At 45.3% G+C, this 57,671-nt stretch carries 57 protein-coding genes and 1 tRNA gene (2 of these 58 cut by a window edge); 52 read left to right on the plus strand and 6 right to left on the minus strand.

Annotated features, from left to right (window positions below; translation table 11 throughout):
• The 13 genes from SCJ97_08210 to SCJ97_08270 all read left to right on the plus strand — a co-directional run.
• On the plus strand, positions 1-33 hold the final stretch of the coding sequence (locus SCJ97_08210; protein MDW7740021.1) for an Rne/Rng family ribonuclease. 1,659 nt of this gene lie to the left of the window's left edge; 33 of the gene's 1,692 nt are visible here — the last part of the coding sequence; its start codon lies beyond the left edge, outside the window; it ends in the stop codon at positions 31-33.
• 179 nt (positions 34-212) lie between these two features.
• Positions 213-527 carry a 50S ribosomal protein L21 gene (gene rplU, locus SCJ97_08215; GenBank protein ID MDW7740022.1) on the plus strand — a complete coding sequence of 105 codons (315 nt, stop codon included), beginning with the start codon at positions 213-215 and terminating at the stop codon, positions 525-527.
• 57 nt (positions 528-584) lie between these two features.
• Positions 585-857 (plus strand): 50S ribosomal protein L27, encoded by a 273-nt coding sequence (gene rpmA, locus SCJ97_08220; protein ID MDW7740023.1) that lies wholly within the window; start codon positions 585-587, stop codon positions 855-857.
• Between the two features lie 93 nt (positions 858-950).
• Complete coding sequence (gene obgE / locus SCJ97_08225) at positions 951-2,237, plus strand: GTPase ObgE (protein ID MDW7740024.1); 1,287 nt, start codon at positions 951-953, stop codon at positions 2,235-2,237.
• Between the two features lie 23 nt (positions 2,238-2,260).
• The gene (gene nadD / locus SCJ97_08230; protein ID MDW7740025.1) at positions 2,261-2,929 is read left to right on the plus strand and encodes a nicotinate-nucleotide adenylyltransferase; all 669 of its coding nucleotides are present in this window, start codon (positions 2,261-2,263) and stop codon (positions 2,927-2,929) included.
• Between the two features lie 33 nt (positions 2,930-2,962).
• Positions 2,963-3,214 (plus strand): RNA-binding protein, encoded by a 252-nt coding sequence (locus tag SCJ97_08235; GenBank protein ID MDW7740026.1) that lies wholly within the window; start codon positions 2,963-2,965, stop codon positions 3,212-3,214.
• 30 nt (positions 3,215-3,244) lie between these two features.
• On the plus strand, positions 3,245-3,817 hold the full coding sequence (gene yqeK, locus SCJ97_08240; GenBank protein MDW7740027.1) for a bis(5'-nucleosyl)-tetraphosphatase (symmetrical) YqeK: 573 nt from the start codon (positions 3,245-3,247) through the stop codon (positions 3,815-3,817).
• A 23-nt stretch (positions 3,818-3,840) separates the two neighbouring features.
• Positions 3,841-4,233, plus strand: coding sequence for a ribosome silencing factor (gene rsfS, locus SCJ97_08245; GenBank protein ID MDW7740028.1), 393 nt, complete (start codon positions 3,841-3,843; stop codon positions 4,231-4,233).
• A gap of 32 nt (positions 4,234-4,265) precedes the next feature.
• Positions 4,266-5,135 carry a HesA/MoeB/ThiF family protein gene (locus tag SCJ97_08250; GenBank protein ID MDW7740029.1) on the plus strand — a complete coding sequence of 290 codons (870 nt, stop codon included), beginning with the start codon at positions 4,266-4,268 and terminating at the stop codon, positions 5,133-5,135.
• Positions 5,136-5,366: 231 nt separating this feature from the next.
• Positions 5,367-5,441 (plus strand) — tRNA-Ala (locus SCJ97_08255).
• Positions 5,442-5,523: 82 nt separating this feature from the next.
• Positions 5,524-8,013 (plus strand): leucine--tRNA ligase, encoded by a 2,490-nt coding sequence (leuS, locus tag SCJ97_08260; GenBank protein ID MDW7740030.1) that lies wholly within the window; start codon positions 5,524-5,526, stop codon positions 8,011-8,013.
• Between the two features lie 156 nt (positions 8,014-8,169).
• A complete protein-coding gene (locus SCJ97_08265; GenBank protein ID MDW7740031.1) occupies positions 8,170-8,643 on the plus strand; it encodes an Asp23/Gls24 family envelope stress response protein in 474 nt (157 codons plus the stop codon).
• A 159-nt stretch (positions 8,644-8,802) separates the two neighbouring features.
• On the plus strand, positions 8,803-9,375 hold the full coding sequence (locus SCJ97_08270) for a ComEA family DNA-binding protein (GenBank protein ID MDW7740032.1): 573 nt from the start codon (positions 8,803-8,805) through the stop codon (positions 9,373-9,375).
• Between the two features lies 1 nt (position 9,376).
• On the opposite strand, the gene SCJ97_08275 is transcribed toward SCJ97_08270, so the two are convergent.
• On the minus strand, positions 9,377-10,624 hold the full coding sequence (locus SCJ97_08275; protein MDW7740033.1) for an adenosylhomocysteinase: 1,248 nt from the start codon (positions 10,622-10,624) through the stop codon (positions 9,377-9,379).
• A 342-nt stretch (positions 10,625-10,966) separates the two neighbouring features.
• Between SCJ97_08275 and SCJ97_08280 the strand changes: the two genes are divergently transcribed.
• The 8 genes from SCJ97_08280 (at position 10,967) to rnhA (ending at position 22,253) form a co-directional block, all read left to right on the plus strand.
• Positions 10,967-12,082, plus strand: a complete 1,116-nt coding sequence (locus tag SCJ97_08280) for a BMP family ABC transporter substrate-binding protein (protein MDW7740034.1) — start codon at positions 10,967-10,969, stop codon at positions 12,080-12,082.
• A 122-nt stretch (positions 12,083-12,204) separates the two neighbouring features.
• The gene (locus SCJ97_08285) at positions 12,205-13,710 is read left to right on the plus strand and encodes an ABC transporter ATP-binding protein (protein MDW7740035.1); all 1,506 of its coding nucleotides are present in this window, start codon (positions 12,205-12,207) and stop codon (positions 13,708-13,710) included.
• A 32-nt stretch (positions 13,711-13,742) separates the two neighbouring features.
• Positions 13,743-14,822 (plus strand): ABC transporter permease, encoded by a 1,080-nt coding sequence (locus SCJ97_08290; GenBank protein MDW7740036.1) that lies wholly within the window; start codon positions 13,743-13,745, stop codon positions 14,820-14,822.
• A 1-nt stretch (position 14,823) separates the two neighbouring features.
• Complete coding sequence (locus tag SCJ97_08295; protein ID MDW7740037.1) at positions 14,824-15,771, plus strand: ABC transporter permease; 948 nt, start codon at positions 14,824-14,826, stop codon at positions 15,769-15,771.
• 33 nt (positions 15,772-15,804) lie between these two features.
• Complete coding sequence (locus SCJ97_08300) at positions 15,805-17,118, plus strand: pyrimidine-nucleoside phosphorylase (GenBank protein ID MDW7740038.1); 1,314 nt, start codon at positions 15,805-15,807, stop codon at positions 17,116-17,118.
• A gap of 27 nt (positions 17,119-17,145) precedes the next feature.
• Positions 17,146-17,781 carry a deoxyribose-phosphate aldolase gene (gene deoC / locus SCJ97_08305; GenBank protein ID MDW7740039.1) on the plus strand — a complete coding sequence of 212 codons (636 nt, stop codon included), beginning with the start codon at positions 17,146-17,148 and terminating at the stop codon, positions 17,779-17,781.
• A 101-nt stretch (positions 17,782-17,882) separates the two neighbouring features.
• A complete protein-coding gene (locus SCJ97_08310; GenBank protein MDW7740040.1) occupies positions 17,883-20,627 on the plus strand; it encodes a UPF0182 family protein in 2,745 nt (914 codons plus the stop codon).
• Between the two features lie 21 nt (positions 20,628-20,648).
• Positions 20,649-22,253: a ribonuclease HI gene (gene rnhA / locus SCJ97_08315; protein ID MDW7740041.1), complete on the plus strand. Its 1,605-nt coding sequence runs from the start codon at positions 20,649-20,651 to the stop codon at positions 22,251-22,253.
• Positions 22,254-22,258: 5 nt separating this feature from the next.
• Here the strand turns inward: rnhA and SCJ97_08320 are convergent, their stop codons facing one another.
• The 4 genes from SCJ97_08320 to SCJ97_08335 all read right to left on the minus strand — a co-directional run bounded on the left by SCJ97_08320 (position 22,259) and on the right by SCJ97_08335 (position 25,377).
• Positions 22,259-23,086 (minus strand): energy-coupling factor transporter transmembrane protein EcfT, encoded by an 828-nt coding sequence (locus SCJ97_08320; protein ID MDW7740042.1) that lies wholly within the window; start codon positions 23,084-23,086, stop codon positions 22,259-22,261.
• A complete protein-coding gene (locus SCJ97_08325) occupies positions 23,086-23,952 on the minus strand; it encodes an energy-coupling factor transporter ATPase (GenBank protein ID MDW7740043.1) in 867 nt (288 codons plus the stop codon). The genes SCJ97_08320 and SCJ97_08325 overlap by 1 nt, the downstream gene beginning before the upstream one ends.
• Positions 23,934-24,776, minus strand: a complete 843-nt coding sequence (locus SCJ97_08330) for an energy-coupling factor transporter ATPase (protein ID MDW7740044.1) — start codon at positions 24,774-24,776, stop codon at positions 23,934-23,936. The genes SCJ97_08325 and SCJ97_08330 overlap by 19 nt, the downstream gene beginning before the upstream one ends.
• Before the next feature lie 67 nt (positions 24,777-24,843).
• Positions 24,844-25,377: an ECF transporter S component gene (locus SCJ97_08335; protein ID MDW7740045.1), complete on the minus strand. Its 534-nt coding sequence runs from the start codon at positions 25,375-25,377 to the stop codon at positions 24,844-24,846.
• Between the two features lie 192 nt (positions 25,378-25,569).
• Between SCJ97_08335 and SCJ97_08340 the strand changes: the two genes are divergently transcribed.
• The 23 genes from SCJ97_08340 to SCJ97_08450 all read left to right on the plus strand — a co-directional run bounded on the left by SCJ97_08340 (position 25,570) and on the right by SCJ97_08450 (position 48,620).
• Positions 25,570-25,980 carry a hypothetical protein gene (locus SCJ97_08340; GenBank protein ID MDW7740046.1) on the plus strand — a complete coding sequence of 137 codons (411 nt, stop codon included), beginning with the start codon at positions 25,570-25,572 and terminating at the stop codon, positions 25,978-25,980.
• A gap of 183 nt (positions 25,981-26,163) precedes the next feature.
• Positions 26,164-26,421: a hypothetical protein gene (locus tag SCJ97_08345; protein ID MDW7740047.1), complete on the plus strand. Its 258-nt coding sequence runs from the start codon at positions 26,164-26,166 to the stop codon at positions 26,419-26,421.
• Entirely contained in the window at positions 26,418-27,896 is a 1,479-nt protein-coding gene (locus SCJ97_08350) for a sodium:solute symporter family protein (protein ID MDW7740048.1), read from the plus strand. Before SCJ97_08345 ends, SCJ97_08350 begins: the two co-directional genes overlap by 4 nt.
• A gap of 50 nt (positions 27,897-27,946) precedes the next feature.
• On the plus strand, positions 27,947-30,451 hold the full coding sequence (locus SCJ97_08355; protein MDW7740049.1) for a DNA internalization-related competence protein ComEC/Rec2: 2,505 nt from the start codon (positions 27,947-27,949) through the stop codon (positions 30,449-30,451).
• A gap of 77 nt (positions 30,452-30,528) precedes the next feature.
• Positions 30,529-31,065: an RNA polymerase sigma factor gene (locus SCJ97_08360; GenBank protein ID MDW7740050.1), complete on the plus strand. Its 537-nt coding sequence runs from the start codon at positions 30,529-30,531 to the stop codon at positions 31,063-31,065.
• Positions 31,066-31,105: 40 nt separating this feature from the next.
• A complete protein-coding gene (locus tag SCJ97_08365; GenBank protein MDW7740051.1) occupies positions 31,106-31,876 on the plus strand; it encodes a hypothetical protein in 771 nt (256 codons plus the stop codon).
• A 139-nt stretch (positions 31,877-32,015) separates the two neighbouring features.
• Positions 32,016-32,591 carry a rubrerythrin family protein gene (locus SCJ97_08370; GenBank protein MDW7740052.1) on the plus strand — a complete coding sequence of 192 codons (576 nt, stop codon included), beginning with the start codon at positions 32,016-32,018 and terminating at the stop codon, positions 32,589-32,591.
• A gap of 269 nt (positions 32,592-32,860) precedes the next feature.
• A complete protein-coding gene (locus SCJ97_08375; protein ID MDW7740053.1) occupies positions 32,861-33,625 on the plus strand; it encodes a FadR/GntR family transcriptional regulator in 765 nt (254 codons plus the stop codon).
• A gap of 89 nt (positions 33,626-33,714) precedes the next feature.
• Positions 33,715-34,638, plus strand: a complete 924-nt coding sequence (locus SCJ97_08380) for a CoA ester lyase (protein MDW7740054.1) — start codon at positions 33,715-33,717, stop codon at positions 34,636-34,638.
• A 99-nt stretch (positions 34,639-34,737) separates the two neighbouring features.
• Positions 34,738-35,790 (plus strand): TRAP transporter substrate-binding protein, encoded by a 1,053-nt coding sequence (locus SCJ97_08385; protein MDW7740055.1) that lies wholly within the window; start codon positions 34,738-34,740, stop codon positions 35,788-35,790.
• Positions 35,791-35,971: 181 nt separating this feature from the next.
• Positions 35,972-36,565, plus strand: a complete 594-nt coding sequence (locus tag SCJ97_08390; GenBank protein ID MDW7740056.1) for a TRAP transporter small permease — start codon at positions 35,972-35,974, stop codon at positions 36,563-36,565.
• Complete coding sequence (locus SCJ97_08395) at positions 36,562-37,863, plus strand: TRAP transporter large permease (GenBank protein MDW7740057.1); 1,302 nt, start codon at positions 36,562-36,564, stop codon at positions 37,861-37,863. The genes SCJ97_08390 and SCJ97_08395 overlap by 4 nt, the downstream gene beginning before the upstream one ends.
• An 84-nt stretch (positions 37,864-37,947) precedes the next feature.
• Positions 37,948-38,808, plus strand: coding sequence for a xanthine dehydrogenase family protein subunit M (locus tag SCJ97_08400; protein ID MDW7740058.1), 861 nt, complete (start codon positions 37,948-37,950; stop codon positions 38,806-38,808).
• A 29-nt stretch (positions 38,809-38,837) separates the two neighbouring features.
• Complete coding sequence (locus SCJ97_08405) at positions 38,838-39,317, plus strand: (2Fe-2S)-binding protein (GenBank protein MDW7740059.1); 480 nt, start codon at positions 38,838-38,840, stop codon at positions 39,315-39,317.
• Between the two features lies 1 nt (position 39,318).
• Positions 39,319-40,590 carry a molybdopterin cofactor-binding domain-containing protein gene (locus SCJ97_08410; protein MDW7740060.1) on the plus strand — a complete coding sequence of 424 codons (1,272 nt, stop codon included), beginning with the start codon at positions 39,319-39,321 and terminating at the stop codon, positions 40,588-40,590.
• Complete coding sequence (locus SCJ97_08415) at positions 40,587-41,594, plus strand: molybdopterin cofactor-binding domain-containing protein (protein ID MDW7740061.1); 1,008 nt, start codon at positions 40,587-40,589, stop codon at positions 41,592-41,594. Before SCJ97_08410 ends, SCJ97_08415 begins: the two co-directional genes overlap by 4 nt.
• A gap of 32 nt (positions 41,595-41,626) precedes the next feature.
• Entirely contained in the window at positions 41,627-41,998 is a 372-nt protein-coding gene (locus SCJ97_08420; GenBank protein MDW7740062.1) for a cupin domain-containing protein, read from the plus strand.
• Positions 41,999-42,091: 93 nt separating this feature from the next.
• Complete coding sequence (locus SCJ97_08425; protein ID MDW7740063.1) at positions 42,092-43,105, plus strand: alcohol dehydrogenase catalytic domain-containing protein; 1,014 nt, start codon at positions 42,092-42,094, stop codon at positions 43,103-43,105.
• Positions 43,106-43,192: 87 nt separating this feature from the next.
• A complete protein-coding gene (locus tag SCJ97_08430; protein ID MDW7740064.1) occupies positions 43,193-43,807 on the plus strand; it encodes a lactate utilization protein in 615 nt (204 codons plus the stop codon).
• A 59-nt stretch (positions 43,808-43,866) separates the two neighbouring features.
• Positions 43,867-45,945 carry a molybdopterin-dependent oxidoreductase gene (locus tag SCJ97_08435; GenBank protein ID MDW7740065.1) on the plus strand — a complete coding sequence of 693 codons (2,079 nt, stop codon included), beginning with the start codon at positions 43,867-43,869 and terminating at the stop codon, positions 45,943-45,945.
• Positions 45,946-45,965: 20 nt separating this feature from the next.
• Complete coding sequence (locus SCJ97_08440) at positions 45,966-46,298, plus strand: 4Fe-4S dicluster domain-containing protein (GenBank protein MDW7740066.1); 333 nt, start codon at positions 45,966-45,968, stop codon at positions 46,296-46,298.
• A gap of 75 nt (positions 46,299-46,373) precedes the next feature.
• On the plus strand, positions 46,374-46,634 hold the full coding sequence (locus SCJ97_08445; protein MDW7740067.1) for a 4Fe-4S binding protein: 261 nt from the start codon (positions 46,374-46,376) through the stop codon (positions 46,632-46,634).
• A gap of 39 nt (positions 46,635-46,673) precedes the next feature.
• A complete protein-coding gene (locus SCJ97_08450; GenBank protein ID MDW7740068.1) occupies positions 46,674-48,620 on the plus strand; it encodes an aldehyde ferredoxin oxidoreductase family protein in 1,947 nt (648 codons plus the stop codon).
• 16 nt (positions 48,621-48,636) lie between these two features.
• Here SCJ97_08450 and SCJ97_08455 read toward each other — a convergent pair whose 3' ends face one another.
• On the minus strand, positions 48,637-49,869 hold the full coding sequence (locus SCJ97_08455; protein MDW7740069.1) for an MFS transporter: 1,233 nt from the start codon (positions 49,867-49,869) through the stop codon (positions 48,637-48,639).
• A gap of 138 nt (positions 49,870-50,007) precedes the next feature.
• Between SCJ97_08455 and SCJ97_08460 the strand changes: the two genes are divergently transcribed.
• The 8 genes from SCJ97_08460 to SCJ97_08495 all read left to right on the plus strand — a co-directional run.
• Entirely contained in the window at positions 50,008-51,072 is a 1,065-nt protein-coding gene (locus SCJ97_08460; protein MDW7740070.1) for a C45 family peptidase, read from the plus strand.
• 35 nt (positions 51,073-51,107) lie between these two features.
• On the plus strand, positions 51,108-51,875 hold the full coding sequence (locus tag SCJ97_08465) for an SDR family NAD(P)-dependent oxidoreductase (protein ID MDW7740071.1): 768 nt from the start codon (positions 51,108-51,110) through the stop codon (positions 51,873-51,875).
• Between the two features lie 237 nt (positions 51,876-52,112).
• A complete protein-coding gene (locus SCJ97_08470) occupies positions 52,113-52,967 on the plus strand; it encodes a branched-chain amino acid ABC transporter permease (protein MDW7740072.1) in 855 nt (284 codons plus the stop codon).
• 6 nt (positions 52,968-52,973) lie between these two features.
• Positions 52,974-53,978: a branched-chain amino acid ABC transporter permease gene (locus SCJ97_08475; GenBank protein MDW7740073.1), complete on the plus strand. Its 1,005-nt coding sequence runs from the start codon at positions 52,974-52,976 to the stop codon at positions 53,976-53,978.
• A gap of 98 nt (positions 53,979-54,076) precedes the next feature.
• Positions 54,077-55,345 (plus strand): ABC transporter substrate-binding protein, encoded by a 1,269-nt coding sequence (locus SCJ97_08480; GenBank protein MDW7740074.1) that lies wholly within the window; start codon positions 54,077-54,079, stop codon positions 55,343-55,345.
• A gap of 148 nt (positions 55,346-55,493) precedes the next feature.
• On the plus strand, positions 55,494-56,270 hold the full coding sequence (locus SCJ97_08485) for an ABC transporter ATP-binding protein (protein MDW7740075.1): 777 nt from the start codon (positions 55,494-55,496) through the stop codon (positions 56,268-56,270).
• Entirely contained in the window at positions 56,267-56,968 is a 702-nt protein-coding gene (locus SCJ97_08490) for an ABC transporter ATP-binding protein (GenBank protein ID MDW7740076.1), read from the plus strand. The genes SCJ97_08485 and SCJ97_08490 overlap by 4 nt, the downstream gene beginning before the upstream one ends.
• Positions 56,969-57,034: 66 nt before the next feature.
• On the plus strand, positions 57,035-57,671 hold the 5' portion of the coding sequence (locus SCJ97_08495; protein ID MDW7740077.1) for an MBL fold metallo-hydrolase. It continues 218 nt past the right edge of the window; only the first 637 of its 855 coding nucleotides appear in the window; its start codon is at positions 57,035-57,037; the stop codon falls past the right edge of the window.

Consider the following 57,671-nt stretch of genomic DNA (forward strand, 5'->3'; position numbering starts at 1 on the left):
CGGGCAGTATTATCATCAAAGCAGGATAGGTAATATTATATTATCAGTTTTGAATTCCAAAAATTTGCCGGTTTTGCAGGCCTGGATTGTTTGACAAAGGCGTATAAGCGTGTTAAAATCTCGATTAGGCTTAATACCGCACGAAGAAGGTCCAAAATGCCCCGTTGCATAAGGGCAACCAGCTTCGGCGAGTCCTTACGGGGGGTTTATTTATGTACGCAATCATTGAAACAGGCGGTAAGCAGTACCGCGCTGAAGAAGGCAAAGTTATCCGTGTTGAGAAATTGCCGGCCGAGAAAGGTGAAACAGTCACTTTTGATCGAGTTCTCATGCTGAGCGATGAATCCGATCTTAAAGTGGGGAAACCATTCCTAGAGGGCTGCCTGGTTGAAGGAAAAGTGGTGGCTTCAGGTCGGGGCAGGAAGATCATCGTCTTTAAGTATAAGCGGAAAAAGAACTACCGTCGGAAGCAGGGGCACAGACAGCCCTTCAGTGATGTTCTGATTAGCAGTGTAAACTGCAAATAATTCATATTTTGCTAATCAAATTTTATAGTAACATGGCATGAAAGAGAGGTGTCTTAAATGGCTCATAAGAAAGGTGTCGGAAGTTCCCGTAACGGTAGGGACAGCAATGCTAAAAGGCTGGGTATAAAAAGGTACGGCGGCCAGCTGGTAAAAGCGGGTAGTATTATTGTCAGGCAGCGAGGCACTCGTTTCCATCCCGGCATCAATGTCGGCAAAGGCAGCGATGATACATTGTTTGCTACTGTAGAAGGCCGTGTTGTATACGAGTATAATGGTCGTGCTAAAAAACAGGTTAGCGTTTATCCTGAAGAAAACGTTGTTGTCAGTTAACTAAACCTGTTTAAGTCCGGGGTAAGCCCGGACTTTTATTTTTATAAACCTTTTTATTTAATCTTTTGCATATCAGCAGGTGATTATTAAGTAATGTTTGTCGATGAGCTCGAACTGTTAGTTCGTGGTGGACGTGGTGGAAACGGTGCGGTATCTTTTCGCCGGGAAAAATATGTTCCCCATGGGGGCCCTGATGGTGGAGACGGCGGAGATGGTGGAAATGTCTATCTCTACGCCGATTCATCAAAACATAGTTTTTTGGATCTGCGCTATCTCCATACCCTGAAAGCGGCCGATGGAGCCCACGGCCGGGGCAGGGATCAACATGGTGCCAGAGGCGCAGATTTGCTTGTACCGGTTCCCCTGGGGACAATTGTTCGTGATGATAAGCAGCGGGTATTGGCCGATTTAACCAGTGCTGGACAAAAAGCAAAAGTGGCTGCCGGAGGAAAAGGCGGCAGGGGCAACGCCAGATTTGCCAGTTCCCGTAAGCGTGTGCCGCGGGTTGCTGAAAAGGGCTTGCCGGGTGTTGAGCGTATTCTGAAACTGGAACTTAAACTTATTGCTCAGGTGGGACTGGTTGGTTTCCCCAATGCCGGTAAATCTACTCTATTGGGTCGAATTTCTTCAGCGAAGCCTAAGGTAGCCGCCTATCCTTTCACAACCCTTGTCCCCAACCTGGGAGTAGTTAAAGTTGGTAATGAGGGAAGTTTCGTAGTAGCCGATTTGCCTGGATTGATCGAAGGGGCTCATCAGGGCGCCGGTCTCGGACATCAATTTTTGCGTCATGTTGAACGTAACCTCCTGCTCTTATTTCTCATCGATCTTTCTCCTGATGCACATCCCGCTCCCACAGATGCATATCGTCTGCTGAAGGATGAGCTGAACATTTTCAGCTCTTTACTGGCGAATTATCCACGGGTTATTGTGGGTAACAAGATCGACCTGCCTGGAGCGGCAGAGAATATGGATATATTCCGCAGGATAATTGCCGAAGAAGAGGGAGAAGGCATACCTTTATTTGCCATTTCTGCAGTAACCGGTGAGGGAGTAGATACACTGGTTTATGACCTTTTCAGAAGAGTCAATGAGTTAGCTGCAGAGTCCGGCAGAACCAGAAATGAGGAAGTAACATTAATCGGTGAAGAAAATATTACAGAAAAACTTTTAACTATTGAAAAAAAAGGAGAAATTTTTATGGTAAGCGGTGACGCTATTGAAAGAATGGCCGCAAAAACAGATTTTGAAAATGAAGAAGCGCTTAAACGTTTTCAACATTTCTGCAGCAGGATTGGACTTGACAAAAAATTAAAAAAGGCCGGTATCAGTGAAGGGGATACGGTCCGGGTGGGCGAAGAAGAATTTTATTTTTATGAATAAATGGGTAAAAGGAGTTCATTACCGTGTTTTTTAATAGCAATGCAAAAAAAACCGGGAATTTACATATCGGCCTGATGGGTGGTACATTTGATCCAATCCATATGGGACATCTGGTAACAGCCGAAGAAGCAAGGCAGCAGTTTGATCTTGACTATGTTGTATTTGTTCCAGCGGGGACACCACCACACAAAGACGAGAAAGGGATTTCCCTTCCAGAACATCGCTTTTTGATGACTTCTCTGGCGGTAATGTCAAATCCGTCATTTTTCGTCTCCAGGATAGAAATAGACAAGGAAGGACCAACTTACACCATTGATACTGTAAGGCACTTTGCCTGTGAAAAAGAGCATTGTCCTGAAATCTTCTTTATTACCGGTGCCGATGCTATACTCGAAATATTTACCTGGAAAAACTATGAAGAACTGCTGCGGATTTGTACTTTTATTGCAGTTTCCCGGCCAGGTTACTCACTTGATCATTTTCATGATACCCTGGATCGCAGCTGCCCTGAAATGAAAAACAAGGTACATCTTCTTGAAATACCTGCCCTGGCAGTCTCGTCAACATTTATTCGTGAACGTGTTGCCCTGGGCAAGACGATAAAATATCTTACTCCTGAACCGGTTGAACAGTACATCAAGAAACACGGTTTATACCGTTCAGAAAGTAAAAATGGTTTTAATGACCTGTAAATAGGTTATAATATAACCGGAGGTGGATTATTAATGGCCAAAACGTTGTATGTAGGGAATATTCCATGGAGCACCAAGGAAGCAGATTTACAGCAGTTTTTTGCCCAGTATGGAGAAGTAATTGAATGCAGGATAATTACCGAAAGAGCAACAGGGCGTTCCCGTGGTTACGGGTTTGTCGAAGTGAACGACGATAACCTGGATGATATCATGGAAAAGACCAATGGCGCCGAACTTGAAGGGCGTAAGTTGGTTGTAAATGAAGCAAAACCGCGAGAGCAATAGCGGAAAATCGTTCTAATTTATAATTTATTTATGTTAAAACCTGACTATTATCAAAACTTAATAAAGGAACATCTCGGTGATAAGTTATACCGTCATTCCCTCAGTGTTGCTGACTCGGCAGAAAAATTGGCCATTAGGCACGGGGCAGATGCCGGTAGAGCTTACCTGGCCGGGGTAGTTCACGATTACGGTAAGCCTTATTCCCATAAAAAACTGCTGGAGCTGGCAGTCAAGCTGGAACTGCGTTTAGACCGCATAACCAGGGGTGAATCACGTTTGCTGCATGCTCCGGTTGGAGCAGCTCTTTTAAGAAGTGAACACCAGCTTGATGATCCTGAAGTTATTCAGGCAGTCACTTATCATACAACAGGGCGTCCGGGAATGAGTTTGCTGGAAAAAGTGGTATATCTGGCTGATTATATTGAAATTGGCCGGAATTACAAGGGAGTAGAGATAATAAGAGAGGTTGCTTTTGAAAATCTTGACCGTGCTATGCTGAAGGCAGTTGAAATTGCAATATGCTCTATAATAGAAAGAGGCCTTTTACTTCACCCTCGTTCCGTTGCACTACGCAACTGCCTTCTGGCAGGCTTAAGAACTTAACATTTTTGAGGAGGTGATTCTATTTGACAGGGAAACCAAAGCTTGGCTCCCGGGAGCTGGCTTTGTATGCCGCCCAATTGGTGGCTGAGAAAAAGGCACATGATGTGCAGCTGTTGGAAGTCGGCCAGGTTTCAATAATTGCCGACTATTTTTTACTTGCAACTGGAACTTCTTCCATTCAGGTTCATTCATTGGTTGATCATTTGATTGAAAACCTGAAAAAAGAGGGTTATTATGCCCTGCATATAGAGGGTTCCAGGGAGAGCTGGTGGGTTGTCCTTGATTATGGCAGCCTGATGATACACCTGTTCCAGCCGGAAGCAAGGGAATTTTATAACCTGGAAAGACTATGGTGTGAGGCCCCGCAGGTGGATATTGGCAATCAGGCCGGTAGCCCACTCAGGTCGGGAGATTGAGATAAGTAATGATTGGCGGGTGATCTTTTAAGTTGAGCTCTATTTCCATCAGAAAGGCAATAAGTGAGTTGTCGACAGAAACTGAAAACCCGGCAGGAGAAAAATATATCTCTTTATCAGTAAAAGGCACTGAGAAACTTTCAGCAGTTTTCAATATGGAGCGATGTGAAGTTGAAATAACTGCTCTTGAAATGAATATTATACCGGAGCGCTACCATCGAAATATCGGAACAATCGGTCTTGATGGGCAGATCAAACTGTTAAAATCAAAAGCAGGTGTAATTGGAGCAGGTGGACTTGGTGGTTTCGTTCTCGAGATGCTGGCCAGGGCTGGTGTCGGGAAAATGGTTGTTGTTGATAATGATTACTTTTGTGACAGCAACTTAAACCGACAGCTTTTTTCCACGGAAAATAACCTGGCGGAGTCGAAGGTTGACGCGGCTGTTAGAAGAGTAAAAGATATAAACAAGGCCGTAGAGATAGAAGGATTCCAAATCTGCGGTACTCGCCAAACGCTACCTCCAATTTTATCAGGTTGCAATATCGTAATCGATTGTCTGGATAACCTACAGTCACGATTCGAGCTTGAAGAGGTATGCAGCAGGCTTAATATTATACTGGTTCACGGAGCGATTGCCGGCTTTCTCGGTCAACTGGCAGTCATCAGGCCCGGCAAACCGCTATTACAGTCGATATACGGTTGTGAAAAAGATGGGGATATTAAAAGGGGTGTTGAGGTACAACTGGGCAACCCGGTTATAACACCGGCCATGTTAGCAGCGTGGCAGACCGGAGAAGCACTGAAAATCCTGGCTGGCCTGGATGGGATTTTACCTGAGAACAGGCTCTTGATAATGGATATGCAGGCCGGGAATTTTTACCAGGTAGATATTTCACCTTAATATACCGCTATTGACAAGCCCTGGCAGGGTGCTTATAATGTTATGTGTACTCGAGGTGCCATATATATTCTGTGAAGGGAAGTAGTAAGCGGGAATGCTTAATCAGAGAGCCGGGTTAAGGTGAAAACCGGCAGGCAGAACTGCTGAACTCGTCCCGGAGAAACAGCAGTGAAACCAAGTAACTGCTGACGTAAAGCCGGCGTTAACGGTGATAAGCGGGCAGCAAAACGGGGGGCTGTAGCGCAGTGGGAGCGCGCTTCCTTGGCATGGAAGAGGTCGCGGGTTCGACTCCCGCCAGCTCCACCATAAGTTTAGCCAATAAGGGTGGTACCGCGGGTATAAATCCGTCCCTTGACCGGGCGGATTTTTTATTTTCAAAAAGGAAGGAATGATTTGGGTGACAGCTAACTATAATCCAGCCGAAATCGAGGAACGGTGGCAAAATATTTGGGACAGCGAAGACGCCTACAGGTCTGAAATAGATGCAGCCAGGACGAAATACTATGTGTTGGAGATGTTTCCCTATCCTTCCGGAAAACTGCATATGGGGCACATGCGAGTTTATTCAATTGGTGATGTCCTGGCCCGGTTTTTGAGAATGCGCGGTTTGAACGTGATTCATCCCATGGGATGGGATGCTTTTGGCTTACCGGCAGAAAATGCCGCCATTGAGCATAAGGTGAATCCTGCGCAGTGGACAGCCCAGAATATTGAGCATATGAAAATGCAGCAGAACCGCCTGGGAGTCAGTTATGACTGGAGCAGGGAGGTAAATACTTCCGCCCCTGATTATTATCGCTGGTCTCAGTGGCTATTTCTTTTAATGCACAAGAGAAACCTTGCTTATAAAAAGAAAGCAAGCGTAAACTGGTGCAATAATTGCGAAACAGTTTTGGCCAATGAGCAGGTTGAAAAGGGCTTATGCTGGCGCTGTTCTTCAGTAGTTGAAACCAGGGAACTTGAGCAGTGGTTTTTAAGGATAACCGAATATGCTGAAAGGCTTTTACGCGATCTTGATCGGCTTGAAGACTGGCCGGAAAGGGTAAAAGTTATGCAGCAAAATTGGATCGGCCGCAGTAAAGGAGCGGAAATTGTATTTAGGGTTAAAGAATTTCCAGGTGAAGAAATCCGGACGTTTACTACCAGGCCCGATACTCTTTTTGGCGTAACTTACATGGTTTTAGCGCCTGAACACCCCCTGGTCAAACTACTCGTTGAAGGAACCGACCGGGAAAAGGAAGTTCTCGAGTTTGTTTCAAAGGTCAGACAGGAAAGCGAAATTGAACGTACTGCCGAAGAAGCACCGAAGATCGGTCTTTTTACCGGCCGACATGCTGTAAATCCCATTAATCATGAAGAAGTGCCTATCCTGGTTGGGAACTATGTTTTGATGGCTTATGGAACCGGAGCAGTTATGGGTGTGCCGGCCCATGATCAAAGAGACTTTTTATTTGCCAGAAAACATGATCTACCGATCAGGATTGTCATTCAGCCTGCAGGAGAAGAGCTTGACGGAGATACCATGCGGGAAGCGTACACCGGTGAAGGTAACATGGTTAATTCCGGCAATTTCGATAACCTCGATAATACAGAGGGAATAATAAAAGTTACCGAATTTCTGGAACAGAAGAATGCCGGATGTTTCCAGGTAACCTACAGGCTTCGGGATTGGCTGATTTCCAGACAGCGTTACTGGGGAGCGCCAATTCCGGTAATCTATTGTGATCATTGTGGTCCTCAGCCTGTGCCCGAGTCCGAACTTCCGGTTTCTTTGCCCATGGAAGTTGAACTCTCCGGTAACCGGGTGCCCAGCCTGGCCCAATACCCCGATTTTGTAAATACAACCTGTCCCTCCTGCGGGGGCAATGCCCGGCGGGAAACTGATACGATGGATACCTTTATCTGCTCATCATGGTATTTTCTTCGATATACCAGCCCGGATTGTATGGATGCGCCCTTTGACGTAAAAGCCGCTGAATACTGGATGCCGGTTGATCAATATATTGGCGGGATCGAACATGCTGTTTTACATCTTCTCTATGCCCGGTTTTTTACCAAAGTTCTCTATGATACAGGTTTAATAAAAGTCCAGGAACCTTTCAGCAGGCTTTTGGCACAGGGGATGGTATACAAAGACGGGGCTAAAATGTCAAAATCCAAGGGCAATGTAGTTACGCCTGATGAAATTGTTGAAAAATACGGTGCAGATACAGGAAGGCTTTTCATCCTTTTCGCTGCTCCTCCTGAAAAAGATCTCGATTGGAGCGACCAGGGGGTGGAGGGATGCCATAGGTTTCTACGGCGGGTTTGGAGGCTTGTAGAAGAGTGCAGGGACCAGTTTGCTTCCGGATCCGGATTTGCTTTAAACGGTGAAAGTGAACAGGAACTTGAACGCGTCCTGCACGGAACAATAAAAAAGGTCACCCATGATATAGGAGAGAGGTTTAACTTTAATACGGCAATCAGCTCTATTATGGAGTTGGTTAATGCTATATATGCTTATCGCCAATCGGCGAAGCTTTCAGAACAGAATTATACTTTGCTTAAGGAAACGCTGGGAAAAATGATTCTTTTGCTTGCTCCTTTTGCACCTCATCTGGCTGAAGAAGTGTGGCATCGGCTCGGTAACGGGGAAAGTGTTCACAAGGCTCAGTGGCCCGATTTTGATCCGGGGAAATTAGTTGTTGATGAAGTTGAAGTTGTCATTCAGATTAATGGTAAGGTCCGGGGCAGGGTTACTGTGCCAGCCGATATTTCTCAAGAAGATCTGATCGAGACAGCCCGGTTAAACGAAAAAATCGGATCCCTGCTGAAAGGAAAAGAGGTTGTTAAGGTTATTGCGATTCCAGGCCGGCTTGTTAATATCGTGATCCGCTGAGGTTGAGCAATTCTTGACAGCAAAATATTCAAAATATATAATATAATAAAGAATACAATAGGATCTAATGCACTTAATAATTTGTTCAGTCTTTATTGCGAAGCAGCCGGTAATACAATTCCCGGCTTTTATCATCTTAAAAAGGAGGATATTCTGATGAGCAAACAGGAAAAACCAGACAAGAAGGATGTAATAGGCGCTGAAGAAGCTGTACTCATGCCTGACTCAACCAAGGGAGGAGACAGCATCCGGATTTCGTCGGAAGTAGTAGCTGTAATTGTCGGTATCGTCTCCAGCGATATTCCCGGTATTGCCGGTATGAGTGGTGGCTTGGTCGGCGGCATAGCTGAAAAACTGGGTAAACGAGATCTAACCAGAGGCGTTAAGGTTCAGGTTAATGAAGACAGGGTAACCATTGATTTAAATGTTATAGTTGAGTACGGTATGTCAATTGTTGATTCAACCGACAAGCTGAAAAAGGAAATCCGGTGTAGCGTTGAAAAAACAACCGGCTTGAAAGTTGAAGCAATTAATATCAATGTACTCGGGATTAATATCCCGGAGGAAGAAGAAAAGGAAGAAGTTAAAAAAGAGAAAAAAGAAAAAAAAGCTGCTGATCTGAAAGAGTAATAAATTAAGGTAAAATATTAAGCTAAGAGGCCCACCAGGATTAATATCCTGGTGGGCCTCTTAGCAGGGGATAACGAAGAAAAAGCGAATTTAATATTAAATCTGTTTCAAGTTAGAGTTAGAATCATGGATTGATGGTTTTCGGGGGTTATTCAAAAGTTGGTTGATAAGATAGGTTTCAGGGAAAAAGTTGTTTTAATTGCAATAGTCTTATTGCTGTTGTCTGGCGGAGTCTGGCGCGCTGCAGAATTTTCGAAGCCCCGTTCAGGCTTGATAACAGCTGGTATGGGAAATACACCAACAGTTGAAGATTTTGAGCCGGAACTGATCACGGTTCACCTGGTCGGAGCAGCCGTAAATCCCGGAGTATACCACCTCCCTGCCGGTTCGAGGGTTTACGAATTGTTAGACTTAAGCGGTGGTTTTCGCCCGGAAGCCGACAGGGAAGCCCTTAACCTGGCCAGGCCTCTGCTGGATGGTGAGCAGATTTATATACCACTGATCGGAGAGGTCTCTCAAAGAGCATCCGGGGAAATGTCAAAGATAAACATTAATCAGGCTACAGCAGCGGAATTAACAGCCCTGCCCGGTATCGGTGAAGTTAGAGCTGAACAAATTGTTGCCCACCGTGAAAGTAACGGTTTTTTCACTGATATAACAGAAATAATGGATGTTAGTGGTATCGGTGAAGCGACCTTCAATAACCTGGCCGATCGTATAACAATCTACTGAATCATTCAAACTGCCATGATTTGAGATATTCTTCCTGGCTGCAGTTCAAAACATCAATGCTGATTCCCATAGAGTTTAACTTGATATCTGCAGTTTGTCTATCGATTTCGTCTGGTAATTTCACAACCTTATTTGGAAGTTCCTTACCTTTTTTGAGCAGGTACTCCATGGCTGCAAACTGAATTGCAAACGAAAGATCCATAATTTCTGCTGGATGGCCGTCTGCCGCAGCAAGGTTTACCAACCGTCCCTCTCCAATCAAGTAGATTCTTCTTCCATCTTCCATCAGGTATTCATCAATATTATGCCTCGGCTGGCCGTTTAATTTGCCGGCTTTCAGCAAAGCCTCTTTGTCTACTTCAACATCAAAATGTCCGGCATTACTGAGAATTGCTCCATCTTTTAGAAAGGGTATATGGTCGCCAGAAATTACCTGCTTGCACCCTGTTGTGGTTACAAATATATCTCCAAGAGCTGCTGCTTCCTTCATCGGCATTACCCGGAATCCTTCTATGGCCGCTTCAAGGGCATGGACTGGCTCTACCTCGGTGATAATTACATTGGCTCCAAGTCCGGCCGCGCGCATGGCCACACCCCTGCCACACCAGCCGAAACCTGAAACCACGACTGTTTTACCTGCGATTAATAAATTTGTGGTTCGCATTATGCCATCCCAGACCGACTGCCCAGTTCCGTAGCGGTTATCGAAGAGGTATTTGCACATTGCATCGTTGACGGCAATCATCGGGAATGTCAGCTTACCCGCATCGGCCATAGCCCGCAACCGGATCAAGCCGGTAGTAGTCTCTTCCGCTCCACCGATCACATTTCCGAGCAGGTCAGGTCGATCCCTGTGAAGCATAGTGACCAGGTCTCCCCCGTCGTCGATGATTAGGTGCGGTCCTGTGTCGATCGTTTTACTGATGTGTTCTTTATATTCACTGGAGGTAGCATTATGCCAGGCATGAACTTCCAGGCCATCTTCGACTAGGGCGGCAGCAATTGCATCCTGGGTTGAGAGGGGATTGCTGCCGGTAATAACAACTTCGGCTCCGCACTCACGGAATGCTTTGGCCATGTAGGCCGACTTGGCTTCCAAATGAATACAAATGGCCATTTTTATACCTTTGAAAGGTTTACCAGCCCTGTTTTTTTCAATCAGGGTGTTAAGAACCGGCATATGCCTGCTGACCCAATCGATACGCCTGTGGCCTTCCGGGGCCAGCGTTATATCCCTTATACTGCTCATCTGAATTGGTCACTCCCTTGAAGGTAAATATATTGAATAATAAATCACAATTTGTTAATTGTCTAATTCTATTTTCCTTATTTAAGTCCTCCCGGTAAACAAATTTTAGTCTTTATAAAAATTTATTAAACCAATGAAAATTAAGGACATTGTGAAGGAATTAATTGCTTTTTGAAGAACTAATCCTAATGAATGATCAGAATGCAATAATTATACGAAACCTTAGGCAAATACCTGGTTTTGAATAATTTCGGAGAGGGGGAATAGTTAGAAACTAAACATTTCAGTGGTGTGAGTTTATATGTGACAGACATTTTTTATAAGAAAAAAGAGGAGGTTTTAATTGTGAAGAAGTGGCTGGCATTACTTTTGGTGTTTCTGTTTATTTTTGCCGTCATCGGCTGCGGAACTGCGGAAGAACCACCGGAAGTTGATGATGGAGATGATGCCGTTGATGAAGAACCGGCTTCCGATCTCAAAGTCGGGATGGTTACAGATGCGGGAACTATCGACGATAAATCATTTAACCAGGGGACCTGGGAAGGTGTTTTACTTGCTGCCAGTGATTTTGGACTGGAAACCAGGTATTTGCAACCCGGAGGGACTACCGAAGCCGACTATATAACTGAAATCAGCAACCTGGTTGATGCCGGTTTCCTCTTTGTTGTATGCCCCGGATTTAAATTTGAAACAGCAATATATGATGTTCAAACCAGATATCCGCAGGCCAAGTTTGTGATTCTCGATGGCTATCCACATGCCGGTGATTGGGTGCCGGATGTACAAGAGAACGTGGTTTCCATTTTCTTTGCCGAGCATGAAGCTGGTTTTCTTGGTGGGTTAGCTGCTGCATTGCAGCTTCAGGAAGGTGAGGTAGGATTCATTGGTGGCATGGAGATACCGGCTGTCCAGAAATTTAACTGGGGTTTCCAGCAGGGTGTTTTATATGCCAATGAGAATTACGATACCAATGTTGTAATGCGCGCGGAAAACTTTATCTACGAAGGAACCTTTGATAACGTGGCCGGTGGTCAACAGTTGGCTGCAGCCATGTATGACAAGGGTGTGGATGCAATATTTGCTGCTGCCGGTGGAGTCGGGATCGGGGCAATAAACGAGGCAAAGGCAAGGGCTGCAACAGGTCAGGAAGTATGGATTATCGGGGTTGACGTTGATCAGTATGCCGACGGTATTTACGAAGGGAACAACTCTATTATATTGACGTCAGCGATGAAAGGAATTGATGTTGCCGCCTACGATATGATCGAAGCTGAACTAAATGGTGAATTCCCCGGTGGCCAGATCATCACTATGGATGCAAAGAATTACGGTATCGGCATTCCCGAGGAAAACCCCAACCTTGATGCTGAAGTAGAAGAACTGGTGTGGCAGGCATTTGCTGCGATGCAGGATGGATCCCTTGTTGTCTCTGATGAACAGGGAGATCTTATCAGATAGTGATTGAATCGATGCATTTGAAAAGGGCGGTATCCCCGCCCTTTTTCTATAAAATTTTCATTGAAAAGTTTGTCAGATTGACCTGACAGGAGCTGGTGCTATTGAACGATAATATAGTTGAAATGCTCGATATACGAAAAGAATTTCCCGGGGTAGTGGCTTGTGATGATATCGATTTTAAGGTGAAGAAAGGCGAGATTCATGCCCTGCTTGGTGAGAATGGTGCCGGCAAATCTACCTTAATGAATATTTTATTTGGTCTTTACCAACCTGATCACGGTTCAATAAGGCTTAGAGGGGATAAAGTAAATATTACCAATCCCAATATTGCCAATAATCTCGGGATAGGAATGGTTCACCAACACTTCAAACTGGTCCACAATTTTACGGTGACTGAAAATATTATCCTGGGCCTGGAGCCGACCAGATTGATGATGATCGATACCCGCCGTGCTTCAGCCCGGATCAGAGAACTATCAGAAAGATATGGCTTAAACGTTGAACCCGATGCAAAAATTGAAGATGTATCTGTGGGTATGCAGCAGCGGGTTGAGATCCTTAAGATGCTTTATCGCGATGCCGAGGTATTGATCTTTGATGAACCAACAGCTGTGTTAACTCCCCAGGAAGTTGGAGAGTTAATGAAGATCATGCGGGGTTTGATCGATGAAGGTAAAACGATAATCCTGATCACTCATAAATTGAAAGAAATTATGAAAATTGCAGATCGCTGCACGGTAATCCGCTGGGGCAAGGTTGTCGGCACAGTTGATGTGGAAGATACAACGGAAGAAAAACTGGCTGAAATGATGGTGGGGCGCAAGGTTTTATTTGAGCTTGATAAAAAAGCGGCCAATCCCAGGGAAGAGATTTTACGTATTGAAAACCTTACGGTTTCCGGAAGCAGCGGCGCTCATGGTTTAAAGAATTTTTCTCTCAGTGTCAGGTGTGGGGAAATCGTCGGTCTTGCCGGGGTTGACGGTAATGGCCAGACTGAGCTGATTGAGGCAATTATCGGGTTGCGCAGGGTAGATTCCGGGAAAATATTTATCCACGGGTTAGATGTAACAGATATGTCAACCAGGGAAAGGATCAATGCGGGTATGGCCCATATCCCGGAGGATCGTCACAAACATGGGCTTATTCTTGAGTACACCGTTCAGGAAAACTTTATTTTGAAAAATTATTTTAAGGAGCCTTTTTCCAAAAAAGGCTTGCTTGATTGGGATTATGTTTACGAGCATGCCAACCGGGTGATCAATGACTTTGATGTCAGATCCGGACAGGGTGCTGAAGCGCTGGCCCGTTCGCTTTCCGGAGGGAACCAGCAGAAAGCAATTCTCGGTCGGGAAATAGACGGTAATCCGGAAATACTGGTTGCTGTCCAACCAACCCGGGGTCTTGATGTCGGAGCTATCGAATATATTCATCAACGCCTGCTGGAACAGCGGGATCAGGGAAAAGCAGTTTTCATGATCTCACTCGAATTGGACGAGATACTGGACCTCTCGGACCGTATAGCGGTGATCTATAACGGTGAACTGGTAGGTATAGTTGATGCAGCCCAAACTGATGAAAATGAAATTGGCTTAATGATGGTCGGTGGGAAGAGAGGTGCTGTTGCTTGAAAACCCGGGTCAGGGTAAAAAAAGATTTCTTGATGTCGCTTTTTGCAGTTATGTTGGGTCTGCTGGCCGGAGCCGGTTTGATGGCTGTAACAGGGAATAACCCTGTTGAAGGCTTCCTGTATCTATTTAGAGGCGGCACGATGAATATAGAGCGGATTGGCAATACCCTTGCTACTGCTACTCCGCTTATTTTTGCCGGCCTTTCAGTTGCCTTTGCATTTAAAACCGGCCTTTTCAATATCGGTGGTGCCGGTCAGATGTTAATAGGCGGGCTTTGTGCAACTGCTATTGGCTTAACATTTGATTGGCCCAAGCCTATCCTGCTGACAGTTATAATTATAGCTTCCCTGATCGGTGGTGGACTCTGGGCGGCCTTACCCGGCTTATTAAAGGCGAAATATAATGTCCATGAAGTTGTTGCCACTATTATGATGAACTGGATAGCATACTGGGCGATCTACTATATTATTCCCCAACATTTTAAAGGGCCATTCCTGGAAACAGAATCGATGCGCATTCCGGCTGCAGCTTCGCTAAAAGTCCCCTGGTTAACTTCTCTTTTCAGCGGGTCTTACATTAACCTGGGGTTTTTTCTGGCCTTGATCTTTATTATCATCATTGCCTTTATTCTGGAAAGAACCACCCTCGGTTTTGAACTTAAAGCTGTCGGTTATAACCGCGATGCTGCGGAAGCAGCCGGGATCAGCGTAAACCGAAATATTATTTTTTCCATGGCAATCGCCGGCGCCCTGGCCGGGTTGGGTGGAGCAACATTTTATGTCGGGTTTGCTAACAACATGCAGATCGGAGTATTGCCGGTGCAGGGTTTTGATGGTATTGCCGTTGCACTCCTCGGTGCGAATGCCCCATGGGGTGTTTTTGCTGCCGCTGTTTTTTTTGGGCTGCTCCATACAGGAAAAGGTTTTATGAGCGCCATGACTGCCATCCCGCCCGAAATATCCGATACTATTATTGCCACGATTATTTATTTTGCCGCAACCAGTGTTTTGATCGAGAGAAATTGGGATAAACTGCTAAAATTAGATTTTAGAAAATTATTTGCAAGGCTCACAGGAAAAAAACTTGAAACCAACACTGGGGGTGAGCAGTGATATGGTTGAACTGATCTATCAGCTATTTCCTTATGCCATAGCCTATACCATACCGCTGCTGATCACTTCCCTTGGCGGGCTATTCAGTGAACGCAGCGGTGTAATTAATATCGGCCTTGAAGGCCTGATGTTGATGGGTATGTTTGTCGGGGCTTATGCAATATCTACAGTTGAGACTGCCAATCCGGGGACTGTGATCTGGATCGGGTTACTCGCGGCAGCCTTTTTTGGGGCAATCTATGCGGTTCTGCATGCCTTTGCCTGTATTACCCTCAATGCCAACCAGGTGATCAGCGGTATAGCGATCAATATGATTGCCAGCGCGGTGACGGTCTATTTAGCCCGAATCCTGACCGGCAGCGGCAATGTCCAAATTATCCGTGGATTGAGCCGCCAGACCATTCCGGTTCTTTCTGAAATACCGGTTCTGGGTCGGCTTCTCTTCACCCAGTCTTATGCCACAACCTGGCTGGTCCTTTTGATCATTGCTTTTGCAACCTTCTTGCTTTATAAAACCCGTTTTGGTTTGCGACTCAGGGCTTGTGGTGAACATCCCCACGCAGCTGATTCTGCCGGGGTAAACGTCTACCTGATGCGTTACATGGCGGTTATGATCTCCGGTGCCTGCGCCGGATTGGGTGGGGCTATCTTTATTGTTACCCTTTCCGGTGAGTTTAACGGGACTGCAGCAGGCCTGGGATTCCTGGCTCTTGCTGCTTTGATTTTCGGACAGTGGAAGCCCTGGGGCATCCTGGGTGCAGCATTTTTCTTCGGCACAGCCTCTACCGTGGCCAATGTTTCACAGGCTATACCGACTTTAGCCCAGATACCGGGCATCTATTTAAAGACTTTTCCCTATGTAGTTACCTTGATCGCTCTCGTTCTCTCCTCGAAATCATCGCAGGCACCGAAGGCGATCGGAGAACCTTATGATAAAGGCAAGAGATAGTTTGTTGAATTTAGTGCGTGGAGATGTGACTTATTGAGAGTATATGATCTTATTCTAAAAAAAAGAAACGGATCTTCCTTAAGCGAAAAAGAGATCAGTTATCTTGTATCGGGATATGTAAATGGAGATATCCCTGATTACCAGATGTCCGCCCTGGCTATGGCCATTTACTTCCAGGATATGACTGAAGAAGAAACTCTGGCGTTGACCCGGGCGATGATCGAATCAGGGGATACAATTAATTTAGATGATATACCGGGTATCAAGGTTGACAAACACAGTACAGGGGGAGTTGGTGATACAACAACCCTGGTTCTGGCTCCGCTCGTTGCTGCTGCCGGAGCGCCGGTGGCTAAACTCTCCGGCCGCGGATTGGGACATACGGGAGGAACGCTCGATAAGCTGGAATCCATTCCGGGATTCAGAACTGAGATGACTGTTTCTCAACTGATCTCGGCGGTGAAAAAGGTCGGTGTTGCTGTAGCCGGACAGACCGGGAATCTAGTTCCTGCCGATAAGATGCTATATGCCCTGCGTGATGTGACCGCCACTGTTGACAGTATGCCCCTGATTGCCAGCAGCATTATGAGTAAAAAACTTGCTGCCGGGGCGGATGCCCTGGTCCTTGATGTTAAAACCGGCGACGGCGCATTTTTAAAAGAAGAGGAAGATGCTTTCGCTCTTGCAGAGCTAATGGTTAGAATTGGACAGGGGGCGGGGAAGAAAACTTTAGCCCTGGTGACTGGTATGGATCAACCGCTGGGTTGGGCTATCGGTAATGCCCTTGAAGTGGAAGAAGCAATTATGACCCTGCGTGGAGAGGGGCCGGCTGATTTGGAGGAACTATGCCTGCAGCTGGGCTGCAGGATGCTTACCCTCGCCGGCAAGGTAAAAGATCCCGATAAGGGATATGTCTTGCTGAAACGGTTAATCGAGAGTGGTGCTGCATTGCAGAAATTTGGGGATTTGATCAAGAGTCAACACGGTAATACTGCAGTTATCAATAATCCTTCTATCCTTCCGGTTACATCGAACAGGATTCCGGTCAAGTCAACTTCACAGGGGTATGTGAAAAAATTGAAAGCGGAAGCAATCGGGATTGCTGCCATGATCCTGGGTGCCGGAAGGGAAACCAAGAAATCTGTCATCGACCCGGCGGTTGGCCTTGTTATGGAAAAGAAAATAGGGGACAGGATTGAAAAAGATGATACCCTGGCTGTTATTCATGCCGCTGAGGACGAAGAAACCGGCGTGATCAGTGAAGTAACTGAGATGATCCTGAGTGCTTATGATATTAGTTCGGAAAAGGCAATGGCACCGGAATTGATCTATGGTGAAGTCGGATAAAGGCAGGTGTTTAATGTGTCTGAAAGTATGGCTGATTATATTGATCATACCCTTCTTAAACCTGAAGCAACGGAAGCAGATATAATTAAGTTATGCAGGGAAGCAATAGAAAACCGGTTCTATGCCGTTTGTATCAACGCTTCTTATGTAAAAACAGCCGCTCTGGAACTGGCAGGAAGTGATGTTAAAGTCAGTGTTGTTGTCGGTTTCCCCCTGGGAGCAACTACAACTGCGGTAAAAGCATTTGAAGCGGAAGAAGCGGTAAACAATGGTGCTGATGAAATTGATATGGTTATCCATATCGGTGCGTTGAAGAGCAGAAACGAACAATATGTACTGAGTGATATTTCTGCTGTTGTAAAAGCGGCAAATGGGAAAATTGTTAAAGTGATCATTGAAACCGGACTGCTGGACGATGAAGAAAAGATTCTGGCCTGCAACCTGGCGAAAGAAGCGGGCGCTAACTTTGTCAAAACATCAACCGGTTTTGGACCGGGCGGGGCAACCATCGCTGATGTTCAGCTAATGCGTGAAACGGTTGGCCCCGGCATCGGTGTTAAAGCTTCGGGAGGTGTCAGGACACCGGAGGATGCCCGAAAGATGATCGAAGCCGGTGCGAGCAGAATTGGCACCAGCTCTGGAGTAAAAATTGCCGGTCAATAGCCTGGGGTTTTGACAAATTGGTTGATTTTAAGCTAAAATTATAGAGAGAATATTCAAGACCGGTGCCAAGCCGGTATTTATTTTTAGGCGGAGGGATTTCAATGCGCAGAAGGTTATTCCTGATAGTTATTGCTGTTATTATTCTGGGATCTATTATTCTGACCGGAACAAATTTTTATCTGGATATGCTCTGGTTCCGTGAACTGGAAGCAGCACAGGTTTTCTGGACTCAATATATCACCCGTTGGGGCATGAGGCTGGGAGCTCTGGTCTTTTTATTTGCCGTCTTTTTTGTAAACCTCATGTTTACCAAGCGCTATATCCTCAGCTTTCCCAACCTGGTGCTCAGGGAAAAGCTGATGGCAACCGGGTTCATGCGATACCTGACTCCAAAACGCCTGACCCTGTACTTTGCCATTGCCTCGGGTATCCTGGCTTACATGTTTTCCGGTTATGTGGGGAACCACTGGATGGATCTTCTGCGCTATTTGAATCATGTGCCTTTCAACATCAGCGACCCGGTATTTGGCGCCGATGCAGCTTTTTATGTGTTTCAACTTCCTTTCTTCCGGTTTATTTACAGTTTTCTGATGATGACCCTGGTTATTTCTTTGGTTATCGTTGCTGCCATATATCTGTTACTTAACCCTCCTTCCCAAGGGAAACAGGGCTGGATGCTTCCACTTACCAGGGGGATAAGCCATCTGGCCGTGCTATTCACCCTGATTTTCAGCCTGAAAGCATGGGATTACAGGCTTAAACAGCTGGAGCTGGTTCTTTCTGAACGAGGGGTTGTTTACGGAGCAGGCTATACCGACATTAATGCCAATTACCCGGTTTTGATGATCCTTATGATCCTTGCCCTGGTTATTGCTCTTATATTTTTTGCAAATATATTTTTACGGCGATACCGGTTATTTATTTATGGTGTCCTGGTTTTAACCGGTGTTTCCCTGCTGGGGGGTTGGGCCTATCCGGCGGCGATCCAGAGTTTCGTGGTCGAACCAAGTGAGTTCAGTTATGAGCGTGAGTACCTGGAGCATAATATTGAGTTTACCAGGAATGCATACGGTATTGATCGTTTCTCATCCCGCCGTTACGATCCTTCAGCCATGCTTAACTGGGATGATCTGCGGGAAAACCCGGGAACAATCAACAATGTTCGTCTCTGGGATTATCGTCCGCTGCTGACAACTTTTAATGAGCTGCAGGCGATCAGGCTTTACTACCGCTTCAACGATGTTGATATCGATCGCTATGTAATTGATGGTGAATACAGGCAGGTTATGATCGCCGCCCGCGAGCTTGATAAAACACGCCTTGCTCCCCAGGCGCAGACCTGGGTTAACCTGCAGCTGCAATACACTCATGGTTACGGGGTGACAATGAGTCCTGTAAATGAAGTTACCACTGAAGGATTACCCCGTTATTTCCTGGGCGATATCCCTCCAACGGGAAATCTGGAACTCGAAAACCCGGCTATATATTTTGGCGAACTGACCAATGACTATGTCATTATCAATACAGCCACACCTGAATTTCACTATGCCACAGCTGGAGATGAAAACGAATTTGTTTACTATGACGGTGAAGCCGGAATACCAATCCAATCGTTCCTTCGCCGTATTTTGTTTGCCTTCAAATTTGGGGAATACAGGATTCTTGTGTCCAATGAGTTGAGCAATGAGAGCCGTGTCCTTTTTGATCGGAATATTCATGACCGGGTTCGGAAACTTGCCCCCTTCCTCCGCTACGACAGTGACCCTTATATAGTAGTTTGTGATGGGCGGTTATTCTGGATCCAGGATGCATATACCGTAACCAGAAGTTTCCCCTATTCAGCGCCTTATGGAGATATAAACTATATTCGCAATTCGGTTAAAGTAGTCGTCGATGCTTATAACGGCAGTGTAGATTACTATGTAATGGATCCTGAAGATCCGTTGGTCCAGACATACAGCCGGATATTCCCCGAATTTTTTAAGCCGATCGAGGAGATGCCTCAAAACCTGATCAGTAATTTACGTTATCCCGAGGATCTGTTCAATGTTCAGTCCCAATTGTTGACCCTCTATCATATTACCGATCCCAACGTATTCTACACCAGGGAAGACCTTTGGGCAGTACCCTTTGAACAGTCCTTCGGGCAGGAACAATTTATGGAGCCCTACTATACTATCCTACAGCTGCCGGGCTACTCGGAGCCAGAATATGTGCTGATTATACCTTTTACGCCTGATCAGCGTAATAACATGATTGCCTGGATGGTTGCCCGCTGTGATCAGCCCAATTATGGTCAGGTGGAAATATTCCTCTTTCCACCGGAAAGAGTTATTCTCGGCCCAAAACAGATCGAAAACCGGATAGATCAGAGCACAGAGATTTCGGAGCAGTTTACCCTTTGGGGGCAGGCCGGTTCAAGAGTAATTCGTGGCAACCTGCTCGTCTTACCGATTAATAATTCCCTGCTCTATGTTGAACCGATATTCCTGGAGGCAGAAAGGGGAGGTTTGCCCGAGCTGGCCAGGGTAATCGTTGTCTATGGTGAGACAGTAGTGATGGAAGACACCCTGGAAAGAGCTCTGATCCGCATATTCGGCGAGATCGATGCCCTCCCGCCGGATCTTGATGATGATGAACAACCTATTGAAGTGCCTGAAGATGAAGTTGAGCCGGGTGAACCAGTTGATCTGGATGATGCTGAGCTGGTAGATCTGATCCGACGAGCCCAGGAAGTATATGATGAGGCAATACTGCGGCAGCAGCAGGGTGACTGGGCAGGTTACGGAGAAAAACTTCAGGAATTCGAGCAGATTTTAAACGAACTGGTGCAGTTAACATTATAAAGACACCCGGAGGAAACCACTTTGGTCAATAATTCATATTTAATATATACTGACGGGGCCTGTTCGGGCAATCCCGGTCCAGGTGGCTGGGCAGCTGTTATACAGATGGATGGTGAGACCCGGGAGATCAGCGGCCATGAAAAAGAGACCACCAACCAGCGTATGGAGCTCCGAGCAGCGATTGAAGCGCTAAAAACAACTCCTGAGGGGAGCCGGATTACGCTGCACAGCGACAGCGCTTACCTGGTTAACTGTTTTAAACAGAACTGGATGGAACGATGGTATAAAAACGGATGGCGAAATGCCAGGGGCGAAGCAGTGGAAAACCGTGATCTTTGGGAAGAGCTGTTTCAATTGGCTGAAAGCAGAAAAGTTGAATGGATCAAAGTTAAAGGGCATGGTGCAGATATTCTCAATAAACAGGTTGACCAGTTAGCCCGTAAAGCCTTATTCAATGATCCACAACCTTCCTGTATTGAAATATGTGAACGAAAGAAAGATGAGTTAAGCAGATCGGAAATAACTGCAAAACGAGGTGGGAAATCGATGCGCAGATTGGGTTTATTAACCGGCGGAGGAGACTGTCCAGGTCTTAATGCCGTTATCAGGGCTGTAGTGAAAGGGGCAACATACAACCATGACCTTGAAGTCGTTGGCTTTAATAACGGATTTAGAGGTCTTGTTGAAAATGATGCCGGTTTAATTGATGACCTTGCGGTTTCGGGTATTTTAAACCGGGGGGGAACTATACTGGGAACTTCGAACCGGGATAACCCTTTTGATTATCGTCCCGGTGGGAGTGATTACCGTGAAACGGGCAAAGACCGTTCTGCAGATGCCATAAGTAATCTGAAAGAATGGGCTGTAGAATGCCTGGTGGTCATCGGAGGAGATGGCAGTCTCTTTCTGGCACATCGCTTCAGCGAGCTGGGAGTTCCGATTATCGGTATTCCGAAAACTATCGATAATGACCTCCCCGCTACCGATGTAACTTTCGGTTTTGATTCAGCTGTAACAACTGCCACCGAGGCAATTGATAAAATACATACCACTGCAGAATCGCATCACAGGGTAATGGTTGTAGAAGTAATGGGCAGGCATGCAGGATGGATAGCTCTCCAGGCAGGAATGGCCGGTGGAGGCGATATTATCCTGATTCCCGAACTGCCCTTTGAATACAGCCACGTGATCAATAAGATTATGGAACGAAGAACCCGGGGCAAGAAATTCAGCATCATCGTTGTTGCTGAAGGGGCATACCCGGTTGGAGAAGAGCCGGTATACCAGTCAAGCGGAGATAAAAAACGACTTGGTGGAATCGGGATGATTGTATCGAATGAAATAGAAAAAAGAACGGGGCTGGAAAGCCGGGCAACAGTTCTGGGTCATTTGCAGAGGGGGGGAAGCCCTACTTCATATGACCGGGTACTGGCAACCCGTTTTGGGGTAAAAGCTGTCGAGTTGTTTCAGGTGGGCAAGTTAAATGAAATGGTCTGTCTGAAAGGGAATCATATCGAATCGGTACCTCTCGATGTTGCGGTAGCCGGTACAAAGCTGGTTGATCCGAAAAGTGAACAGGTTCGAGCAGCGGTAGCTGTAGGCACTTCCTTTGGCTGCCCCATTTGATATGGCTATAACATCCTTTTAGTGTTGACAATAAGGAGAACCGTTAAAGCAATAAATATAACAGTGATCAGAGAAGCTATCAAATCAACCCTGCCCATTTGCAGGGTTTTCATCTTTGTCCGGCCCTTTCCTCCGGTGTAATTCCTTGCTTCCATGGCAACTATCAAGTCTTCAGCTCTCTTAAAAGCATTGATGAAGAGAGGAAGGAATACCGGAAAAAGCTTCCTTGTTTTTTGTATAAAATTTCCCCTGTCAAAAGCAACCCCGCGGGCCATTTGGGCTTTGATAATTTTTTCAAGTTCTTCGGCCAGGATCAATACGAATCCGAGCGCAATTACCAGTGTCATCACCAGTTCCTGCGAGGGGATACCGATGGATCGCAGCGGTTTTGTGAGATTTTCCAGACCGTCGGTCAGGCTGACTACAGATGTTGACAGGGTCAAAAGAGTTGTAACAATAAATAGAAATATTACCCTTAGTGTGATCAAATTTGCCATATGCAACCCGGCTGCTGTTGCTTCAAAAATCCACCAGTTGAAAAGTACTGCAGTTGATTCCGTCTTGTATAGAAAGAATTGGAAAATCCACATAATAACCAGTACTGGCAGCATCGGCTTCAAACCACGCAGAGCATAACCCGTAGGAATATTTGACAGGATAATTATTGCGGCTGTAAACAGGAAAAAAATGATATATGCATAATACGATTGGATAAACAGCAGAATAACGATCAGTGCAGCGGTTATAATTATTTTAGTCCTTGGATCAAGGCGATGTATAGGGGAATCACCTGGAAGGTATACTCCCAGGGTAATGTTCTTTGTCAGTTCCATCAGTCATCCGCCCCCTGTTCCCTGATGGCAGTCGATATATATGCTATGGCGTCGTGAATATTCAAGACACCTTTTGGCAGTCGATAACCAGCCAATTGGAGCCTGTCCATTATTCTGGTAATTTCAGGAAGTTCAAGGCCTATTTTATTCAATTCGTCAGTCCGGCTGAAGATCTGTCTGGCCGGGCCATCCATGATAATCCGGCCTTCATTCATGACTATAATTCTTTCTGCGAGGTCGGCAATTTCATCCATACTGTTGCTGATGAAGATGATGGTGATATGCTCTGTCTTATGTAGACTGCTGATTACTCCCAGGATATCTTCACGACCGCCTGGATCAAGGCCGGCTGTTATATCGTCGAGAACCAGAATTTGAGGTTTGCAGGCCAGTACTCCGGCGATGGCAGTTCGCCGTTTTTGTCCACCGCTCAGAGCAAAAATATCCCTTTTGCAGAATGTCCCGTAATCAAGACCTACCTGGTTCATCGACTCTAAAACCCGTTCTTTAATTTCATTTTCTGTCAGGCGCTGAATGGTTGGACCGAATGCAATATCTTCAGCAACAGTCGGGGCGAAAAGCTGGTAATCGGGGTTTTGGAATACATACCCCACTTTATGTCTGAGTCTGATCAGGTCGGCTTTGGGATTTGAGGTATCCAGCCCGTCAATAAAAACCTTGCCCCGGTGGGGAATATATAAAGCATTCAGATGTTGAGCCAGGGTAGATTTCCCCGAACGTGTCGGGCCGATTAAGCCGACAAACTCGCCGTCGGTTATATTAAGATCAATATCATGAAGGACCTTGTGCTCAAAAGGAGTCCCTTCTTTGTAACTATGGCTGAGGTTTATGATCTCAATCGGCATATGGTTTCTATTAACTCCTCGGTATTAATAATAAAAGGTGAAATTTTATGGCCTTTCTTTTGCAGCTCTACAGCTATATGGGTTGCCAGAGGTATGTCGAGTCCAAGATTCTCAATTTCTGCGGGGTTGCGAAAAATTTTCCGTGGAGGTCCGTCCATCCGGAGCTCTCCCTGGTCCATCACTATCATCCGGTCGCAGTTGACCACTTCGTTCATGAAGTGAGTCAGTAGGATTATAGTAATACCTTCTTCCCTGTTTAACCTGAGGGCACTTTCCAGTACTTCCCTTCTTCCTCTCGGATCGAGGTGAGCTGTTGGTTCATCCATGATTATGCATTCAGGTTTCATGGCCAGAACGCCGGCAATCGCCACCTGTTGCTTCTGTCCGGCTGAAAGATTATGAGGAGATTCCAGGCGTAGTCTTTCAATTTTCATGGTTTGAAGCGCCCAGTCAACACGCTCTCTTATCTCACAGGGTGGCAGCCCCAGGTTTTCCGGTCCGAAAGCAATGTCTTCTTCAACGATGCTGCATACCAGCTGGTTGTCAGGATTTTGAAATACCATGCCAATTGAACGGCGGATAGCCCGGATATTTTCCGTAATATCGGTAGGCAGGCCTTTAACAAAAACACGACCTCTTTTTGGTAAAAGCAGGCCATTAAAATGTCTGGCCAATGTCGATTTACCCGAACCGTTCCTGCCGGTTATAGCCAGAATTTCACCGCGGTTGACTGTCATATTGATGCTGTTCAACGCTTGAATTTCCTGTTGGGAGCCGTAGCGATAAAAGTATGAAAGATCAACGGTTTCGATCAGCTTTTCCAAGTATGAACAACTCCAATAATCAAGATTCAGGGATCAAGCGGATATGGGAAGTGTGCTCAGTAACAGTTTAAAGAGAACGCTCTTCGCCGGATCTGATGCGCTGAATTCCCTTAACCAATATAACAGTTAAGATTGCGGCGACTATAAGTTCGGGGATCCCATGTAGAATCCCAATAGATACGGAGAGCTCTGCCGGTAAATATCCCCGCAGGGTTGCCATACCCAACACCAGAACAGTATTGGTTACCGATCCAAAAGCCCCGGCCAATATACAGGCCAATACTGTGTTAATCCCTTTGGTTGAGATATAAACCAGGTATGAAACGACACCGATAAAAAGGCGGGGCAGGATCGAAACAAGGGGATCGGCGAAAAAAGGGGCACCTGGCTGCAGGAAACTGAATAAACCGAAGATTGCGCCGGTGATCAGGCCAACCACCGGGCCTTCCAGAACACCGCCCAAAATTGCCGGTATGTGCATAATTGTTGCATGGCCCGCCGGGGTGGGCACCGGAATAAACCCCAGTCTGGTCACGCCCAGCAGAATAGCGATTGCTCCGAGGATGCCTGATATAACAATTTTTCTGACTGATAAATTCATAAACTGCTCCTCCTGTTGCTCTGTTTGATCAAACCTAAGTTCTACATTATTGGGCTTTTATCCTTCACCTATCTCTGTTCAATGGTAATAAGCGGCCAAAGAAATTAATCTCCCGCAGGGGAAGGATTCTTTTTAATGATAGAGAATACTGAAGCATTGCAGTCGAACTGAATACATAAAGGAGTTGACGTAATGATTAAACGCAATTTCTTGTTATTATTAACCCTATTCTTCCTGCTTATGATCTGTACCTCCTGCGGTGGTGATTCAACTGTTACAAGTACTGCAGTGAGCGGATCGGTTCTTGAATTAGGCTATGAAATTGATGAAAACCTGGAGGTTGTCGCTGCCCAGACTAACTTCAAGGCTGGGGAAGATTTTTACTTTTCCTTTTTCAACAATGAACCATTTGGTGGTAATTCGGTTACAGTCCAGCTTATAGAAAGCTCATCGGATGAAATTTTGGCCGATGGTGTATACGAGGTTGATCCTGAATGGGATACCATTGCCGATATGATCTGGTTTAGCGATCCGGGAAAATATAAAGTGGTGATTAAAGTAGGTGAACAAACCAGGGCGACCCAGGAGGTAATAATTGAATAACCAATAGTTATACCAGTTGTTATTTCTATATAAGTAACCTTAGGGCCTGCTGCTGCAGGTCTTTTATTTACACGGCAACGATGTTTTTTGGATCTCAGGCAGGATTTATATCTGAATCGTCGAATATGCAGAAAGATGTTTAGCCGGTTTATGCCGGTAATCTTACCTGGAGGCTGACATAAAATGAAATTCAGTATACGATTGGCGCTGGTAGCTCTGATCGTTCTGGTAATGTTTATCCTGCATAACAGTTTCTGGTTGTGGGATCTTGATGCCAAGGTGCCCCTGCTCTTCGGATTTATGCCCTTTGCATTTTCCTATTATGTCGGGTATACAGTATTAGCTATTATTGCCATGAGGATTATTATTGCCCTGGCCTGGCCTGATCCTTCACCGGAACTGATTGAGCTGCAGAATAATGGGGAGCCGAAAGAACAATGACAACAACAACAGGTATAATTATACTGATCATTTACGTTTCCATATTACTTATGATAGGCGCATACGGGGCAAAAATTACTAAAAAAACGAAGGAAGATTATTTTTTAGCCGGGAGAGGATTAGGTAGTATAGCCGTGTTTATGGCACTTTTTGCCAGTAATATCACCGCATTTACAATCATCGGCTATTCCGGTTTTGCTTACCAGGTTGGTTATGGCGCATACGGATATGTAATCGGCTGGAGTATATTTATTACACCTTTTACATTTTACCTAGTCGGTTATCGGTCCTGGTTGTTGGGTAAACATTACGGTTATGGAACACAGCCACAGGTATTCGGAGCAATCTTCAAGAGTCGTTTTGTAGCCTTGTTGTTCTTGATCCTTCTCTTATATTATACATTACCCTACCTGGTGGTAAGTATTATTGGCGGCAGCCTGGCATTTACGACGATCTCAGAAGGTATTGTTCCTTACTGGCTTTCTGCATTTGTTATTATCGGGATTTCATTGATCTATACTCTTCCGGCGGGATTGAGAGGTACTGTCTGGACCGATATTTTCCAGGGCACTGTATTCCTTGTTGTTGCCGTCTTGCTTCTTTTTGCCGTAGCCCAGGCCCTGGGTGGTTTTTCTTCTATTACAGAGCGAATTGCCCAGAATAACCCGGCAATGCTGCAGAGGAGTCTTTCACCACAAATTGCACCGATAAACTGGTTCAGCTTTGCCTTTATAAATTCCATAGCAGTGATTGTTTTTCCCCAGATGTATACCAGGATTCTCGCTGCAAAGAGCAGCAAAAACCTGAAAAGGGTCAGCCTCTTTTATCCCCTGGCTATGGCGACCATTTTTGGCGTTTCGACCCTACTGGGCGTCTGGGGTTCGGTTGCTGTCCCGGGCTTGGTGGGTAAAGATACAGATAATATTGTTCCAATGCTGATCCAGCAATTTCTGACCCCGACCTGGACGGTCCTCGGGTTGGTTGTAATTCTTGCAGTAGTTAAATCATCAATCGATTCTCAGCTGTTGACTGTATCACACCTGGTAACCGATGACCTTCTTCCCCGGTTCCGGAAGATCAGTTCCGGTCAGGCAGTATTATGGGGCAGGGGGTTGCTGGTTATTTTTGCAGCTATAGCCTATTATATTGCCCTTGTCCGCCCGGCAGCTATCTTAAACATTGCTGCTTTTGCCTTTTCCGGTTTTTCTGTTATGCTTCCGGTAATGATCGGGGCGCTTTACTGGCCCCGGGCCAATAAATACGGGGCTGTCAGCGCATTAATAATTCCGGCGATAATGCTGCACCTTTGGTATCTTAAAGTACTGCCGGAGTGGACCTCTCTGGGATTTATGCCGGTATTTCCCGCTTTTATTCTGGCCATTCTGATACTGATCGTGGTATCATTGCTGACCCCCGCTCCTCCTGTTGAACAGCGGGAAAAAACATTTGGTATATTCGATCAGGTTTTCAGGTAATTAATAACTACCTGAAATAGAATCTATGAAGAAAGATACACAACCTAGTTATGATAGCTAATACAGCCAAACATATCCTCCATCTGCAGCGGAATAACTTTCTCAACCGCTTTCTGCTGGTTATAACAGTTTTTTATACGGCCGGAATCATAACCGGCCGTCTCTTTTTAATTCAGTCTCCGGGATACTTGATCTTTTCATTATCTATTATGGTTATTCTTTTTATTGCTGCAATCAATCAATGGATAACAATATTTTATGCTCTGTTATTGATTTTGGCGGCATTCTCCGGCATTATATCATTTTACTATCCCTCGCTCCAGATCAAAGAAGGCCTTATGGAATATGCAAACAGACCGCTTTATCTTGAGGGCACGGTCATTGGAGAGCCGGTTGTTTATAGCGATCATTCTGTATATATAGTTCAGTCAGAAAAAATCGAAATTGACAGAGAACAAATTTCTGTTACTGATAAATTAGAAGTCAGAATTTATGGAGATGGAAGTGATCGATACTGGTTTGGAGAAAAACTGCGTATAAGGGGAACAATAGTTGAACCCAGGGGAAGGCGTAATCCTGATGGTTTCGATTACCGGCTCTACCTGCAGAGTCAGGGTATATCAGCTCTCATGTATCCCAATCCAGCCCAGGTTTCCTCTCTGGGAACCGGCAGGGTAGGTTGGCTGACTCATTCTGCAATCAATTTACGGCAGGCGATGACAGGCTCAATTATGCAAAACCTCCCGCCGCCTGCTTCAGAACTATTAACGGCGATGCTTTTCGGGCAGCGATATCGCCTTTCGGAAGAGGTTGAAGAAAATTTTCGCCGGTCTGGTGCCGGCCACCTGATGGCTGTATCGGGATTACATGTCGGATTGGTTGCGCTCATAATCCTCGGGTTTTTTCAGATGCTCAAAATAAAAGGGCGGTTTCCGCTATTACTTGCAATAATTCTGGTTTTCGCTTATGCCTATCTAACCGGTATGCGCCCTCCGGCATTGCGGGCTGCCATTATGGTCTCTGCAGCGTTGGCGGCGCTGCTTCTGGATCGCGAAAAAGATTTACCTTCTGCAATTGCCCTGGCTGCGCTGGTTACACTTTCCATGAACCCCTCCCTGCTTTTTACGGTTGGTTTTCAGTTATCCTATGCAGCTACACTAACAATAATATATGCTTACAGGCCAGTTGAACATCTTTTAAGGTCAACCAGGGCGCCCCGTATCCTGCATGCGCCGTTAACTGTTACCATCTCTGCACAAATCGGTGTGTTACCTTTATCATTATATTATTTTCACCATCTTCCCGTTGGAGCGTTGGGTTTTAACCTGCTGCTGATGCCCCTTATAGCCTTCATTATTGGATTCGGCCTTACCGGTGCATTGCTGAGTTTCATTTGGCCTTTGGCCGGTTCAATTTTGTTGTGGGCTGCCCGGCCTCTTTTGGAATTGATGATTTTTCTGACAGGCATCAGTAAGCTGCCCGGCTTTTATTTAACTGTTTATCCACCTGGTTTATTGACCCTGATCGCTATATATCTACTCATGGCAGGGATAATATACTCGTATCATTACCGGAATATCCTCTTTGAATCTGTAAAGAAACCTGGCTTTTTATTCTGTATTGAGGCTGTTCACGCTGTAAAAAACAATTTAATAAAACCGCATATCGGCAAAATAGTGGTGATAATTTTATTAATTGCTGTAGTACTGGTATGGGGCGGTATTATTTTTCCCGGCAATGATGATTTAAGAGTAACCTTTATTGATGTCGGCCAGGGTGCTGCGGTCTTGATCGAAACGCCCTGCAGCGCGGTTATCATGGTTGACGCTGGCGGTGAGCCGGCTTACAGTGGAAACCCTGCTGCAGTTGGAGAAAAAGTAGTTCTGCCCTATTTGAGAAGCCAGGGGATCCGTTATTTAGATCTTGCGATAATTACCCACCCGCACGAAGATCATTTCGGAGGGTTTATCCCACTGATTGGCACTATTCCGGTTGAGCAGTTATTAATTTCTCCGGCAGCAGGCAACTCCGAACTATATGATTTGCTTTTAACAAATGCAATTAATGCAGGCACAAAGGTTATTGAGGCAGTGGAAGGGATGGTTTGGACATGTGGGGACGATCTGCAGATCGAGATTATCAGTCCCCCAGGTAGGTTATTAACCGGCATCGGGAGTGATCTGAATAATAATTCAGTTGTTGCCCTGCTTCGCTATAAAGAATTTGTGATCTTGCTGACCGGAGATATTGAAGATGCAGCGGCAGTCAGATTACTCGGGAAAAATATCAACCTCAGCGCCCATGTTCTGCAGGTTCCACACCATGGGGGCTATATGGATTCCTTTCCGGAATTTATCGAGGCAGTATCACCAACCGTTGCCGTGATTCAAACCGGCCCGAATCCATTTGGGCATCCTCATCCTTACATTATTGATACGCTCGAAGAAATTGAGGTGATAACGTGCCGGACAGATTTACATGGAGCGGTAATCGTTAAGAGTGACGGTTACCTGGTAGAAGTTGAAACTGTCGAACAACCTGTTCTTTTTAAATAGAATGTTAAATATTGAAGGGATAGAAGAGCCTTCGGCGAAATTATTAATAAGCTATCTGTTAACCGATGGAGGTTTAAATGGAGCCGGAAAGAGTATTGGATCTGGTCAGACTGAATGACAATGACTCCCGAAGGGAGCTCTTTGAAGCATATTACAAGCGTACATATGCTCTAGTCTATAATATCCTCCGCCGACGGGAAAGTGCTGAAGATATAACCCAGGATGCCTTTATCAAGGCCTTTCAAAATATCCATCAGCTTCAGGATGGTAAAAAATTTGGGGCATGGCTGGCTGTAATAGCTTCGAATTTAGCCCGAAATTACCTAAAGAGGGAAAAAAGAATATTTTATACCGATGAATTACCTTACGATCAGGCTGGTGATTCTAATCGGGATACTGAAGAAGAGGCTATACGCAACATGGAAGTGGATCGGGTTAGAAAAGCAATCCGCACTCTTCCTGCCGATCAATACCAGGTAATTGTCCTCCAGTATTATCACAACCTGAAAGTCGATGAAATAGCCTCAATGTTGAAAATAAGGGTAGGTACGGTTAAATCAAGATTATTCAGGGCTCGGGAAAAACTGGCAGCTGCCCTGACGGAACTTGATTAGTCCATAACTTGTCATTTAAATGAAGGAGGTGACCGGGCCAATGGCAGATAACAATGAACGCTTATTACATGATGAATTGATTCGAAAAGCGCTGCATATGGAATGTGATTGTGTTGACACTCCACCCGCTGATGTAATGTGGCAGCGGATTGAAAAATGCCTGGATAAACCCCGGCCAGCTCCGAAACAATTAGGTTTTAACTGGAGTAGATTGGCTGCGGTAGCAGCTGTTTTTCTGGTTGTTGTATTGGGTGGATTGGGTCTTTTCAGGTCACTTCAGACCGGAATTCCTGCTGCTGATAGCCTGATCCCTCCCGGTGAAATGGAAGAATCAGTTGCCCTTCATGAAGAGGATGATGGTGGAACGGTCGGTATATTTGCTGAAGAATCAGCCCGAAATGGTGTTCAGGATTATTCTTTTTTAGGAGAGGAAGATAATCTGCCTCCTGACCGGCCGGTGGATTTACCGTTCGGACTCATTTTGGGTGATCAGATTATCCTTCGGAATGCCGGTGAACCTTTCTTTCAGGCTGCGCTTTACAGCAGTGAACAGTATGAAATATTATGGGCTGAGGATGACACTGAGAATCTCGACCTGGTTGAATTTGTTAAACATTTAATCGGCCATACCGGAAGAATCACTGGGGGGAGCGAACTGATCACTGATGAAGTAAATGGAAAACTCTATTTTGAAAGCGGAGATTACAATGGAATTGCCTGGCAGGAAGGGAATGAGCATCAAGCGTTGCTTTCCTTAAACGGGTTCTTTGAAGTTGACAAGTTTATCTTTCTGGCCGAAGCTGTCAAGTAATAAGAACCAACAGTAGTTGATATTCTAAAAACAAATGGACAAAAGGGTTTTTAGTATGGATAGTCTAATTATATACTGAAGCCCTTTTTTGATTGGAGACGAAGGGCCGGATCATATTAAACTGATAAAAAGGAGAGTCATTATGAGCTTAAAAGGAAGCAGAACAGAAAAAAACATCTTAACGGCTTTTGCCGGAGAATCTCAGGCCCGAAATCGGTATACCTATTTTGCCAGCCAGGCCAAGAAGGATGGGTATGTTCAGATTCAAGCAATTTTTGAAGAAACGGCTAACCAGGAAAAAGAACATGCCAAGCGGCTTTTTAAACTTTTAGAAGGCGGTGAGGTTGAAATTCAGGCTGCCTTTCCGGCCGGAGTGATCGGAAGCACCGCTGAAAACCTGAAAGAGGCTGCCGGTGGTGAGAACTATGAATGGACCGATATGTATCCTGGTTTCGCTAAAATAGCACGTGAAGAGGGTTTTGACAATATTGCCGATATCTTTGAATCGATTGCTGTTGCCGAGAAACAGCATGAAAAACGCTACCTCGGGTTATTGGCCAATATTAAGAATGGCACTGTATTTAAAAAGGATGGAACAGTTAGATGGTTTTGCCGCAACTGTGGATATATTCATGAAGGCAGCGAAGCGCCAGATCTTTGTCCTTCCTGTGATCATCCCCGTGATCACTTCGAAGTGATATGCGAAAACTGGTAGATCATAAGGCGGGTGCAGGTATGTATAACCTACACCCACTTTCTATATTTAGCATATTATTAATTGCACCTTAATTTTTATTAAGAGTTGTTTTTCTTTTTATAATTAAGCATGCGCAGAGCTATTTTCCCCTGCCCTGATCAGTAAAAATATCAAAGAATAGCGCTTCAAATAGCGCGGTGGAAGTATTTCAGATAGTTTGACAGTATGTTCTATTAACAGTATAATATGCTTGTCTGACAGGAAGACAAGCGGAAAGGTAGTGAACGATGAGAGAGGATGTTTTCAGTACGATTCAACCGGTTGAAAAGAAGGCTTTATCTTTCAGAATTATTGAACAGATCAAAGGGAAGATTATGCGCGGCGAGCTAAAGGCAAACCAGCAGCTGCCCACAGAGAAAGAACTGACCGAAATTTTTCAGGTAGGCAGAAGCACGGTAAGGGAAGCCTTAACCGCCCTTGTATCAATGGGTCTGATCAGCAGGGAGAAAGAAGGTCTGTTTGTAGTTGAGAATGCCATTAATGCCTTTAAAAATCAGGTGAATCCGCTTCAGCTTTCCAAAGTTGTTACCTTCAGCGAAGTTTTTGAACTGAGAAAACTCCTGGAATCTTCACTTGTTCCGCTGGTGGTACTCCGGGCCACGGACGAAGATATCGAAGATATTGAAAACTGTCTGCAGGATCATGAAGATTTAGGTTTGAATCATATAAGTCTTGATGTGGAAACACTTGAGAAATTTTTCTCACTTGATATCTGTTTCCACACCTTATTCGCCCGGGCTTCACATAATTCTGTAGCTCACGATCTATTTAATAACATAAAGGATATGCTCTTCTATACCCATGAAATGTATTCACTGTTTTGGGATATCGAAGACGAAGAAATCAGAAATACATTGTGTAATGCAGTCAAAGAACACCGGGCTCTGCTCAATGCTCTCAAAGATCGGGATGCCCTTTTAATGGAAGATTTAATCAACCAGCACCTCGATAATGTATTCAAGACTTTGAAAAGTTCTATTGACAGTAAGTAATATTTTCACTGTGAATGGCAAAAGTTTGATCCCTTTTTATGGTAAACAGCCAGGATGCGATGAACTATAATTAAAAAGGCTGTGATCGGTTGCATAAGTTCCGCAAGCGTAGGTGTGAGCTGGCGACGCCGGCAGTAAACCTCAAAATGATCGAGAAAGCTTTGGGGCTTAGTGTTGATCAGGTATTTCTTGATCTTGAAGACAGCATTCCGGCTGAGCGTAAAGGGGAAGCCAGGGATAATGCGATATCTGCCCTTAACGAATTGGACTGGGGTGATATTACCCGGTCAATCAGGATCAATGATGCCTCTTCGATTTGGTGTTATAGGGATGTTGTGGAGATAGTCAGCAAAGCCGGAGCAAATCTGGATGTTATAATATTGCCGAAAGTTAAAGGCCCTGGCGATCTTCATTTTCTCGATCGCTTACTGACCCAGTTGGAAAAAGAATTTAGCCTTCCTGGCAGCATAGGAATCGAATGTCTGATTGAAAGTCCTGAAGCTGTGGAGTATATCCGGGAAATTGCATTTTCCACCCCCCGCCTGGAAGCGCTGATATTTGGCGCTGCTGATTTTGCCGCATCAATGGGCATCCCAATCATGAATTTAACTGAACTATATGAACATAAAGATAAACCTGCAATACATCCCTGGTCTTATATTTTAAACCGGATTGCTGTAGCAGGCAGGGCAGCCGGATTACAGCTTATCGGCGGCTCTTTTCCCGGATTCAGGGAAGAAGTTCTTGAGAATTACAGGTATGAGGCGGAGCAGGAAGAAACTTTCGGTTTTGATGGGAAATGGGCCATTCATCCCAACCAGGTTCAAATTGCCATGAATGTTTTTACCCCATCAGAGCAGGTAGTTGATAAAGCTCGAAAGCTGATTACCGCTCATAAAGAAGCGCTTTCACGGGGCAGCGGAGCGTTTGTCCATGATGGTGAGATGTCCGATGCGGCCACGGTGGAAGTTGCTGAAAGAATTCTTGCCCGCTCCGGCGGGTTGAGATTTTAGTGAAGATGAAATAACCTATGAGAGGAGTTGATAAAATACACCAGATTGATTTACGGCTTTATGAGAGGGTTATCAACATATCTTAAGGAGGTAATGCACGTGAAGAAAAGTTTATTTTTGGTTTTAGCTTTTTTTGTCGTTCTTCTGCTGATTGCAGGGTGTGGTCAACCGGCTCCGGCTCCCACTCCGGAAGAAACAGAAGAACCGGAAGAAGAAGTGGTTGAGGAGATCCAGGAAATGTCGATTTCTATCGGTTCAGCATTTCCGGAAGGCAGTGAAGTGTTTAACTCGGCAGTATTGTTTAAAGAACTGCTGGAAGAACGCAGTGAGGGTAAAATCTCCGTAAGCCTGCTGTTGGCCGGAGCTGCTGGTAATGAAGAAGCGGTAGCTGAAGCTGTATCGATCGGTGAACTGGAAGGCCAGTGCGCCGGTGTAACATTCCTGAATATGTTTGCTCCCGAGTATTTCTTCATGGAAGTTCCCTTTGCTGCAGTTGATTTCGAGCACTGGAAAAATGTCTGGGAGAGTCAGTACGGTGAGGATCTCCGGACATCAATGAGGGAAAGAGGAAATACCGAAATAGTTCAGTATATCTTCCGCGGACAGCGTTTCCTTTTTGCCAAGAAACCTGTTACTGCACCGGAGGATATGGCTGGCGTTAAGATCCGTATGCCATCTATCCGCGGCTGGATCTATGTTTGGGAACAGGGTATCGGGGCAGCCCCGATAGGTGTACCGATGACCGAGATTTACACCGCTCTTGCGACCGGTGTCGTTGACTCGGCCGACGGCGACCTTTCTGCAGCTCTCGGTTACCGATATGATGAAGTTCTCGATTACTGCATGCTGAGTCGCCATCAGGTAATGATGGGCTACTGGGCCTTTAATGTTGACTGGTTGAACAGTTTAAATGGCCCGACTCATGATATGATCGTTCAGGCTGCAATCGATGCCGGCGCAGAGATTACTGCCGACTCCTTAAGCCGTGAACCTGATTATCTTGCAGAGCTGGAAGAACGCGGTGTAACCCTGGTCGAATGGACTCCGGAACAGCGCCAGGTATTCCAGGATGCAGCTGAAGAAGCCCTCATTCAGCTTTATGAAGAAGACTATATCCTGACTCGTGAAGAGGTTCTTCAGTTTGCAAATTAATCGAAACTGTTATTCACTGTAGGTCGATGATTGTTTAGTGGATTCTGAAGGATGATAATGCGGGCCGGTGCCCCCAGGGATGGCCCGCATTATTAATCAATTTAAAGAGAGATTTCAGATAAAAGTTTTGATTTACTGAAGTTGAACATTATAATTCCCTGCAAAGGAGGGACATGTTACTTTGAGCGAAGAGTCGAAAACTATTATTCTCACCGAAGCAGAAATCAAGAAGGAACTCGGTATGGTTCGGGAGCTTAAAAATACGCTGTTTGACCGGTTTTTCCTTAATTTTATGTCGATAATCTTCCTGATTATGATTGCCCTGGTAATGTCACAGGTGGTAGTCCGTTACCTGACTGCCCCCCTGGGTATTACCATGCACTGGTCGGAGGAAGTAGCCCGCTATATCATGATTGTTGTTGCTTTTATGGGCTCGGCGGTTGCCTGGAGGAAACGAGAAAATATTTCAATCAGCATGCTGATCGATATGCTGCCTCCCAGGATCAAGGTTCCCCTGGATCTTTTTAAAGATATAACTATTTTGGCTTTCTCCCTGTTTTGTGCTTACGGAGCTTACAGCATGTCTGTTAAGATGCAGTATTCTCCGCTTGGAGCTTTAAAAATAGGAAAGCTTGGGGATATTTATTTAGTCCTCTGCTTCGTCTTTTTATTGGTTGCTGTATACCTCGTTCGCTGGATCATCAGGGGTATTATTGAAACCAAAGAACTTTTCTTTTCGAAACAGGGAACCGAGAAAGAAGGTGTTAATACTTGAGCGAGTGGACATTACTGGCGATGTTTGTAGGTATATTAATGTTTTTCCTTTTTACCGGTTATCCTGTCGCCTACGGCATTGGCCTTACTGCAGTAGTATTAATGATTTTCGGAGTTGGGCGCAGTCTCAATGCTGAAATTTTTGTATCACGGATGTTTTTTGGCTTGAATAACTTTACGCTCCTGGCCATTCCTTTCTTTTTATTTGCTGGCCGGATTATGAATGTGGGTGGAATGACCACCAGGATTTTTGATTTCTCGAAAGCACTAGTCGGCAGCATGAAGGGTGGCCTTGGCCACGTAAATGTGGTGGCCAGTATGATTTTTGCCGGAATGAGCGGCCTGGCCACAGCTGATGCAGCCGGACTTGGGGCTATCGAATATAAGGCAATGAAAGACGGCGGTTATCCGGAAGGATGCTGTGTCGGATTGGCTGCAGCTTCATCGACCATTGGGGCAATATTCCCACCAAGTGTTCCGATTGTTATGTTTGCGATTATTGCTCACCTGTCGGTAGGGCAGCTCTTAATTGGCGGGATAGTTCCCGGATTACTCATCGGAGCCGTCCTTATGGCCATGGTATTTGTCCAGTCTCACCTCGGACATCTGCCCCAGGGCATTCACTTCAGTTGGCCGGAGCTCTGGAAAACTTTCAAAAGAGGAATCCTCGCTCTGGGCACGCCGATTATCCTGGTCTCCGGGATCATGCTCGGGATTTTTACCCCAACTGAAGCGGCAGCGGTAACTGTTATCTATGCCCTGTTATTGGCAATATTTATTTACCGGGAGGTAAATATAAAAGATTTATGGGAAGTTATCAAGGGGACGGCGATAGACTCTACGGTAATTATTGCTTTGATTGGCATGGCCAGTATCTATGGTTTCCTGATCGTTCAGAGCCAGGTACCCCAGATCTTTGCGTCAAAAGTTTTAACATTAACTGAGAATCCTTATATGATCTTACTTTTAGTTAACCTTCTGTTGCTGACGGTCGGTATGTTTATGGAGACTATGGCAATTCTGGGTATCCTGACTCCCATCCTGCTTCCTTTGGTCAGGGAAGTCGGAGTTGATCCCATTCACTTCGGGATAATCATGAACTTTAATCTGCAGATCGGCCTGATGACTCCACCCTTTGGAATGCTGCTCTTTGTCTTGAACAAGGCTACGGGTGTACCACTGGGCAAGGTAATTCGCGGGGTTCTCCTCTATTACGTCCCGCTGATCATATGTTTGATCCTGATTACATATTTCCCCATATTCACTCTTTGGTTACCCAATCTTGTGTTTGGCGGATAAACAACCTGTGGGAGGTTGATCAATGAGGATAAAATTCGATTTAAAGGACCGACATATTTCTTTTCTGAAAGGAGAGAGGAGCGCTTGGCTATAAACCAAATTATTAAACCTGATGATCTTGAAAGCGCTTTATCTGCTTTGGCCGCAAACGCGGAAAAAGCCAGTGTGATTGCCGGAGGCACAGATTTACTGCCGGCGATGGCCAAAAATTTAATGTCGCCTACCGTCTTGGTAGATATCGGCAGTTTAGAGGACTTGAAGGTTCTGAAGGAAGAGGGCGACGATATCATCATCGGCGCTGCCCTTACCCATAACGAGATACTCGAATCATTTGTCGGAGAGCAGCTGCCGGCTTTCGGGGAATCAATGTCCAGTATTGCCTGTAACCAGACCCGTAATATGGGAACTATCGGAGGTAATGTGGCCATGGCTGTTCCTTCAGCCGATACCGCCCCCGCACTGCTGGTTTACGATGCCCAGGTAGTTCTGGCCAGCCAGAAAAAGGGTAAACGGCAGGTTCCGCTCGATCAGTTTTTTACCGGACCGAGAAGAACTGTGATGGAGCCGGGTGAAATAATCGTCAGCTTTATCCTGCCCGGAGCAAAAAAGAGACGTTCTGCATTTATCAAGCACGGTCGTAGAAAAGCTTTATCGCTTGCCGTTGTAAACGTTGCAGCAAGTATGCGGCTTGAAAACAATCTATGCAGGGAAGTCCGGATTGCCATGGGTGCAGTTGCTCCCACGCCGGTGAGAGCCTACGAAGCCGAGAAAATGCTAGAAGGTAAAGAACCTTCGGAAAGCAATATAAGGCAGGCAGCAGAACTTGCCGCCTTGCAGGAATGCAGTCCCATTGATGATTTCAGAGCCAGTTGTGCTTACCGCCAGGAGCTTGTCAAGGTTTACGTCCGGCGGGTCCTGGAATCGATAACCGGTTCAGGCAATTAGCCTGATCCCTGGAAAGGATGATGAACACCATGATTTATGAAGTCAATCTGAAAGTAAATGGACAGGACTACAAGGTTGAAGTTCCTGCAGATGAAAAACTGGTTGATACTTTGCGAGACAGGCTGGAACTGACCGGTACCAAAAAAGGCTGCGGGGTTGGTGAGTGCGGGACCTGTACTATTTTGCTGGATGGTAAACCGGTGAGCTCCTGTCTTTATTTAACGGTAAGAGCTGAAGGCAAAGAGATTATGACTATTGAAGGCTTAGGAGATCCGGACAATCTACATCCGCTGCAGGAAAATTTTAAAGATCTTCAGGCCCTGCAGTGTGGATTTTGCGGTCCCGGGATATTCATGTCTGCCAAGGCTTTACTTGACAAGAATTCAGATCCCAGTGATTTAGAAATTAAAGAGGCGTTGGCCGGCAACCTTTGCCGCTGTACAGGTCATGTAAAGATTATTGATGCCATAAAAGCCACCGCGGCTGAAATGCAAGGGAGGGTTAAATAAGATGGATCCCAAAGCATTCAAAACTATCAATAAATCTATCCCCCGGCTTGATGTCCTTGATCAGTTGACCGGCAGGATGGTTTATGGTGTTGACATGAAGATGCCGGGTATGCTTTACGGTAAGATTATGAGAAGCCCTCACGCTCATGCAAAAATAGTTGAAATCGACACCTCAGCAGCTGAAAAGCTTCCCGGGGTTCATTCCATTTGCAAGGCTGAAGATTTTCCTTATAACGCCTTTGGCTTTTCTCACATGGATCAGCCGCTGCTGGCAGAAGGCAAGGTCCGCTATGTCGGAGAGCCGGTCGTTGCTGTAGCTGCCGATACGGAAGAGATTGCCGATGAAGCTTTGAACCTGATCAAGGTAACCTATGAACAGCTTCCGGTTATTATAGACCCCATTGAAGCGCTTAAGCCCGATGCCTGTCCGATTCATGAAAAGGGTAACCTGGTTACCCATATCAAGTTTATCAAGGGCGATATCGATAAGGGATTTGCCGAATCCGATGAAATTATTGAAGAACATTTCAAAACACCCAGCGTGGAACACGTCCACCTGGAGCCTCATGTCGCAATAGCCCAATATTCTACTGAAGGAGAATATACGGTTTGGACATCAGCCCAGCGACCCTTTACTTCTGCTGAGGGAGTAGCCAAGATTCTGAAAGTCCCTCAAAGTAAAATTCGCATAGTAGCAACCAAGATTGGCGGCGGTTTTGGTGGTAAGAATGAGATTACCATGGAACCGGTTGCCATGGTTCTGGCCAGGAAGGCAAAAAGGCCGGTTAAAATCGAGTACTCCCGTGAAGATGAATTCCTCGGTTCTACCAACAGGCATGCCTATCACCTGACCTATAAAACAGGTTTCAAGCGGGATGGGACTTTCATGGCCCGTCACATCGATATTATCAGTGATTCCGGAGCTTATGTGGGTTGGGGTCAGTGGACACTACAGAAAGCAGGCGTTTTTGCCACCGGACCTTACAACATTCCTCATGTCAGAATTGATGGGCGACTGGTCTATACCAACAAAACTATGGGCGGAGCAATGCGCGGGTTCGGAACGCCCCAGGTTGGATTTGCCTATGAAGCGCATATGGATACTATTGCGAAAAAACTTAACATGGATCCGGCAGATCTTCGCTTTAAAAATATATTCCATGATGGCAGTATTACCAGCTCCGGCCAGGTACTTAATAACGTCAACCTCGAGAAGACTCTGCGCAAGGTCGTGGAGGAATCAGGCTGGTACGAGAGGAGAAATAGAAAATGAAAAAACGGGGAATTGGTATAGCTTGCATGCAGTATTCTAACGGGGGAACAGCCTACCCTAACCCGTCAGCTGTTTTCGTAAAAATTAATGAGGATGGAAGCGCGGTAGTTCTAACCGGAATAACCGATGTTGGGCAGGGTTCTGCCACGGTTTTCTCCCAGATGGCTGCTGAAGCGCTGGGATTACCTCTTGAGAAGGTAGGTATAGTTTATGCCGACACCAAGGGAACTCCTTTTGATTTCGGTACTGTAGCCAGCCGGGTTACCTATATAGCCGGAAAGGCTTTATTGATAGCCTGCAAGGATGCCCTGGACACCGTGCTCGAAGTAGCCTCCAAAGAACTACATGTTAACAAGGACTCACTTATCGTAGAGGATGGAGTTATTATGATGGAGGGGTATCCTGCCCTGAGTATGCCCATGCAGGAAGCAGCCCTGAAGAGTTATAAAATATATGGTAAACCACCGATCGGCAAGGGCAGTTTTAACCCCCTGACGACATTTGTAGATGCAGAAAAAGGACAGGGAAAACCATTTGATGTATTTGTCTATGCCGCCCAGGTTGCCGAAGTGGAAGTCGATACAGAAACAGGTGTTGTGGAGGTGCTGAAGATCTATGCCGCCCATGACTGTGGAGTACCGATCAACCCCAGTTTTGCTGAAGGGCAGGTATTCGGCGGTATTCACATGGGTTTTGGTTATGCAACCATGGAAGAGATTCTCTGGAGCCAGGATGGTCAGATGGTCAACCCTCAGTTGACTGATTACATGATTCCAACAGCCCTGGATATGCCTGAACTGGAATGCCACCTTATTACCGATCCTGAACCGACTGGTCCTTTTGGAGCTAAGGGTATAGGAGAACCTTCACTTTTACCCACCGCGCCGGCTATTCTCAATGCGATTTATGATGCTGTGGGAGTAAGGCTGTATGAGCTGCCTGTAACTCCGGAAAAAGTTTTCTGGGCCCTCAGGGAAAAGGAAAAAATGGAACAGTCAGTTTGACATCATCATGACCATGGTTAGGAGGATTTGATTTGAAACTAATCGATTACAAGAGCAAAGAAACATCTGTCGCACCTTTACATTATGAGTGCTTTGCTCAGGAGATAGCCGGGAAAAGCCTTGATTTTGGTAACATGGCGATTAATTATGTTGAAATGCCCAAAGAAGGCTATGCTGATCCGCACTATCATCCTCATTCAGAACATATTTACCTGGTGCTTGAAGGCGAAATGATAGTTAACAATGGAAAAGAAGTAATAACTGTTTCAGCAGGTCAGGCAGCTTACGTTGAAAAAGGGGAACCGCATAAAGTCACCAGTAATGGCAGGGATGCTATCAAATATTTTATTATTACTGTCCCCCCCGGAGAATTTATCCCGGCGGAAGGTGATTTCAACTGCTAACTTGCCGGTATAATGCAAAACTTTATTTCCGGTTTTTCGGATGAATGATTTGAACTTAGGTATATATTTATGCTGCATAAGGAGGACAATATCATGAAAGCAGCAGTTTTAAGAGCCCCCAGCCAGTTGAAGGTTGAAGAATTACTCACACCTGAACCGGGTTTCGGTGAGGTATTGGTCCGGATCAGGGCTACGGCGATTTGCGGTACTGACCTCGGTATCTATCAGGGTAAGCACAAGGTAAATTATCCCCTGGTCCTCGGTCACGAGACAACCGGTGAAGTTGAAAAGGTCGGAGAAGGAGTAACCGAATTTAAACCCGGGGATCGCGTAGCTAATAACCCTCTAACCTACTGTAATATGTGCTATCAATGTTATCTGGGCAATGTTCAGCTCTGCGAAAAAGGTGGTTTGATCGGGCGCGAATCAGATGGGTCTTTTGCCGAGTACATCTCAATACCCAAGGAAAGGCTCTTTCCAATGCCGGAATCCATCTCTTACGTTGATGGGACGAATATAAATCTGTTGGCCACCTGTCTCTGGGGCCTGGCCAAGATCTCCATTACCCCCATCGATTCTGTTGTAATCCTGGGACAGGGTGCTTCCGGTTTGTTGTGGAACCAACTGGCCAGGGTATCCGGAGCAGATCCGGTTATCGGCATATCCCGCAGTCAGTGGAAGCTTGATCTTTGCGAGAAGATGGGCGCCATCGCGGTTAATGCCAGAGATAAAGATCCGGTTCAAGCCGTTAAAGAGGCAACAGGCGGGAAGGGCGCTACAGTTGTTATTGAAGCTGCCGGAACTTCCGAAACCATCAACCAGGCAATTGATATGGCAGCTCCGGGGGGGACAATTCTTCATTTCGGGATCGGTCCTGTATCTGTTCCTGATTACAACTTCAGCCAGCTATATTTCAAAGAAGTTAAACTGGTCGGGACAAGAGCAATGCGCCCCCTGGACTTTATGGACGGGATTAAGCTGATCGACCGGGGAACAATTGACATATCATTCCTGGTTACTCATAAGTATCCGCTTTCCGAGATACAGGAAGCTTTCGATCTCGTAGATAAAGGCGGTAAAACACTTAGAACCGTAATAGAAATTTAATAGAACTTGATAATGTTTAAAGAGCCGGTGTCATGAACTTACTGCCTTGACCGGCAGCCGGCTCTTTTTAAGTTAAGGAGTGATTATATGCCGGAGAGTTATGAACCAGTACTCGAAGCTTTGCGGAAAAATAATTTTGATGCCTGTTTTGCTGTAGATAGTAATGAAGCTTGCCTTGAAGTTCTGAAAAGAATTCCGGAAAATGCCCCGGTTGGAATCGGTGGGTCGCTGACTGTAAGCCAGATTGGTCTGGCTGATCTATTGGCTGAGCACAATTTAACAATTCATAACCAGGCTGATGGAAAAAGTAAGGAAGAGATCGCAGCTATTAAAAAGAAGGCCAACAGTTGTGAGGTATATATCTCCGGGATCAATGCCCTGACTGAAGATGGAAAACTGGTTTATATGGATGGTTCGGGAAATCGTGTATCGGCAATTGCTTACGGTCCTTCCAAAGTGATCACCATATGCGGTGTAAATAAGATTGTAAAAAATATTGATGAAGGTCTGCAGCGGATCAGGGATATTGCCGGTCCGGCAAATGCCAAAAGACTAAATTATAATACACCCTGTGCAAAAACCGGAAAATGTGAAGACTGCAGTTCACCGCAGCGTATCTGCAATATATTTACAGTAATCCAGAAAAAGCCTATGATGAAGGACTTTTCGGTCATTCTGGTCGATCAGGAATTGGGACTATAGGTAACTTAATTATTAGGTTTTTATTAGGGTAGAAGCACTGAATCAGGAGGCATATACAGATGGAAGTGGTTAAAACAGTTTGCGCATGCTGCGCCCAGAATGATTGCGGTATGAATGTTTTCACAGATAACGGAGAGATTGTCAGGGTCAGCGGAATGAAGGAGCATCCCTATAACAAGGGTGTGCTTTGTCCGAAGGGGCTGGCTGCCCAAAAACTTGTAAAAGATCCTCAGCGGCTAAAGTATCCTTTAAAACGCATCGGCAAGCGGGGTGAAGGCCGATGGGCCAGAATTAGCTGGGATGAAGCGCTTACTTCAATTGCCGGTGAATTGAACCGGATAAAAGAAACCGACGGACCTGAAGCTTTTGGTGTTTTTCGTGGAGCCGGCCCCGGTTGGGGAGGTAGTTGGGTATACACTCAGAGATTCATGCATGCCTTCGGATCGCCAAACTATGCAACCCAGGTCCATCTCTGTTTTGGTCCCCGGGCAGTGACCATGGCTACCACTTACGGCGGTGTGCCTGAAGCCGATTTTGATCACGCCGATCAAATTATTCTATGGGCTTCCAATCCTGCCGAAACTTCACTGCCAAATTACTGGCGCAGGGTCAGTAAGGCAAAGAACAGGGGGGCACGGCTGGTGGTAATTGACCCCAGGTTCACCAGGACAGCTTCAAAGGCAGATCTATATGTGCCGATCAAGCCTGGAACCGATGCTGTACTTGCCCTTGGGATGGCCAATGTCATTATTAATGAGGGATTGACTGATTCGGAGTTTATTGAAAAATATGTTCATGGTTTTGAAGAGTATAAAGACCTGGTTAAATCTTATACTCCTGAAAAGGTAGAAGAAATAACAACTGTCTCCCGGGATATGGTTATCAAACTGGCAAGAATGTATGCTGAAATCAGGGCGACTGCTTTGATGGTCGGCAACGGGGTAGAACAGCTGACCAATACGATGCAGACCATGAGGGCTATCCAGTGCCTGCCTGCTCTTACCGGCAAGCTGGCTGTAAAAGGCGGCTATATCTTTACTCCCAATGTGGGATGGACTGATGTGCCCCTTAAAGCCAAGTTCAATGAAGAATTAATGAGCCGCTCGGTCTCAAAACATGACATGTTCTCCGGGTTTTCCCTGGTCTATCCTGACCTGCTTGATGCCATTGCTACCGGAGAGCCCTATCCGATCAAAGCGGTTGTCTGTCTTGGAGCGCCTCTGACAGTCCTTCCTGAAGGGAATAAATACAGGGAAATCCTAAAAGAGAAACTTGAACTGCTGGTTGTCCATGATCTATACATGACCAGCGAAGCAGAGATTGCCGATTATGTTTTGCCGGCTACAAGTTTTTTGGAATGTTCCCGTCTTCGCTCAACCCGTTATAAATTCGATGCCTATACCCAGCATATTGCTCTTCAGAATAAAGCAGTAGAACCGGTTGGGGAGAGCCGTCCTGATGAAGAACTCTTTTTCGAGTTGGGCCGAAAACTGGGGATGGCCGATCTTTTTCCCTGGACCGATGCTCTGGAAGCTGCGGCAGATGCTATTGAACCGCTTGAACTCACCCTTGAAGATCTTAAGAATAACCCCGGGGGGAAAGTATGGCGTTTTCCGGAGGAAGATGTGATCGGGTTTTATAAAAAAAATGGGTTTAATACCCCTACCAAAAAGGTTGAGCTGTATAATACCATTTTCGAAAAAAATGGTTATGATCCCCTTCCAGTATATATTGAATCGGAAGAGTTAAATGATCATGAGTTGAAAAAAGAATATCCGCTTACCTGCGTCAACGGGATAAAATCAGTACTCTATTCCCATACCCAGTTCAGGACCATTAAAGAATTAAGAACACTTATGCCCGATCCCTGGGTAGAAATCCATCCGGATAAAGCGAAAGAACTCGGAATAGAAGATGGCAGTCTTGTTCTGGTCAGTTCACCCAGATTCCAGGTAAGATTGGTTGCGAAGTTAACGGAAGGGATTGCTGATCCAGAGGTTATCTTTATGCCTTACGGTTGGGGACAGGCTTATATTGGCGGTCCGGTTACGAACTATCTTTCACCGGATAATCCGCGCGATCCCATCTCCGGTTCAACATCAAGCCATGCATTTGCATGCCGGATTGAAACAATATAACGGGGGGAGGCATATAATAAATGTCAGATAAGAAAATGCTGCTTGTAGATCTTGAAAAATGTGTTGGCTGCTACGCCTGTGAAGTTGGTTGTCAGCAGTGGCATGGTGAATCTGAAGTCAATAAACGGGTCAGGGTTAAGCTGATCGGTCCCTCTTTCTATGAAGGAAAACCGGTCAGGGATTTCGTACCAATATTTACTGAACGCTGTGATTTATGTGCATCAGAAAACACAAATATCCCGTTTTGTGTATCTCACTGCCCCGTTAATGCAATATATTGTTATCAAGAGGACGACGCACTCGGTTGCCTGCATGGCCCGGGTAGGGTTCAAATAGGCAAAATATCCGAATGATACCGGAACTGGAAATTCTTGAAAAAGGGGGGCATAAAATGCCCCTCTTAATAAATTAAGCGGAGGTTAAAGTCGATGTATATCGATACTGAAAAATGCACCGGCTGCAGGTCTTGTGAGCTGGCCTGTTCAATGCATCATTATGGCTGCTTTAATCCGGTACGGTCCAGCATTCAGGTCGCAGCCAGAGGAAGAAGTTTCCAGATAAAGGTATTTAAAGATGAAAATGAAGGAAGGCCGCCCTGCGACAACTGTACCGGTGAAACTGAAAGAATGTGTATTAAATACTGCACATCCTTTGTCAGGGATGAATTAGCTGCTATTATCAACAGGTAGACAGTTTACGATTCATATAACACAGGAGGCCGATTAACAATGGCATCTCAATCATTTGGTTATGTGGGGAATATTTTATGGGTAAATCTCACGGCGGGAACCTTTTCAACCGAACCGACTGAACACTATAAAGAGTGGCTTGGCGGTTCGGGAATAAGTCAATGGATTATGTACAGGGATACCAAACCATGGATGGCTCCCTTTGATCCGGCGGTTCCGTTCATAGTGGGAACAGGGCCGCTTACCGGAACACTTGCTCCCACTTCCGGCCGTTTTAATGTCGATGCAAAAAGCCCGCTTACCCTGGGTACAGGATCTTCAAATGCCGGAGGCTATGTTGGCCCGGAGATTAAGTTTGCCGGGTTTGACCATATTATGATCAAAGGTAAAGCGGCCAGGCCGGTTTACCTATTCATTGAAGACGGCGAAGCAAAAATTTACGATGCTGATCATCTATGGGGTAAAACTACCTGGGAAACAGTCGATATGATCCAGGCCGATTTTGAAGATCCGGAACTGCAGGTGATGTGCATCGGTCCCGGTGGTGAGAATTTAGCCCGTGGGGCGAGTATCATGGTCAATAAGAACCGTGCTTTCGGACGCTGCGGGATGGGTGCTGTTATGGGATCGAAGAACCTTAAGGCTATAGCAGTCAGGGGAAGCGGCACAATAAACATTGCTGAACCGGAAAGATTTATGGCCGCCGTTAACCGTGTTCGCGATTCTTATCAAATATCTCCGATCACCGAGAATTTTATCAGGTATGGGACGCTCTCGATCGTCGATATAAAGTCGAAAAGTTCGGGCTTTCCCTATAGAAATTTTCAGGATCTGAATATCCCCGAAGAGATGGAGAGAAATTTTAATCCTGAAACGATCAAGCAGAAATATGCCGAGCGGATAACCAGCTGTTTTGCCTGTCCTCTTCCCTGTCAGCGTTACTTCTATGTTAAGGAAGGACCTCATGCAGGGTTGAAAACAGAAGTGGCCCAATTTGAATCCATGGTCGATTTCGGCAGTAAGATGGATATCGATGATTTTTCTTTTTGCCTCAAGGCAACAGCACTCTGTAATCAATATGGACTAGATGTTGATCTTCCCGGGTCAACTATTGCCTGGGCAATGGAATGTTATGAGAAAGGTATTCTGACCGAGAAGCATTTTGACGGTCTCAAGCCTGCCTGGGGTGATGCTGGCGTAGCTTTGGAATTGATCAGGAAGATTGCTTACAGAGAAGGTGTGGGAGATATTCTCGCTGAAGGCGTGGCCAGGGCGGCTGATATCATGGGTGAAGATACCAGGTACTATGCCTTCCATATCAAGGGGCAGGACCTCTACGAGCCATTAAGATCGACTATCGGTTGGGCTCTTGGAGCCTGTACGGCCACCCGGGGCGGTGGGCATACCACAGGATGTCCCCTCTGTGAGATAAACCCGAAGTTAAACCAGGATCTTGTTAAAGAAAAATTTGGATTGGAACAACTTGGTGGTCCCCTCGATTATGAAGGGAAAGTGGAATTGGTCCACTACTATGAGATATTGCACAGGCTGAATAACAGTTTTGGTCTCTGTCATTTCGGTACTGACTGGCTTGATCTTAACCATCCCGGCATCAAAGAAGTATCCGAACTTTTTGTTGCAGCAACCGGATCTGAATTAAATGTGGAGCAGATTAAAAGAAATGCCCTTCGTATACTGAACCTTGAAAAGGTCTATAATTATATTCACGCCGGTTTTGATCGCAAAAACGATTATCCTCCGCTCCGGGATATGGAAGAGCCGGTACCCAGTGGAGCAGCTAAGGGATTCAGATTGGAAAAGGAAAGATTCGATCAGATGCTAGATGAATATTACAGCGGTCACGGTTGGGATATCAAAACAGGTTTACCGACCAGGGAGCGTCTTGTTGAACTGGGATTAGACAACCTCGCAGATGATCTTGATCCAGATCAGCTAAAACAGCAGCGCATGGGATTGAACCATTGAAACGTATTATTGCCGGCTATTTCTTGACCTCTCCGGCAAGTAGATGATCATCGGCAGACATCGTATCTTTCGGTTTTGGTAACAGGAGAACAATGATGATGCCGATCAGCAGCATCAGGGTATTGAACAGGTAGGCAGGGCCAATTCCGAAACGCTCACTCAGTGATCCGATAATCACCGGGCCGATGCCGTTTCCAACCCTCCCTATATTAAAACAGAAGCCAATGGCCGTTCCCCTTATAATTGTCGGGAAATATTCTGACATGAGAGACGTATATCCCGAGAAGAATCCGATAGAAAAGGCTAACATTGCACCGGCAGCCGTGGCAAGGACGATAAACAATACAGTTGGAGTTGGAGAAGGTGTAAAAAGAGACAGAGAAGCACTGAACAGCGCCGCACTGCCGAGGAATAATATAAAAGTCGGTTTTCTCCCAAAGCGGTCAGAGATAAACCCATATCCCAGGTAACCCGCTGTGCCGATTATGAATACAATTAATGTAATATAGGGCAGGAGAAAAGGAGTAATATTCAGGCTGCGGTAGAATGAAGGGAGCCAGACCTGTGAAGAATTACCGGATACAAAACCGATAAAAGCAAGTATGCTGGTTAGTATGATTTTTGTTCGATAATTTTTTGTAAAAAGGAATTCTTTTTTCCCGCTGGTTACGATAGTTTTTTCATTGAGCCATCGCGGCGATTCATGAACAAAGTGATATGAAAAAACTAAAATAATAAATTGAAAGGCAGCGAGGCTGTAATAAGCTGTCCTCCAGGTTAAAGTTAAAGGTAAGACAATCAGGGCAATCGATATCAGCACATGTGAAAACGAGAATCCTGACTGAACAACCGAACTGACCCTTCCGAGGTAGCGGTATTGCCAGCTTTCATTAATAAGTGTAGCCCCTGTAGTCAGGGTGCCGGCCAGGGTAAATCCGGAAATCAGGCGGCCGACGATAAACATCGCAGGAGTTATTGAAGCAGCTACGAGAAGCATGGAGACAACTGATCCGCACAGACAGAAGATAAACCCTTTTTTCCTACCTGACTGATCGGAAAAGTATCCGAACCCCAACCCCCCCAATGATGCAAAGATCAGGGGTAAAAAGCCCATCAGAGTTGTCTGAAGGGGAGTTATGGCAAAGTCAGCCTGTATGTTCTGCATGAAATATCCGAATAGAAAGGTATTGCTGGCTTCAAATGTGACTCCGGCGGCTACCAGTATTAATTGTCCGGTGCGGTTTATCAAAAGATTACCCCCTGAAAGGGATGTTTGCAAATTTTAATGACTATTATATGCCATAAAAGCTGAATTGACTACATTGAATCTATTCCGATCTAAATATTGCGCCGGCTCACAAATAGAGAATCGAGGAGAGAATAATCAATGTACCCTCACTTTACTTTAAGTGGAACTCCTTACGAAATAGGGTTAAAACATGGTTCACTGGCAAAAGAACTAGTTATCAGGAACATCACAGGATACGAAAAGTTATTCAGAGATTTAAACGGTCTGTCCTGGGATTCTGTAATTAATGAGGCTATTAATTATATCCCGGCAATTAAAAAGTTTGATGAAGATCTAATTGAGGAAATGAAGGGCCTTGCTGATGGGGCTGGTGTGGATTTTAACTCTATTCTTGCGCTGAACTGCCGTAGCGAACTGATAATGAACTCTAAAATGATCGATGCCATCGGGGGATGTACCAGCTTTGGCATTATGCCAGAAAAAACATCAGGGTCGACTTACATGGGGCAGAACTGGGATTTCTTTGAATCCCAAAAAGATGTAATTATTGTCCTGGAGATAGATCAGGCAAATAAACCAAAAATACTGATGATCACTGAAGCCGGAATTATCGGAAAGATCGGTATTAATTCAAACGGCCTGGCTGTATGTCTGAATGCTTTGGTTACAGAACAGGTAACAGATGGCACTCCGCTTCACCTGGTGCTCAGAGGAATATTAAATGCCCCAAACCTTAATGCTGCAGTCGCGACAGCACAGGGCAGTGAAATTGCTTCGGCGTGTAATTTTTTAATAGGCCAGCAGGGGGTAACAGTTATCTCCATGGAAATGATCCCTGATGATTTTGAAATTATATTTCCTGATGAAGGGACAATCATTCATACCAACCATATATTAAGTGACAGGCTTGACCGGAAGGTTGTAGATTTGGGCAGGGGTTTTGGTTTTTCTACATTTTTCCGTTTGCAGAGGGCAAAGAAGCTTTATGGAGAGGTAAGCGAGCATGATCTGGACTCGATCATGGCACTTCAGAGTGATCATGTAAATTTTCCCAACTCGATTTGCGCTCACATGGATCCTGATAAGCCGCAGAGTATGCGCACGATCTTTTCAGTTATATTTGACCTGGAAACATGCTCTTTATATTTATCTTCCGGTTACCCATGTGAAAGCGAATATAAGAATATTTCTTTTATAGATTGATAATGTTCTTATAAATATATAAAGAAGGTGATGGAATGAAAAAGGAAGCTTTACTTTCTGAAAAGGTGAGCATTATAACCGGCGGGGCTTCCGGCATTGGCCTGGCGACAGCCCTGGTATTTGCCAGGGAAGGGGCAAGGGTAATTATCGCTGATATTAATTTTGAAGCAGGCCGGGCAGCAGCTAAACAATGTAATGAAATTTCTAATCTTGGTCATACTTATGTTGAAACCGATGTTCTAGATAAAACCAGCGTGTTGAAACTAACAGATACTGTTCTCGAAGAAAGTATGCGGATAGACATTTTGATTAACTGTGCGGGTGGGTTCAGCCAGGGTCGGGAAACCGTCGACATCCCTGAGGAAGAATGGGATTATATTATTGATTTAAATCTTAAATCAGCATTTTTATGCTGCCAGGCGGTTATCCCATCAATGAAGAATCAAAGGTATGGCAGGATTGTTAACCTCTCATCAGATTCGGGGCGCAGTGCGATTACTCTCTCGGCTTCACACTATGCGGCTGCAAAAGCAGCTATCCTGGGATTTACCAGACACCTGGCCAGGGAACTTGGACCATATAATATATACGTCAATGCAGTTGCTCCCGGGACAACTCTGACTGAACGTATTGAAAAAGTTCGGTCCGAGGAATTCAAGAAAATGGCTGCCGGTTTTTCTCCGCTCGGCCGCTTGGCCGAAGTTGGAGAACAGGCTGAGGCAATTCTCTTTCTTGCGTCAGACCGCGCTTCTTATATTACGGGAGCTACCCTCGATGTGAGCGGTGGCAGAATCATGTTCTAAATTTTATATTGCTTTTTTTTTGTAAAACCGATATCATCATTACTATCAGGTTGTCTGTTTGTGTTCAATATGAAGGTCAAAATATATGACGAAAAAAAAGGAGATCATAAATCTTACTCGAAACTGTAGTATAAACATTTAGCAGGGTTGAAATATTATAGAAATCCATATGTAACCCGAAAGTTATTAATCGGCATGATATGACATAGATGATTCGAACATGAAGGAGTTGGACCGATGACATTTTGGGTAGTTCAATTGTTGAATGGATTGGCATTTTCGTCTCTATTATTTCTGCTTTCTGTAGGTTTTACCTTGATTTTCGGTTTGATGAGAATCTTGAAGTTAACCCATGGCGCCTTTTTTGCTCTTGGAGGCTACGTTGGATTAACAGTTCTTCAGGTAACAGGTAATTTTTACCTGGCCATCCTTGCCGGTGGAGCAGCAATGACTATCATCGGCTTACTTCAGCACAAAATTTTACTTCATCGATTCCACGGTATTCCCCTGAACCAGGTCTTACTCACCCTTGGACTCTGGCTGATTTATGATGATATTATTTTGGTCATTTGGGGAGGAATCCCCCAGAGAGTTCCGCCACCACCACTTCTTGAGGGTGCCATGTCTGTCTTTGGCACTGCATTTCCCAAATATCGGTTTGCCCTTATTCTGCTTGGTGTCGTAGTTGCCATTGTCGTCTGGTTAATTATTGAAAAGACAAAGCTTGGTGCTGTTATCCGAGCAGGGGCGGATAATGAAGAAATTGCCCGGGCGATGGGTATTAATGTCAATAAAGTCTTTATTTTTGCTTTCGGTTTCGGCTCATTCCTGGCTGGTATCGCCGGTGTCCTTGGCGCTCCATTGCTCGGACTTGAACCGGCAACATCCAGTCTAATTCTTCCACTTGCCCTGGTTGTAGTCATCGTCGGGGGTTTGGGTAGCTTAAAGGGTGCAATGGTTGGAAGTCTATTCGTTGGCCTTGTGGATAATTTCGGCCGGGTATTGATTCCCGATTTTGCTTATTTTACACTTTTTGCGCCAATGGCCCTGATTCTTATTTTCAGACCACAGGGTATGTTTGGTCGAAAATAAAGGAGGGTGACAACAAGTATGATAGCTGCGATTATAACCAAAAACAAATACAAGGTGATATTCCTGGTTGCCATGTTAGTGTTACTGGTCCTGGCGCCCCAGTTTGTATCACGTTTTACCGTTACATTGATAACTCTATGTTTTGTTTATAGCATCCTGGCCATGAGCCTTGATTTACTGGCCGGTTATATGGGTTATGCCTCCTTGGGCCATGCTGCATTTTTTGGTGTAGCCGCTTACTCGGTGGCCATTGCAAACACAAAGATGGGGTACAGCTTTTTACCATCAGTAATATTTTCCCTGGCCATAACTATTTTTCTTGCCCTGATTTTTGGTCTCTTGGTTTCCAGTCTTAAAGGAGTTCAGTTTACCCTTGTGAACCTTGCCCTCGGTCAGGTAATCTGGGGTGTGGCTTATCGCTGGTATAATCTTACCGGTGGAGATGATGGACTTCGAGGTGTAGCCAGACCGGAAATCGGTTCACTGGTGTTACGAGGTGATTCATTCTATTATTTTGCATTAATTGTTTTTGTCGTATCGTTGATCTGCCTGGTCATGCTGGTTCAATCACCCTTTGGACAAACAATCAGGGGTATTAAACTCAGTGAATCACGAATGCGGGTTTTAGGCTATAACGTATTTTTACATAAGTACCTGAATTATATTATTGCCGGTTTTTTTGCCGGCGTAGCCGGGATATTAATGGTTTACTTCAATACTTATATAGGACCAAGTTCTTTGGAAGTGTTTGCTTCAGCTTCAGCGCTGTTGATGGTTCTGGTAGGCGGAGCCGGAACACTATTTGGTCCCATCATCGGTGCATCTTTTGTCGTTCTGTTGGAAAACTTCTTCAGCGCACAGACTGAAAGATGGATGATGATTATGGGTTTACTGTACGTATCAGTGGTGCTGTTTCTGCCCGGAGGAATTTTTGGTCTTTTCAAAAACCTGATTAACCGTATTTTTTCCAGGAAAATTCAGAAGCCTGTTTCTGATAGCATTGATAAATAGTCTGCAGGATAATTATTGGCAGCAGGAGGTGAATTAGGGGGCAACTACTTTATGAATACTGTATTACTGCTTACAATTCTGAGAGGAGAGTAATCTGCATGATTAAAAAGATGACGGTTGGCTTGTTGGTTTTGCTAATGGTAACTGCGCTGTTCGCGGTTGCAGGATGTGGAGGAGATACAACAACACCTCCAACAGAAGAACCTGGTGAAAATGGCGAGGATCTTCCGGTAATTAAAATTGGCTTCCTTGCTCCGTTAACCGGGACTTTTGCAGCCAGTGGTGTTGACATGCGTGACGGTATGCTGCTTTACCTGTTCGAAAAAGACTCGGTTCTGGCTGGCTATAAAATCGAGGTTGTCGTTGAAGATACCGCCGGTAACCCTGATGTAGCTCTGACCAAGGCCCGTCGTTTAGTCGAACAGGAGAACGTTGATTTTCTGATGGGTGGTCTGCTCGCTTCAGAGGGATATGCTCTCTACGAGTATGCCAAAGATATGGAAATTACCTATCTGGCTCCAATCCCTTCATCTGAAACCCTGACCAAGGGCGATGTAAGCGACTATTTCCTGAGGACCGGATGGTCCAGTGCTCAGCCGATGATGCCCCTTGGCGAATGGATGTACGAGAATGGATACAGAAAAGTAGTTTATATCGCCATGGACTATGCCTTCGGTTATGAAACTGCCGGTGGATTCCAGAGAGCGTTCGAGAATGCCGGTGGAGAAGTAGTCAAAAAGATCTGGACTCCAATCGGTGTCCCCGACTTTGGTCCTTACCTGGCTGAGATTGCCGGGATGGCCGGTGAAATTGATGCTGTTGTTGCTACTATAGTCGGTGGTGATGCAACAAGATTTATCCCTGCTTATGCTGAATATGGTCTCAAAGATCTGCTGCCGTTGTTTGGCCCGGGTAACCTTACCGACCAATCGACTATGCAGACCATGGGTGATGAATGCCTCGGTATTATTACGGCACTCCACTATACTGATGGTATAGATACTCCCGAAAATAAGGCATATGATCAGGCATTCCGTAATCGCTACGGCCGGATGAACGGATACTTCAATGAAGGTCCCTATACCGGGATGATGGCTTTCGAAGCAACTCTGGAGATGGTTGGTGAAAACTACAATGATCCAATCGCTTTTGCGGAAGCATTTCGCCAAATCGAGCTGATTGCACCACGTGGCCCGATGTCTATTGATGATTACAACCATCCTGTTTACAAAGTCTACATTTCTGAGGTTAAGAGGATCGATGGGATATTACGTAATATTCCATTTGACGAAATTGAAAATGTTACACAGTGGGGACCCTATACACCTGAAGAATACATGGCTTTGCCGTTATACGAAAGAGACTAGTAGAGTTATAAACATCCCGGCTGTTATTATTACAGCCGGGATTGTTTAAAAACCATCATGCTAGAAAGTTCAGGCTGGAGTAAAATTTTTATTGACGATAACCCGGGCAGGAGGATACCGGTTTTATCTAGGGGGAGAGAGGATAATAGTGGTTAACGAGAAGAAAGGTTTGGAACCAATTGTAGTTATTGAAAATGTTACAAAGAGATTCGGGGGGCTTGTTGCTGTCGATGACGTGAGCCTTAAAGTTTATCCCGGCGAGAGACACTCAATAATAGGTTCTAATGGTGCCGGAAAGACCACCCTGTTTAACATGATCAGCGGAGAGCTTAGTGTGACCAGTGGAAAAATATATATTAAAGGTATTGACGTAACTGACATGAAAACTTATAAAAGAGTTCCCCTGGGATTGGCCCGGACATTCCAGATTACCAACCTGTTTCCTACTTTAAGTGTTTTGGAGAACGTTATTTTGGGTCTTCAGGGTATTAAGCCTTCCAAGTTCGTCATGTGGAAACCTTTAAGCAGTTACCGGGAGTACTATGAAGAAGCCGAGAATTTATTAAACCAGTTTGACCTGTGGAGGCTGAAAGATACCCTGGTTAAAAATCTCTCCTACGGCGATCAGCGCCTGATGGAAGTAATTCTCGGTTTGGCCAGTAAGCCTGAAATATTAGCGCTGGATGAACCCAGTTCAGGTCTTTCCAGTGCCGAAACCGACCGCTTGATCGATGTATTGAATGGTTTAGAGAAAGAACTGACTATCATTCTGATCGAGCATGACATGAAGGTTGCTTATGATGTAACCGAGAATATGACAGTGCTTGCTGATGGTGTTGTTGTTGCCGAAGGAACCGTTGAAGAGGTTCGGAATAACGAGCGGGTTAAAGAAATTTATCTTGGAAAGGTTGCGACACAACAATGATTCTTAATGTTGAAGGAGTTCACACCTATTATGGTGACAGCCACATTTTACATGGGGTTGATATCGGTGTTGAAGAGAACCAGGTTATCGCCCTTTTAGGCCGGAACGGTGTTGGCAAAACTACCTTGGTAAGGACTATTATGGGTATAGTTCAACCGAAAGAGGGCAGGATTGAATTTAATGGAGAAGATATTACCCGTAAGCCTTCAGATATGATAGCCCGTAGAGGTCTCGGATATGTTCCCCAGGGAAGATTTGTCTTCCCCTCGCTTACCGTTATGGAGCACCTGCAGGTTGTAGCCCGCAATTCAGAAAATGGAGCCGGTTGGACAATTGAAAAAGCACTGGACTTTTTCCCGCGTCTAAAAGAGCGCCTGAAAAACAGGGGAGATGAACTGTCCGGTGGAGAACAGCAGATGCTGGTTATAGCCAGAGCCCTGGTTACAAATCCAAAGATGCTGATCATGGACGAACCTACGGAAGGGTTGGCCCCTGTTATTGTTGAAGAAGTGGGCAAGCTGATTCATGATATCAAGAATCAGGGTTATCCGATATTTCTGGTAGAACAAAATATATCTTTTGCTACCGAAGTTGCTGATGTGACCTATATTATGTCGAAAGGTACTATAGTCTACAAGGGATTGCCGCAGGAACTGCTTGCCGACAAAGCCTGTATGGATGAACATCTCTGCGTCTAGGCATTTAGCGATAATGTTTTTTAATAAATCAGGCTTAAGTGTCAATTTGCCTTTGGGGGTTTTAAGATGCGATTAACAGATAATATATATTTTTCTCGTCTTGATTTTGATATTAACATGCCTGATGGTTCTAAAAATTCCAGGATGACTTATGCGGTATTGTTAAAATACCGGGATATTTGCCTGGTTGACAGTGGTGTAATGCCTACCATAAATGATCTTTTAAAAATGTTTAAAGAGGCAGAGGTGGAAGCCGGAGATATTAATTATTTAATCAACACCCACTGCCACTTTGATCATTCGGGGGGGAATGCTCTTCTTAAAGAGCTTAATCCTCATTTGCAGTTAATGTCTCACCCTGCAGGGCAGGAATTTATAGAGTCCCCTGAAGCTCAAAATTCTGTAAGGCCGGTTCCATCATACAGGGACCTTGTTAAAGACGGCGTAAAGGTAGACAGGCTGCTTGCAGAAGGCGATCTGATTGACATAGGAACGCCACTTGAAATAATCTATACCCCCGGCCATTCCAGGGATTCAATAAGCGTCTACCTGCCAAAGGAAAAACTGGTAATTGTCGGAGATGCCATTCCTCTTAGCGGAGATCTTCCTATCTATGAAGATCTCAATGCACTGAAAGAATCCCTTAATAAAATTGGCAAACTCGACTATCGATACATGCTGACAGCTTTTCAGGGTTTATATG

This window comes from Bacillota bacterium (genome assembly GCA_033549065.1).
Lineage (GTDB): Bacteria > Bacillota > Dethiobacteria > DTU022 > DTU022 > JAWSUE01.

Excerpts from the sequence above, each read along its gene's own strand:
- SCJ97_08425 (MDW7740063.1), top strand. The coding sequence starts at position 42,092 with ATGAAAGCAGCAGTTTTAAGAGCCCCCAGCCAGTTGAAGGTTGAAGAA.
- SCJ97_08415 (MDW7740061.1), top strand. The coding sequence starts at position 40,587 with ATGAAAAAACGGGGAATTGGTATAGCTTGCATGCAGTATTCTAACGGG.
- SCJ97_08265 (MDW7740031.1), top strand. The coding sequence starts at position 8,170 with ATGAGCAAACAGGAAAAACCAGACAAGAAGGATGTAATAGGCGCTGAA.
- SCJ97_08290 (MDW7740036.1), top strand. The coding sequence starts at position 13,743 with ATGTCGCTTTTTGCAGTTATGTTGGGTCTGCTGGCCGGAGCCGGTTTG.
- SCJ97_08320 (MDW7740042.1), bottom strand. The coding sequence starts at position 23,086 with ATGGAACTGACAAAGAACATTACCCTGGGAGTATACCTTCCAGGTGAT.
- SCJ97_08325 (MDW7740043.1), bottom strand. The coding sequence starts at position 23,952 with ATGCCGATTGAGATCATAAACCTCAGCCATAGTTACAAAGAAGGGACT.
- SCJ97_08310 (MDW7740040.1), top strand. The coding sequence starts at position 17,883 with ATGCGCAGAAGGTTATTCCTGATAGTTATTGCTGTTATTATTCTGGGA.
- SCJ97_08410 (MDW7740060.1), top strand. The coding sequence starts at position 39,319 with ATGGATCCCAAAGCATTCAAAACTATCAATAAATCTATCCCCCGGCTT.
- SCJ97_08435 (MDW7740065.1), top strand. The coding sequence starts at position 43,867 with ATGGAAGTGGTTAAAACAGTTTGCGCATGCTGCGCCCAGAATGATTGC.
- SCJ97_08470 (MDW7740072.1), top strand. The coding sequence starts at position 52,113 with ATGACATTTTGGGTAGTTCAATTGTTGAATGGATTGGCATTTTCGTCT.
- yqeK (MDW7740027.1), top strand. The coding sequence starts at position 3,245 with ATGTTAAAACCTGACTATTATCAAAACTTAATAAAGGAACATCTCGGT.
- SCJ97_08465 (MDW7740071.1), top strand. The coding sequence starts at position 51,108 with ATGAAAAAGGAAGCTTTACTTTCTGAAAAGGTGAGCATTATAACCGGC.
- deoC (MDW7740039.1), top strand. The coding sequence starts at position 17,146 with ATGGCTGATTATATTGATCATACCCTTCTTAAACCTGAAGCAACGGAA.
- SCJ97_08490 (MDW7740076.1), top strand. The coding sequence starts at position 56,267 with ATGATTCTTAATGTTGAAGGAGTTCACACCTATTATGGTGACAGCCAC.
- SCJ97_08445 (MDW7740067.1), top strand. The coding sequence starts at position 46,374 with ATGTATATCGATACTGAAAAATGCACCGGCTGCAGGTCTTGTGAGCTG.
- SCJ97_08235 (MDW7740026.1), top strand. The coding sequence starts at position 2,963 with ATGGCCAAAACGTTGTATGTAGGGAATATTCCATGGAGCACCAAGGAA.
- SCJ97_08480 (MDW7740074.1), top strand. The coding sequence starts at position 54,077 with ATGATTAAAAAGATGACGGTTGGCTTGTTGGTTTTGCTAATGGTAACT.
- SCJ97_08375 (MDW7740053.1), top strand. The coding sequence starts at position 32,861 with ATGAGAGAGGATGTTTTCAGTACGATTCAACCGGTTGAAAAGAAGGCT.
- obgE (MDW7740024.1), top strand. The coding sequence starts at position 951 with ATGTTTGTCGATGAGCTCGAACTGTTAGTTCGTGGTGGACGTGGTGGA.
- SCJ97_08450 (MDW7740068.1), top strand. The coding sequence starts at position 46,674 with ATGGCATCTCAATCATTTGGTTATGTGGGGAATATTTTATGGGTAAAT.
- SCJ97_08430 (MDW7740064.1), top strand. The coding sequence starts at position 43,193 with ATGCCGGAGAGTTATGAACCAGTACTCGAAGCTTTGCGGAAAAATAAT.
- SCJ97_08405 (MDW7740059.1), top strand. The coding sequence starts at position 38,838 with ATGATTTATGAAGTCAATCTGAAAGTAAATGGACAGGACTACAAGGTT.
- SCJ97_08355 (MDW7740049.1), top strand. The coding sequence starts at position 27,947 with ATGATAGCTAATACAGCCAAACATATCCTCCATCTGCAGCGGAATAAC.
- SCJ97_08345 (MDW7740047.1), top strand. The coding sequence starts at position 26,164 with ATGAAATTCAGTATACGATTGGCGCTGGTAGCTCTGATCGTTCTGGTA.
- SCJ97_08340 (MDW7740046.1), top strand. The coding sequence starts at position 25,570 with ATGATTAAACGCAATTTCTTGTTATTATTAACCCTATTCTTCCTGCTT.
- SCJ97_08275 (MDW7740033.1), bottom strand. The coding sequence starts at position 10,624 with ATGAGCAGTATAAGGGATATAACGCTGGCCCCGGAAGGCCACAGGCGT.
- SCJ97_08285 (MDW7740035.1), top strand. The coding sequence starts at position 12,205 with ATGCTCGATATACGAAAAGAATTTCCCGGGGTAGTGGCTTGTGATGAT.
- SCJ97_08440 (MDW7740066.1), top strand. The coding sequence starts at position 45,966 with ATGTCAGATAAGAAAATGCTGCTTGTAGATCTTGAAAAATGTGTTGGC.
- SCJ97_08335 (MDW7740045.1), bottom strand. The coding sequence starts at position 25,377 with ATGAATTTATCAGTCAGAAAAATTGTTATATCAGGCATCCTCGGAGCA.
- leuS (MDW7740030.1), top strand. The coding sequence starts at position 5,524 with ATGATTTGGGTGACAGCTAACTATAATCCAGCCGAAATCGAGGAACGG.
- rpmA (MDW7740023.1), top strand. The coding sequence starts at position 585 with ATGGCTCATAAGAAAGGTGTCGGAAGTTCCCGTAACGGTAGGGACAGC.
- SCJ97_08350 (MDW7740048.1), top strand. The coding sequence starts at position 26,418 with ATGACAACAACAACAGGTATAATTATACTGATCATTTACGTTTCCATA.
- rplU (MDW7740022.1), top strand. The coding sequence starts at position 213 with ATGTACGCAATCATTGAAACAGGCGGTAAGCAGTACCGCGCTGAAGAA.
- SCJ97_08295 (MDW7740037.1), top strand. The coding sequence starts at position 14,824 with ATGGTTGAACTGATCTATCAGCTATTTCCTTATGCCATAGCCTATACC.
- SCJ97_08365 (MDW7740051.1), top strand. The coding sequence starts at position 31,106 with ATGGCAGATAACAATGAACGCTTATTACATGATGAATTGATTCGAAAA.
- SCJ97_08460 (MDW7740070.1), top strand. The coding sequence starts at position 50,008 with ATGTACCCTCACTTTACTTTAAGTGGAACTCCTTACGAAATAGGGTTA.
- SCJ97_08360 (MDW7740050.1), top strand. The coding sequence starts at position 30,529 with ATGGAGCCGGAAAGAGTATTGGATCTGGTCAGACTGAATGACAATGAC.